Source organism: uncultured Ruminococcus sp., from assembly GCF_947301925.1.
Lineage (GTDB): Bacteria > Bacillota > Clostridia > Oscillospirales > Ruminococcaceae > Ruminococcus.
Genome location: NZ_CAMYUE010000010.1, coordinates 57,672 through 108,739, shown reverse-complemented (window position 1 = coordinate 108,739; position 51,068 = coordinate 57,672). Strand labels below are relative to the sequence as shown.

Sequence of the window (51,068 nt, the reverse complement as noted above, 5' to 3'; positions counted from 1 at the left end):
TTTATTATACATCAGATTCCTTCTTTGAGGAATACGTCCTTTATTTGACGCTTACCTTATTTATAATCAGGTAATAGTCATCATTTAATATATAATTAAATAATAAAAATATATTCTGAGCTTCGAGATAATACATCATAATGTTGTATAATAAGTAAAGAAAGGGTTTAAACTTTATCTTTTTTAAAGGAGATATATATGGAAAACGGTGCAAGTAGCTACCTCCGTTTCCTTGATGGTGATAAAAGTGGTTTTGTTGATGTTGTAAAAGAATACAAGGACGGACTGACCTTGTTTATCAATACAATAATAAGAGATATCCATATATCTGAAGAAGCAGCTAATGAAGTTTTTCTGAAGCTTTATGTAAAAAAGCCAAGGTATAAAAATCAGTATTCTTTTAAGACATGGCTTTATACAATAGGCAAGAACACCGCGATAAACTATATAAAAAAGTACAGAAAGACGTCTTATGCTTCTATTGATGATCTTTGCTATATTTCGGATGAAAGTGATATCGAGTCGGATTATATAAAAGGTGAACAAAACCTTCTTATTCATCATACACTCAGAGCTTTAAAGGCAGAGTATTCCCAGGTGCTTTATCTTGTGTACTTTGAGGAATTATCTAATTCAGAAATTGCAAATATTATGGGGAAAACCTCAAAGCAGATATCTGACCTCATATATTGTGCGAAAAAAGCCTTAAGAGCCGAGCTGGAAAGGAGGAATGAAAATGGACAAATATGAAAAGTGTGCAGCAGCTCTGATGGAGCTTGGAGATAATATTATCGCCGAAAAGAAGCGCAGAAGCCTTATTATAAGAAAGATATCATTTGTAGTATCAGGCTTGTGTGCCGCGGTACTGATCGCCATAGGAGTATTACATAATTCCGCCATAAGTACACCTCCTGATCCGGAAAAATATTCAGAAAGCAATATTGTTGCTACTTCACAGACCAGATCTGATGTCATTTCTTCAAATTCGGCAGTGACGACTGTGGCATATGAGAAAAAAGTATCCACAGTTATTACAGAAACTGAAAAGATATCTGTTACATCGGTGAGTACAATAAAGAGGCCTGTTGTTACTGAAATTGTTTCGCAGACTACTGAGATAATTGTCACCAATAGTCCTGTAACTTACGGAACAGAAACAATTCCGGTCACAACTACCGGCGGAAATGAGCCTTCTCCGGTAAATCCGGTTGAAGTACCTATCCCACTTGAGCATTATCGTACATTGGTAAGTAATAGTACAGGAATACAGTATACTAAAGTCTCAGGTATCCTTTCGACCGATTCTGTAAGTGAGCCTATAGAAACGCAGCTGCTTGTTGATCAAGACAAGGACGGGGAGGTCAGTTGTAATGCAGAACTGTTTGCGATAAAGGGTATTTCATCTGAGGTTATGATCGCAGTAAAATATAGTGGATCGAGTGTCCCGGCTTTGTACCGCAATCAGGATTATATGCCGAAAGATCTCGGAGAATTTGTTGCTGATCTTGGTTTGGAGAAAAACGGAGATTTTGTATCAGCAGAATATTCTGATTACAGCAGCGGATATGAACTGCGTGATTATTACGGATTCAAAAAAGAAATGATAATCAATTATCTCCTTGATAATGCTGACGCTGTATGTTACAAATACAGTGATCTGACACTTGATCAGATTAATCCAAAAATCAATATTATATATGATATGAATGAGATAGTTCCTTTAAAAGCAGGGGTTGGAATATCTTCAAAAGGGTATTTAACTACGAATATTACGGGAGGTGGTCTGGCTTTCTTTATCGGCGAGGAAACAGCTGCTGATATCATAGAGAGCATTACAAACAATTATCCGTTTAACGTTTTAAACCAATGACAACTTCGCAATTATTATGTTGTTCAGGGAGGTTATATTATGAAGAAAAGATCGTTATCGCTTCTTACGGCTATTAGTATATTAATATCATGTTCTCCGCTTTACGCAAATGCAGTTACATCAGGTAGTTTTGCCCCTGATATATTCAATGACTGTATATGTCTCGAAGATGACTGGTCGGCTATGTTCATAGGCAAATATGAAGCAGTGTATATGAAACCGAATGAGAATCATGGAGCCAGCTTCTATTTCGTTGAAAGCTATCCCGATATGATAACTTTTTCAGTATCAAAAGATTTTGATGAAGCTTTTTTTGAGCAGATCATAAACGAAATTGATTATGGACTTGTTCTTCAGTATCAGAAAAACGCTGCTGATTGCAATTGTATTGTCACACTTAAAAATGATGAAGGACAGTATGCTCCGATAGGCAGTAAAACAGCTAAAGAGCTGTACAAAAAGCTGTCCGAGTATGTTACTGCTTTCGATTATAAATATGATCGATATATGTATAATTACGGTGTATATGAGTATCTGACAGGATATGAAGAAATGGATTATAGTTTTTCGATAGAAGAAAGGCTGAATGAGTATCTTGAATCGAATGATATAAACGCTTCACTGGTGAAGTATTCAGCAGGAGACACAGTTCTTTCGGGGAAGCAAGCAGATTGTGATAAGCTATATGTTGTTCCTGAAAATGACATCACAATTATGCAGCACTATGAATTAGCGAAAAGCATTGCTGAAGAAACAGGTATAAGACCTCACGGAGTAAGTCCCACAGGACTTGGCGGAAATACAAAAGAAAAAAATATTGATTTTGAATATTATTTAGACGGCGATTCAAACTGTGACGGAATAGTTGAGCTGGCAGACGCTATTTTTATAATGCAGTTCCTTGCAAATCCTGATAAGTATCAGATATCTGTACAAGGGCGTTTTAATGGCGATACAGATAACAATGGTATAACATCAGGTGATGCGCTTGCAATACAGGAGTATCTTTTAGGTTTAAGGTGATATAAGATTTGCTTTAGTTAACTTTTTCAAGAGTAATATTATAGAAAAGCTCCACAGTATTTTGTGGAGCTTTTACCCTAATTATTTTTGAATCTTAACGGAAGCAGCTATGCTCTTTTTTGTGTGGCTTGGGTATTACCGTGTTTTCCGCGGAGGATATAATTTAATGTATTAACGCATATCAAACTTTAACAGCGATAATTTTTTTATTGTATCAAATCATAAGACCTCTTTGTTAAGGCACTTGGATCAAATTCAACTCGCTCAATTGGAATATCTAATTCAAGAGATGTCATTTCTTTGGTTTCAATATATTCTCCGTTGCAGCTTTCTGTAAATGCAATTAATATACCTGTATAAATATCAACAGAAATTGTAAAATCGTTCCCATTATCACGGACTCCTGATATCTCGGCTACAGGTCTTCCTATCTGCTCAGAAATAGCATTTATGTGCCAGTTATCAAAGTTCGAAAGCCATGAAAACGCCAGCTGGTCTGGCATAAGCTCATTGAAAGCTATGCCAAAGAAAACATTATATGTACAGTTAGATACGCTATAATCAGGAGGAGAAGTATTAATGAGGCGATAATTATCTTCGGGTATTATGACATATGGTTGTTTGCAGTAATCGTTTTCCTCATATGTATTATCAGGATAAACTACATCTATATGTTTGTCATCATATACATATATCTCCCATTTAGTTTCTGAAATGTCAGATGTTAGACTTGTGTAGCTTTCCTGTGCAGCAACATCGACCTGAAAATCTAATTGAGAACTTCCCGAACCATAAGCAGGCTGTTTTTTTATTACAGTTCCTTTAGCAGAATCATAATATAGGAAGCTGTTAAGCATCAAATGGTATATATAGCTTTTTGCTTCCAGCGAGTTGATATCATACCCGTCACTTAAGAGCAAATCTGCATAGTACTCTGTATCCACTCTATATTTATGTCTGTCCTCCCATTGGATTTTGAATAGATGCTCGTTTCGAAGAGAATCTGCATCATCTTTTGAATCTGTAAAATATGGAGTCGTATGAAGCTGAAGATCACTATATTCAATAGCAGCAGCCTTATTTTCATCCACTTCGGTTGTTTCTTCTGTCGGCACTACTTCTTCCAAATTAGTTTCTACGCTGTTCTGTTCAGTGATAATTATATCCTGATCTGAGTCATCAAAAACATCATCAGGCTTTGTCATAATATTCTTCATCAGAAAGGCTCCGCCTGTGGCTAAGCCACATACAACAATTGCAGAAGTTATAACAAGAATATTTTTCCATATAGGTCTACGGTAAACCTCAACGCCTTGTACATGGACTTCCCCATCAGAAGTTTCATTATTCATATCTTGCGCATTTATTTTTTCAGCTTCTTCTATTAGTTCGGGACGAATTCCATTAATAGCATCATCAAGCATTTTGGCATTCATAGATCAAAACCCTCTTTCTTTAAATACTTTTTTAAACGTCTTCTCATACGGAAAAGAATCGAACCTACTGTTTTTGAATTGATCTTGAATTCATTTGAGATTATTTCTATACTATCATAATACCAGTATCTTCTTATAAACATCATACGATTGATCTTTTTTTCTCTCATTAGGAAATCACTTATGGCATTGCTGAGTTCAGCCATAATACGGGTGTCTTCTGGAGTTTGCTTGTTTGATACTATATCAGACAGTTCCTCATAAGACAGAACATTGTCATGCTGTCGTTTGCTTGCCGAATTATAGCGTAACTTAGACAGAGCCAGTCTTTTTACTATTTGACATAAATAAGCAGAAAAATATGTAGGGCGATCAGGCGGAATAGAATTCCATGCTTTCATAAAAGCATCATTGACACATTCTTCCGAATCCTCTTTTTGTTTTAGTATATTTTCCGCTATCCGATAACATAGTTTTCCGTATTTTTTCTCGGTCTCGGCTATTGCCTGTTCATCTCTTTTCCAGTAGAGTTCAATAATAGAGGTATCGTCCATTTGATTCCTCCTTTCGAGGTTCCTCACTATATAAGACGCATAATAATCGAAAATATTGCACCCAAGCTAATAAATATTTATAAGTGATAATCATAATTAGCCTAAAAAGAATCAGCCTGCATTTTTACAGGCTGATTCTTATGCGACATCATCCGACTTGTCCCCGAATGAATGTATTTAAACAATAGTATATGACATATTCGTCATTGATTACAAATTAATTCTCTTCTCATTAAAGTAAGATCAAAAACATTGAGCTTGTTATCTTTGCAGAAGTCAGCAGCCTTCCAGTTGACTAACTCAGCATCAGATGCCCCTAAAAGCCACTTCTGGAACATGACTATATCAGAAATCCTAAGATCTCCATCACAGTTAACGTCGCCCGAAGCATCAATGTCATTGTAGATCATGTATGTATCAATCATCTGAGCCTTATACTGTTCAATATTAACAACATTGTTTCCTCGATACAAAGCCTGCCAATCTGTGATGTATCCTTTATCGTCACTCTTTACATATATAATGTCATTTTCTTCAACGATAAACCTAATTTTTTCCGAACCTTTATCATCGAGCCAGTATTCGGCTTTAGTTACGCCGCTACCACCGATGAAATCAGGGAATTTCTGCGATGCAATAAATTCATTATACATTTCATCAAAGGTTTCAGCATTATTGATTATCTCGTTTACTTCATCAAGTGTAAGTCTTGGAGTTTCAGAATCAAACTCACCAGAAATAACGGCTCTTTCTCGCTTGAATTCACCAAAAAGAATATTTTCCTTTTCTGTCAGTTTATTCAGTTGTTCCTGTTTCTCATCTGTCGGTTGGATTATAGTAGTTGTTGTAGTTGTAATCTGCACAGGCTCAGTTGCTTGTGTTCCAGTATACACTTCCTCAGATGGTGGAATAGTGTCAGTTGCGTTAATATTATTATAGACATTAAATGAACCAATCATTTTTGACTGATATGCCTCAAATGGGATCTCTTTATTGACCGGGCAGAGTAAGTTCCAGTCAGTGATTTTACCTGCATCATTGCACTGTACATAGATTACGTCGCCTTCTTCGTGTATAAGCAGAAGCTTCTGATAGCCATTATCATCAAACCAGTACTCGATTTTTGTTACACCACTGCCGCCAAAAAAATCAGGATATGTCTGTGCATCTGCTAATTCCTTATATATTTCGTCATAGGAATTGCAGCGATCAATAATCTCGTTAGCCTCATCAAGTGTGAGTCTTTCGGTGTCAGGAGCAAGTTTACCACTTAAAATCGCTCTTTTTCTTTGGAATTCTCCAAATAATTTGTTTTCTTTTTTCGCCAGCTCATCAAGTGCAGCTTGTTCTTCAGAAATAACAGTTGTTATAGCTGTAGTAGTTGTTGTGCTTTCAAGCGGCTGTGTTACAGCCGTTGTGGTCTGAATGTTAACATCTCCTGTTGTTGTAACTATGTAATCGTCCTTATCACCACCCGCATAAGCTTGAGATAGGTATGTAGTAGGACTCATGCTCGTTAAAAGTGAGATTGAAAGTGTACTTGCTATAATACCTGATAATGCTTTCTTTTTCATCATAGTAACCATCCTTTCATAAAAAAGTTTTATTTGCACAACGGGGATATTGTCACGAATAAACTATATCTGCCCCTGTAAAATGGAAATAGAATATGCTTTCTTCTTCCATAATAAGGTATATTTTCTGCGCTCCTTTATTATCAAACCAATATTCAAGTCGTGTTATACCGCTTCCGCCAATGTAATCTACTAATGGTTGAGCTTCGTGAAGTTTTCTGCAAATTTCTGCAAATGAACCAGAACTTTCAATGATCTCAACGGCTTCATCAAGTGTAAGTCTTGGTGCATCAGGGGAAAGTTCACCGAGGAGCACTGCACGTTCTCTTTGAAATTCTCCAAACAGTCTGTTTTCCTTTTGTGTCAGCTTCTCAAGAGCTATCTGTGTATCATCTGGTGTCACTGTAGTAGTTGTTGTTTCTGACGGAACTGTAGCTGTTGTTTGAGTTGTTGCAGTTACGACAGGGGTCGTTGCCGATGCTTCTAAATCATTGTAAATCAAATAAGAAGCTGATGCCATAGTCTTATAGCGTTCAATACTTATTTGTTTTCCGATAGGATACAGTAATCTGCTGTCATCATTGACAGGTTGCGTTTCTGTTACAGTTGACGTAACTGGTACACCTGTTGTCTGTATCTGAGCAGTTGTTTTAATTCCCGTTACTGGCTGTGTCTGGATCATAGTTGCAGTGGTTGAGGGAGGTTTTATGGCATTTGTTTCTGAAACATGAGTTGTAACAATTTTAACAGTATTAGTTGTCGATACTCTGTCTGTTTCAGTCCTGCTTGAAGTAACTAATGCAGTTGTTTGGATAGAAGTATTGTTTGTAAATGTTGAAGTTGTTATTACAGTACTTTCTGGTATAATAATATCATTCGGGAACTCCGGTTTATGTGGTATTGATTTCCATGCAAAAAATCCAACAATTACAACAGCAAATACACTTGCACAACTGAATGATACTCTTCTTATAAGCATATTTCTATGCTTTTTCTTTTCTAAGATTTTGTCTCCGTGCTGCATAATATATTCAGCCCATTTTTCAAATCTGTCCATTATTCCCCCTCCTTCCCATTTCTACCTTCAAAGCTTCTTTAGCGCAATATAACAGTTGTGTTATCTGCCGCTGCGATTTGTTCATGACTTTAGCAACTTCGGTATGTGAAAGATTCTCAAAATAAATGAGAAACAATACCTGTGCGTAGTCTTTATTTAAAGCTTTGATACACTGGTGGATAAGAAGGTTTTCCTCATCTTGTATGTACTCAGATTCAAGATCAATATTATCTGAAAAATACGAGAAATCCTCTAAAGGAGTGTATTTATGCCGTTTAAGCTTTTTCAGATAATTAAGAGCAACATTTCTGCCAATGGTATATAACCATGTCTTAAATGAATACTCACTCTTAAACTGCGGTTTTTTGATATACAACTTCATTAGAGTATCATTTGCTGCTTCTTCGGCAATGTGGATATCTCTTATTATTGAATTCAGAAATAATATCAATCCGTCACCATACTCTTTTACAAGTTCAACAAAACTATCATTATCACCATTCAGAAAACGGAGGTAGCTACTTACACCGTTATCCATATATTTCTCCTTTTTCCAGGAAGTAGTCTGATTACTTCTTTCACTTATTATACAACCCTAAATCATTAAATGTCTAAGCAGATTTATATATTTTTTTATTTTAATATTCTGAACTAAATGTTATAACTTTATTTTAATTCAGAATGATTATACTGTCAAGAGTATATAGATATAAAAAGGCATCCTGTACAACTATTACAGGATGCTTTTGTTTAATACATAGAATTATTTTTGTTTTTCCCTGTCTACTTTACAGGAGACACCTCAGTTTGGCGTCCCCTGTTTTCATATTGTCCGCCCTTCTTCCTGTACGGAAGCTTTTTTCTCATTCTTCTCATAGAACTTCTTATACGCTTTTGCAAGAGTTTTCATATGATAAGTTGTAACGAAAGCTCAAACAATTTAGTTTTTTCAATAGGAGAAAACTTTGATATTTCAGTTGAAGTCGGCGATGTAAACTGCGACGGAAAAATTGATGCAGTTGATGCTTCATATATTCTATCGGACTACGCTCTTGCTTCAACAGATAAGAAAACTATTTTGAACAAGCAATTGGCTGATTATAATAATGACGGAAAAGTAGACGCCATTGACGCATCCGCTGTTCTTTCTGAGTATGCGAGACTTTCTACATCTTAATTTGACATATTTCGATAAAGTATGTTTTATGATATAAAGAGGCAATGCTGTGCATAATTTATACCCGATAAGTAAAACGTAACCGCCAACCATTTACAGCATACAAAAAATTAGGACTGCATTTTTGCAGTCCTCTTTTTTTCAATATGTAGCTGAGTTTGGTTGGCGGTTACGCAGTAATGAGTATCATATCTCATTCGTTCCTCCTGTAGTTCTTTCTCTTATGTTTCCTATGTGAACTGCGTTGTTCATATTGCATTTCTCCTTTATTATAATTTTGAAGGGAGCGTTGGTTTGCTGCTCCCTTGATACGAAAATGGGTACGGTGAATTGCCGTACACTTAATGATTGTTAAGGGTATAGTACTTCACGATACCCTTGCTGCAAAGGGTGTACGAAGTCCACTGCTGACCATTTCAGTCCGATGACCTCGCTGCGGCGCAGTCCGTAGTATGCGGCTATTATGATTACGATGTGCAGCGGATGATTCTTTGTGCAGTCGATAACCTGTGGCTGCAATCACTTTTTGTTTTCCGCATCTTGCATTCCCATATATGCCATGTTATAATTAAGAAAAAAAGGAGGGCTGTGTGTGAAAAGATTATTTGCAGGCATCATTGCTGCTATAGCAATACTACCATTACAGACAATACCGATTCCTGTATCTTAAGAGGCAGGAACGCTTATCACAAAACGGTTTGACTTTGGTAACCTTGGCACGGTCAACGGATATACCGGTGTCTCAGCTGCGGACGGCTATGATTCAGCAAAAGGATACGGTTTCGCAAACACCGATGCAGTTGAAGATGTTCCTGCAAGCGGCATAGGTGCTTTGTCTGATGCGGTTCGCTTCAAATCTGATGTACCGAATCATATCTTCAATGTTGATCTGCCTAAAGGAGTTTATAAAATTACAGTTACAACCGGCGATGTGCAGTCCACAACGATCACAGCAGAACGGTGGTCGCAGCTTTTCTTTCTTACAGGCAGCAATGCGACTGATTCCTTTACAATTCCGGTGACGGACGGTCAGCTCAATATCTATGCCGGTTCCGGCGTAGGTACGGAGTTTTCGCTCTGCACGCTGGAAATTGAGCAGACTTCAACAGATACGGAAACAAAACCGACAATCTGGGTAGGCGGCGATTCGACTGTCGCAAGCTATTATAATGTATCTGATGATGCCATGCGAGGCTGGGGTCAGTATCTCTGCAATTATGTTGACGCGGAAAAGTATGATGTCAGAAACATCTCTGCAAGCGGTATCACATCATATGATCTGCGGCGGTCTTTTTTCGGTACGGCTGAATATTACGGCAAAACCGGAGATATTCTGCTGTTGTCTGTCGGAATCAATGATTACACGAAAGAGTATAAACAGCATCCGGACGCGATTGATCCGACCGAATATATCACGTATATGACAGATATGGTACAGCGGGCCAAAGCAAAGGGCATGACCGTCTATCTCGTGAAACAGCAGGGAGAACTGGACGATTGCGGCATTTATCCGCTTCCGGATAAAAAGTGGTTCCATGATGCGATTGATCAGATTGCAGCCTCAGAGAATGTCGGTATTCTTGATTTGTTTCATCCATGGCTTGAATTCTGTCTTGAAAAAACAAAAATCACTGCAAAGGAATACTACTATAACAATCTTCACCCGAATGCAAAGGGCGCGGAGATACTGGCACAGATCGTCTCTGAACAGCTTTTCCCGTCAGCAGAGCCGGTCAGTCTCGTCGATGATCCTAATCCGGACTTTGAAACGTCTTCGACAATCCATTACCGGACGGAAGTATCCGACAAACCTGTTTCCAATCCGCATAAGGGATTTGTCATGACGCTGTATAATCCGGATATGTTGTATGAAGAAAAGCATCCTTACGGTATCGGCGGTTCGATGGAAAACCATGCATGGGATGTTGTGACGATATGCAGCGGCGTTATGTTCTGGAAGGACATCAATCCCCAAGAGGGCGTATATGACTGGGATGCAATTGACAAAGCTTTGAAAGCCTGCGAACAAGCTGGAATGACATACGGAATACGCATCATTCCGTATACGACCTCTACCGGTTCAGATGATAATTATGGCATAGAACACGATTTTGTTCCACAGTGGGTGTATGACAAGGGCGCTAATGTAAAAAAAGCTGCCGCAGTTTTGCGGCAGCTTTTTGTGTGCAACGGGAAGTTCCCTGATATTCCTGCCTATGCGGTCCGTTCCCTTTGTACTGCATAGGATCGTTATATGAATCTGTACGAACTTCAAATACATCCCATTCTTCATCAGTTCCTTCGCATTGAACTTTTTCAATGAAATTACAGTCATTGAATTGGCAAACACAGCAAATATGATAAACTGTTTTTTTCTATAAAGTGACATTTGTCACTGTTATTGTGACACTTGACATCTATACAATTCAATTGAAATATATTACAATGATACAAAAGTTATTATAATTTCAGAAGCAAATAGGTGAATTATGATTATTACATAACAAGGAGTGGTATTATTATGGAAAAATTGTCAAAGTATTTCATTGAAAAAAGTAAAAACGGCGAGGAACAGATCCTTTTAAAGAACGCAAAAGGCATAAAGATCGCTTCGGGTGTTTTTTCAGCAGCAAACCCGATTTCCCGTAGACGTCTGAAAAACATTGCCGCAGTCGCTGCAGATGCAGAAATCGAAGTACAAGTAAAAAAAGGCTATGAGAAAAAAACAGGCACTAAATTCGAGATTTTTCAGGAAAAGGACGAAAAGATCAATTTCAGACTGAGAGAAAGCAACGGAAATATTATTCTTTCGGGCAACTCCTATGAAAGCCTGGCTGATTGTATCAATGCAGTCAAAGAAGCTAAGGATTCTATCAGGGAAATGTCCTATTCCAACGAACTTACAGCCCTGCATCAAAAACCTGTCTTCGTAAAGAAAAAAGCTTCTCCCAGATTTGCGACTCTTGCTGAGGAGCGCACACAGGCTGAATTACGAAGCAGGGGTATGGGATTTTCCGTAATGCTCAACGAAAAGGAGCGTCCTTTTTTCATTACAGGACGTATTTCCGATGAAAAGATAAACTCGCCTTCCAAGGCAATAAAGGCTTTGAATTACATACACCATACCATGGGCTTTGAAAACGCTGAGCAGGAGTTTGACGAAGACGACACTGAAGTAAGAGAAATGCCCGACGGCATGACTTTCTACAGGATGAAACAGTATCATAAGGGAATACCTGTTGATGGACATACTCTTATCATATCTGCCGATACTGATGGCAACCCACAGACTCTCAGCGGTCAGTACGCTCAAATAACGTGCGATGATGACGTTAAGATAACCGAAGATCAGGCTAAAGCCATTGCCGGGAAAAAATACGGTAATATAATATCATCAAATGGTCTGACTTACTATGTTGACGATAATGAAAAGGCTTATCTGTGCTGGTGTATAATTACCGAAGGTAATAAGTTGTTTATCAGCACTACAGATGGAAACATCGTAAAGGCAGAAAAAACGCATATAACTATTGACATTAATACCAACAGACGTATTACGACATCTCTCGGAGAAGATGGTGCGATCAGCATATTAAATACAGACGGCGATGCACCGCTGAAACTTTCTGACGGTGAAAGAAATATCGAAGTATGCACCGATGTGTATATTGGCAAGAAAAATTGGAGAGACATTTATGAACCCCAACCTTTCAAAGCTGATTCAAACACCGAAGAAGCTCTCAGCAATCTTGCGCGTCAGCATCCTGTTACTGCTTATTACAATATGAAACGAGTATATGATTATTACCTCAACGTTCTTGGCCGTAAAGGCGCGGACGACCGCGGCAAAAAGATATGTCTCGTAATGAATTATCATGAATATTGGAATGAAGTTAATGCGTGTTTTCGTTCCGATATCAGTGAGCATACGCAGCTCTGCTTTGGTCCCAATGGAGACATAGAAAGATGTGTTGACGTTGTCGGGCACGAATTTACACACGCAGTTGTAGACGCTACCTGTAAACTGAAATATGAAAATCAATCAGGAGCTATCAACGAAGCTTATGCGGATATTCTGGGTGAATTCGCCCAGGACGGCACTCTGGATTCGCACGGTGAAAACAAATCAAGCGGAGGAAAGCGATACTTTAATAACGGAACAACAATGAGCGATTATCACTACTTAGGTGAAAATGAGACGTTAGAAGATCACGATCAAGGTTACGTTCATGAAAACTCAGCTATAATCAGCCATGCTGCCTTCCTTATATGGGATAAATGGCCGGGCAAAAGTGACAAAAACAACGACGGCTACAATGATAACAAACGCTGTGAATTATCTGCTCTGTTTTACAGGTCACTGCAGTTTATGTCCGAACTAAGTGACTTCAGAAGCTGCGGCTATGCTCTTATTAATGCTGCTTTCAGTGTATGTTCTGCCGAAAATATAAATGAGAAGCTCGGAGCCATCGCAGACGCTTTTCTTGATACAGGTATAATATTCCAGTCAAAAGCAGGTTTAGACGTTATTCTAAAGAAAGCTATTTATGCAACAGGAAAGGTTACTGATTCATGGGGAAATCCGCTCCCGGGCGTTGCCGTATCTGCACGTTACGGTGAGAATTATGGTAACTTGTATTGCAGTACGGTAACTAATTCCAAAGGAGAATATAAGCTGATACTGAAAAAGAGAACTAAATTCAAGATCAATTTTATAAGACTTGACGGATATTACGGTACATTTGAAACAGGTTCTATATCAAACAGAAATCACGGTGAGTGGAATACTACTCTTGATTATTATAGTCCTGTTTTGACAAAATCTACATTTATTATACATGGTCGTGTTAAACATCCGGAGACTGGCAATCCTATTGTGGGAGCTACCATTAAAATAGTGAAGGGAACTAATATTGAAAGTGAGGTAATGACTAAGAAGCCGGCTGTGGTGTTGAAAACAGATGCAAACGGTTACTTCTTTACAGCTGCTCTCCCTAAGGGAGATTATGATGTCTGGGCTTACAGTGAGATAAAGGATTCTCCGAACTGTCTTTCAAAGATTGTTCATATCAATAATGACTATGATCATTGGCTGAATATGATGTTAGAGAGAAAAGCTCGTTTCTATGTGACAGGTCTACACATTCGAGCCCGTAGTTCATTATTCACTGCAATACAAACAAAAAGAGGTTACACTCGGATAAATACTGACATGAACTGCGGAAATTCAGGAGACTGGATATTTATGAGCTACTGCGTAGATAATTACAATAATCCTATCACTAATCTTCTGATATACGAAAGCAATAAACAGGAAACATGGAAAACCAAGGAACTGACTCATAATGGCATAACAGCAACATATAAGCGTTTGAATGTTAATCTTAACCGGAATTCAAACGGAAAATATATTTATCTCTGTGCCACACGAGATAAACAGTTCAGTCCGCTTACAAGGCTCGACGTACTTGTAAAGGAATTGGGTCATATACGTGCTCCTTATTGGTCAGGAGTACGTGTTGTAAAAAATGGTGTCACTTCCGTTGATGATTATGCAAATACAAATGAAAGCTCAAAGCAAAACGGTTACCATGTTCACATCATGCAAGCCCGCAAAGAAACTATGTAGCCTTCATTCATGTCTTTATCTTCCTGAGAAAGCGTTTCTTGTTTTTCGGTATTATCAATGACCTTTACAGCCCTACAGTTGATATTGATTACCTTAGACATAGAATCTCCTCCCTTGTGCAGTGCTTTTTATACTATATCATCTTCTATCAGATCAATAGTTTTCTAAGCAATTCGAAGCTCTCTGCTGTGAAGGAGTTCATAGACTCGGTTCTTGCCGAGCGTAGACCACCTCGCCGCCTTTGTGGGTGAAAGTATCTCGCAGTTTTCTCGCAAATTTCCGAATACGGGGCGGAAATGCTCGAAAATCATGGATAAAATGGTGGATTTTTAAGACGGTTAGTGACCAAATGGGACGTTTTCTATTTGTTCGAAATCATGATGCCCCTTGAGGGACGTGGGGGTGAATCCCACACGCTGCGTCAAACCAAATGCGGCGTATTCCGCGTAGTTCCGCCTTTTGCGAGAGGCGGAACTTTTTTTAGTCGGTGATTATATGCAGCTTAATTTAGATTTAGACGGAATTGAATTTCATTTTCGTGTTAAAACTATAGAAAAAGCACTCTTGAAAAATGGAATGTTGAATGGTGCAAAGTTGATTTGACCATTCATTCCGAAAATTGGCTTAACTATCAAACATCATCAGAAATTCTATTAGCTTGTGAAGTTGAAGAAATTCGTGATAAAATTTCTGATTTACTTGAGGATAGCATCAAATGAAATCATTTATCCTCATTCAGAAGCAGGGGCAATGGTGATCTTGCAGCCGGTGTTTTCATCGAAATCGCTGACTGTGATCGTGATGCCCGGATCGACCGTCCGGTCGCCGTTTTCATCGTACCACGCAAAGCCGCTTGTCTCATTGTTAATGACTTTGCCGTCATTGAAAAACATATTGTTGTAGTTGATGACACGCAGCACGCGCTGCTTCTCGTTGGTGCGATCATAGTATTTGCTGTTGATACGCCATTTCAGCGACACATTGCTGCCTTTCTCGTAGAGCTCGGCATTGCAGTGGAGCACGCGCACGCCGCCTTGCCGGAACAGGCAAAGCCGGTTATCCCCGGCGAACATCGTTGAATTGTTGACAGTGGGGGTATTGAATTCGACGATGAAATATTCGCTGTGGAAGCCGTTCAGATCGCCGCGCGGGATGAGCACACAGTTCGGCGTATCCTGCATCGTTTTCAGCTCATAGGTCTGGGTGCCGCCGTTGTAGATCTGCACCTCATTGCCCTTGAACCACCCGTACATCAGCTTGGAGAATGCCGAAAAATCGCCGTCGGCATCGTCCATCATCTCCCAGCCGGTCAGACCAGTCAGACCTTCCTGATCGTGCGGGTTGTTGGTGATAACCTTATAGTAGTCCGGCAGCCCCATCGCGTGACCGAGCTCATGGATCCATGTTTTGTTGAATTTGGTGGTGTAACTCGCATCGCTTGCGCCGATGCACATTTCGGTCGGCTTGACGCCGTCATGCTTTGCATAGCCGTAATAGGGGCCGGAGCATGGAACCCAGTCCTTTTTGCCGTCAGCGTTGGCATCTCGGCTATTAGCCTCCTTCGGCAGCACCAGAACGACGGTATCAAGAATGCCGTCCTTGTTGAGATCATAATCATTGTAGTCAATGGTATCGTCCAATGCTTCAAGGACCTCATCCAGAAGATCGTCGCGTGTGCGGTGGTCGACTTTCCGCGGATCAGTCTGCATATAGGCATCTATCTCATATTTGGCAGTGTAGGAGTAGACCTTGCCGGTCATATTCAGTCTGCCGTAGGAAGCGCGGGAATAGTATCCGCTGATGCTTTCCAGCGGATACTTCGGAGACTGTGGGTCTGAGGGCCCGAAACACATATTTTGCAGTTCATCTGCGGAGTACTCTTGCTGTGCGTCCGGGAAGCTGAGCGCGATCATCAGCACACGCGATTCCCCGACACAGGGCAGGGGCGGACTGACTGCGCTGATAGGCGGCGGGATAAGCTCGTTTTCATCTATTTTGTCTTTCGCAAACAAGGCTCGCTTCATCAGGCAAAGATCGAACACATCTAATATCTCATCCTTGCTGAAATCAGCTGCTTTCCAATCAGCGAGATCAGTATCAGGAACGGCAAGCAGCCATTTCTGGAGCAGCACCACATCTTCTGTATCAAAACTGCCGTCAGCATTAACATCGCCGCTGATGTATGTGCCTTCGATGTGAGTATCAGATATCGTTTCAGCAAAAACTGTCTGTTCATTTTGAGCGTTATAGCTGTTATTTGCAAGCAGCATCGCCAAAGTCATGACTCCGGAAAGGATACAGGCTATGCCCTTGAGTGATCTGTTTTTCATTATAGTAACCTCCTGAGCTGTCTACATAAGTTCTTTGTGTGTATTTTCTGATGCTGCGGCAGATGCCGCGGTCAGGAATCAGTTTTTCTTCGGTTGTAGGTTTATTATTTGTAGTCAGGCTTCTTGTCTATTCAATATAGTTATTATAGCACAACCATAGTCTGTTTTCAAGAGACCATACTGACAAAGCTTACCGCTCAGGATTTGAGTCCCGAGCGGTAAGCTTATCAAGGTAACAGATGCAAATGATTCTTCTGCGAGCTACATCTATATGGTGCAAACGGAATTGTAGTATCCTGCAATTATGACGAGCTCAACCAGCTCATTTCGGAAAACGGCACTTCATATCAGTATGATGACGCGGGAAATCTTAGCTCCGACATATATGATTATCTGACATAAAAGTCAGGATATAAAACTTTATGATGCGGTATTGGCAAAACTGATAATTTGTGCTATACTGATGACAGAGAATAAAATGCAGAGTCGGGCAAAAAGTCCATGTAGGCCGGAACTGTGGAAGGGACTGAAAGCTGATGGGAGATGACTTCTGCGTATCATGTATGTGAATGACTGACAGCGTGAGATGATGATACAACTTGTTCCTGCAAAATATATATTATGAGCTGTCGGAAGACCCGAAACAAAAGAGTTTCTGGTCGGGATCGTATTTCCGGAGGTGATTGGGATGAAAAAGCGTTTTATCTTTTTTTCTGTAATTGCTGCGGCTGCACTTATGTGCGGCAATATCCCTATAGTTGTGGACGCCGAAGGCTTCCGCGATGTAAATGTTGCAACTGCAGATGAGCTCCATGCGGCTCTTGCAGATGCAAAGCCGGGAGACAGGATAGTTCTCGCTCCCGGTACCTATCAGAATGACGTATGGAAGGGCAACTGGGCAGCATTCTTTTCTGAGGCAAGCGGTACAGCTGCACTGCCTATTACTATTTGCAGCGCAGATCCCGAAGATCCTGCGGTGATTTGCGGAGTGACGCAGGAGAATAAGATCGCTCTCCATATTATGGGTGAATACTGGAATATTGAGAATATCATCGCCTGCGAGGCCGGAAAGGGCATCGTTCTCGACAAAGCAAGCCATTCGACTATCACGGGCTGCGAGGTATATAATATCGGCTCTGAGGGCATACATCTCCGTGATAATACCAGCCGCTGCCTTATTGAAAACTGCTGTGTCCACGACTGCGGAACTGTAAGTCCACAGTACGGTGAGGGCATATATATCGGCAGCGCAAAGGGCACTGAGGAGTACGGCTTTGACTGCCATTACAATACAGTCAGAAATTGCAGGATATCCAATGTAGGGGCGGACTGCGTTGACATAAAGGAGTATACACTCGGCACTCTTGTAGAGGACTGCACCTTTGACGGCTCAGGCATACAGGGAAAAAACGGCGCGGACAGCTTCGTGGAGGTAAAGGGAAACGACGCGATAATCCGCAATAATATAGGATACCGGAATGGCAATGATAAGGTGCTGTATGCGGTAGATCTGTATATGGCAGTGGAAGGCTGGGGGCAGAACAACCGTATCTATGACAATATGTTTTACATGGATACCGATGAGATAACTCTTGTTAAGGGATGGAACTGCGCTTCCTATGCGTTCAGGAATGGCAGCGAGCCGGAGTGTACTGCCGTAACGGGCAACAAGGTGACAGATGTGCTGGATATTTCCATGAAAGGTGATGTGAACGCAGACGGTCTGCTGGATAAGACCGATGCAGAGACCCTGCGGGACTTTCTTCTGGCAAAGCCTGTACATGGCTGTATATCATGGAAAAACGCTGATGTCTGTGAAGACGGAGAGCTCGATGTATATGATATGTGTATGCTGCGCAGAGAGCTTTTGTCGGACGAGTGCCCTGAGGCGAAGTACTATGTGAACTACAACATGGAGGACACCGGAAAATGGCGCTTTACAGACGGTCTGGGCGGACATACTCTCCATGTGAAGCTGAAAGCGGCTCCCGATTGTGTAGTGGACGTTGGCTGGGGGTACTGGGATCCTGATTTCGTAAACGGGGAAACAGGCAAAACCGGCAAGTGGATACAGTTTTCCCTTGGTAAAATTGAGCTGAACGGAGCAGGGGAGACAGAACTTGAGCTTGAATTCCCTGAGTCTGTCACAAGGGCAGATCTGGAGATCTGGAACTATCTCAATGGTTCTGAAAAACAGGATAAGAACGGAGTTTCACTGGTGGAGGCATGGTTCCGCAGCGCTCCTCTGTTTGTCGGTGCGTCCGCTCAGTCTGAGGAAAAGTGACATAAAGTCAGATTATCTTCATGCTCTGATAAGAATAAATACATGAAGTGTTAAGATCGCCTTCTTCTGCTTCAGCTGCGGCGCCGAAGTTTTTAACGGCATTTACCATGGCAATGGCTCTGTTCATATAAGAAAGCTGGATATTCAGCGAGATGAGCATATCCGATATATCTGAATCGGCAGAGCTGATATCTATATTGGGTGAAGCTCCGCCTGCTGTGCCGTCAGAGATCATGAACGAAGCTATGCCTGTTTCGGGTTCCATGGCAATATATGAGGTTCCTGTCCAGTCGCCGATGGTGATCAGCTCGGGGATAAGGATAACGAGCTCATCGTTGTCCGCATGGCTCTTTACAGCTTCCTTGATATAGTCGTCTATGCTGCATTCCGCAAGCACAGAATCTGCATTTTTAGCTGTGATGTAAACAGGAGCAATGTCGTTTTCGGCTGCGGCAGCCATTACGGAAAGAGTTGATACACATGGCTGATCGGTGCCTGTGATCTCAGCCCATATACTGTCCTCAAAGTTTGACTCTGACATTCCTGTTTCAAGGTTGTACTACCTGACCTTGTTCTTATCGCCGTCAAGGCTTACTGATGTAGTGCAGTTGTATGCAACATCTATGAAGAAATGACCTGTATCAAGGAATTCGCTGTTGATACCGGCCTTCCTGATACCGAACTGATATCCCGTTACAGCAACTGCAAGATGTCTTGACGAGCTGATATTCTCCATGGCTGCATAGACCTGATTCTGTGCATCGCAGAGTGTGAAGTAATATCTGCCGGCGTAGCCTGCTATGGCTCCCAGCACATCAACGGGATACACTCCCCCGGCGCTTTCCTTTTCAGCGGCGGCCTTCAGCTTTCCTTCGGCGTATTCACCCTCGACAGATGATATTACGTTCAGGTCAAGGTTAAGGGCGTATACGGAACCGCTCACAAGCGTGCTGTCAAGTTTTACGGTATTCGGGGTATTATCATTTACATATGTGGTCATTGTCTGGCATTCTCCCAGATGGCAGCTGACCTTTGATCTGAACTTCTCATCTCCGACAGTCACCACAGGAACCACATTAACGCTTGCCGCGGGAACCTCTGTTATCTTTTCATAGCTTTCTATGACCTTTGCGTCTGCATCTGTGGCAGGCTCATAGGAGATGTTGATGTACCTTCCGTACAGATCGGCCACAGGTATATCCAGCAGTGTTTCCTCTTCAATGCTTATTGAGATTGTCTGCTTGTCGGCGTCCTTTACTGTATTATACCGTTCGCTTATTTCCTGTACCTCATATGTCAACGTAATAATTGCTGTTTAATAGGATTAATTCTGCAGTTTTGACATTTCTTACTGTTTTGAATTGAATATGTGATGTTTTTTGTTTCAGGGCAATGAATCATCATATGCCGGCTTTATGTTTGTCTGTAATGCGCATAATAGGAACATCATCTGTATCCGTGGTCTGGACCGAAGCTGTATACAGCTTTGAGTCAAGCGGAGGATATACCGGATCCAGAGAGAAACTATTCGATGGATAAGGTCTGACATATCACATTTATTTATTTTTTGATATCAATGGTGGATATTTTTATGTGAAGAAAAGTCTCAAATGACATGATGCTGCACTTCAGATGTATTATTTTTGTTGAAGCCATTGGCGGATCGCCGAAAAAGTCAACAAATGAGCATTGTTTTTATTGACATCAGACAAAAAAGATGATATACTTTTTACATGGATTGTTATATCCGAAACATGATACAGGAGGTATGCTATTATGAAAAGGACAGCAGTTATTAAACGAACGGCGGCAGGTATCATCGGTTCTGTTTTTTTATTTGGCTTTGCAGGAGGAGCTATACCATCGGCAGCTCCTGTTATTGCAGCGGAAAACGATGTTACATATCCCGATAATTACAACCCGGAAACCGGTATGTATGAATATGAGTTCCTTGACGCCTATATCTGCAATGTCGATATATGGGAATACGATATCTCAATTGAGCTTATCCCATCAAGAGGCAGCAATCACTTCAGCTATGATGACAGGAAGGAGATACATCTGTCTTCATATCCGGCATATACGGACTCGGGCGTTGTGGAGCGGGCAGTATGGTTTGCAGATGAAAACGTAAATCTTGCCCATGAGCTGGAGCCTGAATCAAGAGTGAATATCAAATTTGCTGCATATACCGAGTATGATGATATTACCGATGCCAGCGGGTACTGGGGCAGTCACCGCAACAGAGATTATTTTGTGAGCCGTATCCTCTCGGTATCGGATCCCAATGAGCATATCTACGGCGATATAAACGATGACGGTGTTATCGATTCCTTCGACATCGTCACCTACCAGAAGTATATCGCAGGCAATCTCTCCAATAAGCTCACCTCGGATCAGTTCCTGAATGCCGACGTCGACATGGATACAGAGATAACCGTGGACGATATGCAGCAGGTAAGAGATTTTGTTCTGGGCAGCGTGAAGGATTTCAACGGCGCTTCAAATATAGGAAGTATCCGCCTTGACAATACAGTTACGGTGCAGGCAGCAGAAGGAAAGGATATCGATGATGACTTCGCCAAGGCCGAGATGGATTTCGGAGTTGATCTGCTGAAGAATTGCTATGAGGACGAGGGCGATAATAAAGGCAATCTGCTTCTTTCACCGCTTTCGGTTTCCTCCGCACTTTCAATGACTGCAAACGGTGCTGACGGCGAGACTCTGGAAGAGATGGAAAAGGTGCTGGGAAGCGGTCTTTCCATTGATGATATCAACAATTACATGGCTAAGTATATCAGCGGACTTCCCGATGAGAAGAAAGAAAAGGTCTACCTTGCAGACTCTATATGGTTCAGGGACGATCCTACGTTAAAGGTGCTCGATGAGTTCCTGGAGACCAACAAGAAGTACTATAATTCCGAGATCTATAAGAGTCCCTTTGATACAAGCACGGTCAAGGACGTGAACAGCTGGGTAAATAAGAATACCAAGGGAATGATACCCACACTGCTCAGAGAAGACAGTATCAAATCAAATGCAATGATGATGCTGATAAATACACTTTACTTCGAGGCAGAATGGGCAAGTCCGTATACCTATTCAACTGACGGCGAATTCACTGATCTGGAGGGCGGTAAGCATCCCATCAAGCGTCTGGACAGCAAGGAGTATATGTACTTCGACCTTGGCAATGCAGATGCCTTTAAAAAGAATTATGAAAACGGTAATTACAGCTTTGTAGGTATCCTTCCTCATGAGGACGTTGACTTTGACACCTTTATCCGGGAGCTGGACGGAAAGACTCTTGTTGACGGTTTGAAGGAATATGAGGATCCCGACACGGTAGATCTTTATGTAATGATCCCCAAGTTCAAGTACAACTACGACAAGTCCCTGAAGGAGATACTCAAAACGCTGGGAATGGAGAAGGCATTTGATGTCGGGGCTGCCGATTTCTCAAGAATGAACGATCTCACTGTTGAAGGAGCACTTCCTCTCTACATAGACGATGTGTTGCACAAGACCAAGATCGAGGTAACGGAAAAGGGCACAAAGGCAGCTGCGGTAACATCTGTAAGCATGGGTGCAGGTGCCGGAATGCCTATTGAGAAGAAAAAGGTCCATATCGAGCTTGACAGACCCTTTGTCTACATGATAGTCGATAAGAACAACGTTCCTCTGTTCATCGGTGCAGCTACCCAGCTTGAGGAAAAGTGATACATTTCATAAAGGGAACCTGTTTTATAGCCCTCATAAGAATAAATACAAAATCTCTCCCAGGTTATACCTGGGAGAGATTTTATTCTGTTATAGTGCTTCAAATATGTGTTGTATTCCGAGATACAGTTTAGAGCAGCTTCTTGTCAACTCATCAATGAAGTAATATCGCTATCGGAGATATTCTGGCAGATAACACAGCAGCTGCACAGCTGCTGGTCAGCTCAGATATGCAGTAAAAATCAGTATTCAAAGAAAACCGGGGTTATACCCGGTTTTCTTTTGTTATGGAGGAAGCTCCGTTTCAGTTCGCATTTTTTCAAAATGCCTTTCACTGTTTTGGGAGCGGATTTCTCATATTTTTCATGGTTATCCGCAGATTTATCGGGATCAGTGACATAGTTCATTATAAAAGGGATAATGAATTATGGCTGACGCTGAATGTCATTAATAACATCATTCGGCGCGCATGACTTGTGCAGTAATCCCGATGCCCTGAAATTATTCACAACATATTCATTGACTTTCACAGGAACAAGTGCTATAATATATTTGTGGATCATATCAGAATTGTTGTCACTTATAGTGACATAATAATACAGGAGGTACTTATGAAACACTTATCTTTGGAGAAGCTTGCCGAAACTGTTATAAGCAGGAGAAAGTCAATAGGTATGTCACAGACTGCTCTGTCTGAAAAGACCGGTATCAACCGTACAATGTTCACAAGGCTTGAAAGCAGGGATTACAGTCCTTCTGTCGATCAGCTTCTTGCACTGTCAGAGGTCCTGGACTTCGACTATAAAGACCTTTTTGTTGACGACGAAGTTGCTGCAGCTCCTGTGGAGCGCAGGAAGATCGCTGTTGCAGGTACAGGATATGTCGGTCTGTCTCTTGCAGTTCTGCTTGCACAGCACAACGATGTTACAGCTGTGGATATCATACCTGAGAAGGTGGAGCTGCTTAACAATTGGACAAGTCCAATTCAGGATGATTATATCGAAAAGTATCTTGCGGAACATGAGGAACGCAAATTGTCTCTCAAAGCAACAACAGACGGAGAATCCGCATATAAGGAAGCTGACTTCATAATAGTTGCAGCTCCTACAAACTATGATCCTAAGACCAATTTCTTTGACTGTTCGGCTGTAGAGTCGGTGCTTGAGCTTATCAAGAAGGTAACAGCAAAGAAGAAAAACAAGCCAACAGTTGTCATCAAGTCCACTATTCCTGTCGGTTACACAGTACAGGTGCGCGAAAAGCTGGGCATGGACAACATCATTTTCAGCCCTGAGTTTCTCCGTGAATCAAAGGCGCTCTATGATAACCTCTATCCCAGCCGTATCATAGTCGGTTCTGATGATAACAACAGAGAATCGGCTGAGGAATTTGCAGATCTTCTTCAGCACGGCGCCATAAAGACCGATATCCCTGTACTGTTTATGGCAACTACGGAGGCGGAGGCGGTAAAGCTCTTCGCTAATACTTACCTTGCCCTCCGTGTAAGCTACTTTAACGAGCTTGATACCTACGCAGAAGTAAAAGAGCTGAATACAGCCAATATCATAAAAGGCGTTTGTCTTGACCCGAGAGTAGGCGACTATTATAACAATCCCTCCTTCGGTTACGGCGGTTACTGTCTGCCAAAGGATACAAAGCAGCTCCTGGCAAACTATCAGGACGTTCCGCAGAATATGATGTCTGCGATCGTTGAATCAAACAGAACACGAAAGGACTTCGTGGCTGATCGTATACTTGGTATAGCAGGCGCTTACAGTTATTCTGAGGGGGCATATAACCGTGATAAGGAAAAGGAGGTCGTCATCGGAGTATACCGCCTCACTATGAAATCAAACAGTGACAACTTCCGCCAGTCCTCCATACAGGGCGTTATGAAGCGTATCAAGGCAAAAGGTGCAACAGTCATCATCTATGAGCCTACCCTTGAAAACGGAAGCACATTCTTTGGCTCTCTTGTTGTCAACGATCTGAAGAAGTTCAAGAAGAAGTGCGGCTGCATCGTGGCAAATCGTTATGACAGTGTGCTTGATGACGTGGCAGATAAGGTATACACACGAGATATTTTCAAGAGAGACTGAGAACAGAAAGATTAACATAACGAAAGCTCCCTGAGTTGTTCCTCAGGGAGCTTTTTTCAATGTTTTTTCTGTACAGAACTGCTTGTTAATGACCCTCTATATTGCCGGAGAATGGTGCGTGCTTACGCAGAAAAAAGAGGTATTCTCCTGCTTTATCAGTCCCTTTGACATAGCAGTCATTCCCTTTGCAGGACTTGCTGAGTTTATTCTGAACTTCAGAAAGGGACAGATCAGAGGTGAAAGTGATGCGCGTCAGGCAGTCCACATGATTTCCTGTACCTGTGGTATTGCCGGTTTCGGATTCAACGGATATGATCTCTGTATTGGGGATTGTATCAATGATCTCACGGCGCAGGCGGTTTGTCTGGATACCTGTCGAGGCGTGATTGACGATCATACCGAAGACTTCAAAGAATATCAGCAACAGCGGTACGGCAAGTATGCTTATAAGAACTTTTTTATGTGTTTTCATAATTAACTCCTTGACTCAAACTGTGTGATCTGTGTTTTTTAAGCAATAAAGCCTGCAGATGCTCCATAGGTACAGGATATCATATTTTTCATGGTTTGTCCCCGATAATTACGCATAAACTTCTATATAAGCACCTCGGTTATACCGGGGAGAGCTTTTATTCTGTTATGGTGCTTCAAATGCGTGATGCTGCCCTGAAGATCAGTGACAATCGCAGCAGTCCAGGCATAAACAGGCTGCGTAATAAGTCTTGGGGCCAAATATTCCGTCAACCTTTAAAAGCGGTATTCCTTCTTTTTTGTATACGCTGTTTACATAGTTCTGCAAGTCCTTAACACGCTGTTTTGTCTTTTTACCGTAAATACCGTCAACTGTCAGAGGCTCGCCCAGGTACCAGTTGTATTCTGAGATATAGTTTAAAGCAGCTTGTATCCACTTTACTTTATCGCCTCTGCTTCCGTAGCCTATGCATTCGTTAGAGTCTGGCATAGTGTAACGCCAAACATCAGTATCACCGGATGCTGCCGTTGCTGTTAAGTTTGTTTCAGTGTTAGGTGAGAGAGTTTTTGTAATGGCTGTACCTGTTCCGAGGAGAGTGAATGCCATTGCGATTGCTGAGATTGTTTTGATAGTGTGTTTCATTTGTGTTACATCCTTTGCATAGTATTTAAGGCAAATGATTCAGCCTTATGTGCATATAATATCATAAATAGTTGTATTCGTCAAGTGTAACTTAATATGGAATATAATCGCTGCTGTTTTACCTGATATTGGTTATCAGGGGGACGTCAGAAACGCAGGACGGCTTTTATTATGAAAGCATCTTGAAATTTATGTTAGTATATGCTATAATCATATTATCAGTTTGCGTTCACTAACAGAAATAAGGAGGAATCAGAATGACAACGACAGTTGAATTCAGGGACGTGGTGAAAATTTACGGTAAGGGCGAGGGAAAACAGGTCGCAGTAGATCATGTAAGCTTTACTATAGAAAAAGGAGAATTTGTTGTTATCCTCGGACAATCGGGTGCCGGAAAGTCCACTGTGCTGAATATGCTGGGAGGAATGGACGTACCGACTGAGGGAAAGGTCATTGTTGACGGCAAAGAAATATCCTCATATAACGACAGGCAGCTTTCGGAGTACCGTGCGGATACAATCGGTTTCATATTCCAGTTCTATAATCTTCTTCCCGGACTTACGGCATATGAAAACGTTGCTCTTGTCAAGGACATAAAGAGATCTGCGCTCAGCGCGGATGAAATGCTTGAACGTGTGGGACTTGCCGATCAGAAGAACAAGTTTCCGACGCAGATGTCAGGCGGTCAGCAGCAGAGAGTATCTATTGCGAGAGCTCTCGCCAAAGATCCGAAGATAATCCTCGGAGATGAGCCCACAGGAGCACTTGATTCGGAAACGGGAAAGCTTGTTATCGACCTTCTGCAAAAGCTTTCCACAGAGCACGGAAATACGGTGATCCTTGTTACTCATAATGCGGATATCGCAAAGTGTGCGAACCGCATAATCCATATGAGAAACGGCAGGATAAAGTCTGTAAAGACCAATGAAAATCCGCTGTCCGTGAACGATATCGAATGGTGAGGTGCAGGTAATGTTAAGACGTAAAATGCTCCGTGACATCAGGGCAAACCTTGCACAGTTCTTTTCGATCATGCTGCTGTCGCTTATTGCCATGTGGTGCTATACGGGATTTCAGGCAAATGTCATCGGCGGTAACAAGGCGAGAGCGGATTTTGAAAGCGGTTCAAACTTTGCCGACGGCTGGATATACGGTGCGGATTTCAGCGAGGAACAGGCAGGAAAAATTGCTGATATCAGCGGTATCAAAGAAGTTCAGCGGCGCACTGAGGTGCTCGGAAAAGCCGATGAAAAATACAACACTGCGGAAATGTACTGTTATTTTCAGGCCAACGCAGATGTAACTGTGCCGCGTACAGTTGACGGTGCTGATTTCAATGCAAATGATGAGGACGGTTTGTGGCTGTTCAGCAGATTTGCCGAAACATGGGGGATAAAAGTCGGTGACAAATTTACAGTCCATGCAATGGGACTTGATATTGAAAAAGAGGTGAAGGGACTTATCGTAACTCCCGAATACGAATTTGCCTGCGCCTCGACTGATACCGATACGGACTTTCATAACATTGGATTTGCCTATTTATCGCAGAAAGTCCTGCCGGAGGAAATGCGTGTCAACAACGAGATCATCTTTACCTGTGACGGCAAAGCGCTCGGCTATGAGGACGATATCGCAAATGCTCTGGATGATAATTATGCTTATCTTGCTGACAGGAACAGTATTCGGGGCTGGTATCAGCTTTCGGACGAGCTTGCACAGCATGACAGCTTTTCGTACATATTCTCCTTTGTATTTGTTGCGATCGCGCTTCTTGTTATCATAACCACAATGAAACGTATGATAGCACAGCAGAGAACGCAGATAGGAACGCTTAACGCTCTCGGCATGAAAAAGCGGAAGATACTGTTCCATTATCTCAGCTACAGCTTTGTGCTGTCGGTAACAGGCTGTGTGCTTGGTATTATTCTCGGTGTGCTGACCTTCGGCAGACTCATGGTTAATATGTTCAGTCAGTTCTACACGCTTCCCGACTGGCAGCCGGGATTCAGTTATAAAAGCGTCATTGTTGCGGCGGTTCTTGTTCTTATCTGCACAGGAACTGCATATTTAAGCTGCAAGCAGATACTGAAGATACACCCGTCGGAGGCGCTCCGACCTGCGGCTGCAAAAACTGCAAAGCCCTGTATTTTTGAGAAATTGCCGTTCTGGAAGAAGCTCGGTTTCAATGTAAGGTATAATCTCCGTGATATATCGCGCTCGAAAATGCGTGCGTTTATGGGCGTTTTCGGTACCTGCATGGGCATGATGATAATGGAGCTGGGACTTGGCGCTTATGATACGGTCGATTATGTCCGTGACTGGTATTTCCGCGATATCCAGAATTATGAGTATCAGGTCATTCTGAATGACAGCTGCACTCCCCAACAGGCGGAGGATCTGAAAAAGGAAACTGACGGCGAGCTTGTGGCTATGGAGGCTGTATCCATTGCTGCAAAGGATCATCCGACCTCTGACGGTATCATAAGCTGTAAGCTTGCAGTTACCGAGGGAGAACAGCTCTACTGTGTATCCGATACGGAACTGAACACTACACCTATCCCGAAAGGCACAGTTGCTCTTACTATGAAACAGGCGAAAAAGCTCGGGCTTTCAGAGGGAGACAAGGTGTACTGGAAAACTGCAACAGGCAGTAAATGGAACGAAAGCAGGATAGGACGGATCTCACGCCACCCGAATATAACGGGTATCACCATGCTGCGTGAGGATTACGAAAAGGCGGATATGACGTTCCGTCCTGTAATGCTGGTATCGAAGAACAACTGCGAAAAAGCTGCCGGTAATGAATGCGTTTCCGCTGTTCACAGCATGAAGGACCTTATCGCGGCGTTTGACAAGATGATGGAGATAATGAACCTTCTCGTATATTTCATGGTGGTATTCTCGGTTCTGCTGATAGTAATAGTTCTCTATAATTCGGGAAATCTTTCATTCAATGAACGCGAAAAGGAGTTCGCGACCCTTAAAGTTCTCGGCTTTAAAAGCGGCGCCATACGCAGGCTGCTTTCCACGCAGAATCTGTGGCTGTCCATCATCGGAGTGATATGCGGACTGCCCCTCGGACGTGTGCCTTTGCAGGCTATGATGGACTCAAACGGCGACGCTGTGGACTGGCCGTGCTATATTGCGCCCACAACGTATATTATCTCGGCAGTATTTGTAATGACGGTATCCGTGCTTGTCAGCTTCATGTTCTCACGCAGGATAAAAAGGATAGATATGGTAGAAGTCCTGAAGGGCATGGAATAAACCTCCTGCAAGCAGTCCGGAGCGAATGTCTCACGGCAGCTGTATTACGGGACTTCCGTTGGGTGCGGCATATGTTATCACTGTCATTATGCACTAAAGAGTGATAGCCGATATGGCTAAGATGCCGAAAATAAACTCCCCAGTCAACAAATCACGCCTGAAATGACACATATATAACAGAATGTCATTTAAAGGGGGAACCGCTCATGAAACGACTGTTGATCACACTGGGAGCCTTTAGCATGATCCTTGCGTCCTGTGGTGTTGAAGCTGCCGATAATACGGAAAACAGCCTTGCCGCAGCAGATCAGGTTATCGGGATTGCCGCAAATGAAATAATCACTGCTGCCAGGGCCGAAGAACCGGATACCGATCCCGACTGTGTTGAAGAAGGCTGTATTGCAGTATTTCACGGCGGCGTCGGGGAGCAGACTTATGAGACTTATGTCTATAAGGACGATAAAGGGTTCAGCTATGTAAACGTAGTTTCGACCACGGTCTCATGGGGAAGCCCTGTATGGGAACAAAGGAAAAAGAGCAGAGGCAGCGGAAAGACCAGAGATGAAATAATAAAAATAGCTGAAAACCATGGCGCTGACAGCTTCGTAACATTTCCTGATGACAGCAATCCTCATAGTATCAATGAGTTTATGGATATGGATTTTGAATAATTGCATAAGTAACGGTGGCAGGGCAAGTATGCCTATCGGCGTTTTTTCGTATATCGTATTAATGATAAAAGCCGGTAGCCCCCCTTAAAATGACTTGATTTATGTTATTGTGCACTAAAAAACTGCTGCTGATATGTGCAAACTGCCGAAATCAAATCATTGATGCAACATATCATTCATTTTGCGTCACATATATAGTAAGCAGAACGTTTTGTAAGGCAGGGAAAGTCAATATCTCTGCTATAAAACAATATCGGAGGAATAATATATGAGAAAGTATACAAAAGCAATAGCCGCACTCCTGGCTTGTACAGCTGCTGCCGGTTTGACTTATGCTTGTTATGAGGAGCATACACCATATGAAGGAGGAATGATGAGCATTGACGATTATACACGCATCACACAGGAGACAACATCATCTGCGGACAGCAGTCAGACAACAACTACTACAACGGAAGCAGCGTCACTTGCCGTGGAAACTACAATAACTGACGCAATTGAAAAATAAACACAGCCCCCCTCGGAGCTTTTTTGCTTTAATGTCAAGAAGTGACAAATGTCACTATTTTATTTACAAATGTCATCTTGTCAAATGAACCTCTTTGGTGTATAATAATATGTATCAACTAATAAATGCCGTTTTCAACTCAGCAGCAGTTATAATCAACAAGTAACCATATCAATATTCTGTCATATATAGCACAATAATGCATTGACTTGCGGTATAATTCGTGATAGAATATACTTATGATTTTTCTTTTTTACAGAGCTTTGATTTTATGCTTTGGGGGCGGTTTATATGAGAGGTTCATTCGGTACATATTTCACTGGCAGGTATTCTGTATACAGCACAGGCTATAACTGCGCCCTTACGCACAGTAAATAACAAAAAACAGGCACTTTTCGGTCAGCACAGGAGCTGACCGCAGGTGCCTTTTTATATTATTATGGTCATTACCGCTGTGCGGCAGGACATAAATAATATATTTAGGAGGTAGTTATGAAAGAACACACACAAACACAAAAGCGGATATCACTTGCCGTGATATTCACAATGCTTACGGCGCTGCTTCTTATGGCCGTAATGCTGCCGAACCTCAGACCTGTTAAGGCGGAGGCAGCTACAAATTATAATATTTGGGTAATGGGTACACAGGTGACAAGCACCAACGAGAATGACGTAACAGGCGGAAAGACAGCCGCAAAGTTCACCTATGATCACAACACAAACACTCTTCATATCACACAGCGCGGCAATAAATCTCCTGTTCTTCGCCCTGTGGGCAGCGGCGGTTCAGGCGAAAGCATTATAAGAACATATAGGCAGGATCTTAACCTTAGCATTGACTGTAGTTATGTAAAATTCATTTCAGATGACGACTCGGGAGATTATGCTAATGATCCTATGCATATTGACGGCAAGCTGACAATCACAGGCGGCAGGCTGGATATCGAATCCATATCGTTTGCGTGTATTGAAGCCGATGAATTTTATTTCGATGACGTAGAAGTACATTTTAAGGGAAATATTGCTCTTGCTCCTTACAATGATTATATCAGAAATGTCCATATCAACTATTCAACAATTACTGCTGACCTTTCGGATTACTTCATTTATTCTTTCAGTGAGGAAAAAGAATGGTGGGCTAGTCAGCTTACTTATGAGGTAAAACTAAATGGCTGCCATATAACTGATCCTGTTAACGGCTATCTTGATTATACATATGATTATAGTGATTATAGCAGGTATTATTATGTAGAGAACAGTAAGGGTATTCGCATGAATGATTTCACTATTTCCCCCGATGCTCCCCCTGTAGAAGTTTACGATGGCTTAAAGGTATGCGGTCAGGAAGTAAACAGCGCAAACAAGGACGATATCCTGGGCGGCGGTGAATTCAGCTATGACCCCGATAATAAGGTGCTCTATGTAAAGAAAAGCTACCGTAAAGTTCTGGAGGGTAATCCTTCTGTGATCGAAAATACAGGCATAGACGGCCTTACGATCAACACAACGGGTACAAACTGTGAAATCAGCAATACAGGAGACGGCGTTACAAATCCCTGTGTCAATATCTCAAAGGATACCACATTCAAAGGCAATACTCTCAGAGTTTATGGTGATTTCTACGCTGTCAAGGTAAACGGCAGCGCCAAGCTGACGCTGAATTCATCTATGTCTATATATGGTAATGATTACGGTATCTTCGGAGGCAGCAGTGCTTCTCTTGCATTGAATTCAAAAAATATCTATATCAATTCAAGCAACAAAAACGCAGCAGTAAGGGGCTTCAAGACCATTACTATCCCCGATTCCGTTACTATCAAGGATATGGTATATTATATCAGCAGCGGTATCAGAAAGGGAAAGACAGCAAGCTCACCCTATGCGACTTCGATCACCACAGTTATTAATGAGAAGTATGACCTGTGGATAAACGGTACACAGGTAAGAACAAGCAATCAGTATAATCTCCTCGACGATGGCGACGGTTCATTCGGCAGCGGCTCGATGTATTTCTATCAGTCCAGCCCGCTGAATATCCTTGTTCTCGACGGCAAGGGCAAGACACTCAATGTAAACTCTATCAAAAGCCAGATGCCGAACTTCTATATTGTTACGATGTCTGATACCACTCTCCACTCCAACAATCTGTCAAGCAGTCATGTCGAATTATATACCAATACACAGGTAGAGGGCTCCGGAAAGCTCACTGTAAACAATATGCGCGCAAATGACTGCGATCTTACTATCAGTAATGTGGATCTTCAGGTAGGCGAAGACGGAACAGACGGAAGCTCTTATCTTGTTATTAACGGCACAGGAAACATTTACATCAAGAACTCAAATGTCTATGTAAACAAGGTGCTCAGAACAAGCAGCGGTTATATAATCCTTGACGGCTGCTATCTGGCTGCTCCCAAGGACGCAGCTATAAAGACCTATAAGTCAGGTTCAACAAACTACAAAAATGCAGTATGCGTAGGAGACAGCCTTGCATACGGCGCGAAGATCTGTGAGGATGGCACAAAGCCCAAGTTCACCAACAACTCAATGACTCTCGGCGGCAGCATCAGTCTTAACTTCTACGCCGACCTGTCAACACTTCCCTCTACAAGATATGCCGATTCATACGTTGAGTTCGAGGTATGCGGCAAGAAGCAGACAGCTAAATTCGACCCCAACAAGATGAATACCACAAAGACCACATACGGCTTCACCTGTATGCTGGACTCAGTTTCCATGGCAGACCCCGTAAAGGCTACTCTCTACTACTACGACAATAACGGCACATTACAGTCCATAACAACTACATCTACCGCAGAGAGCTATCTTGAAAAGTTCAACTCCAGCGACCCTGCTAAGCTCTGGGAGCTCATCAAGAGCGTAAACGATTACGGCTTCTATATGCAGAAGTACCTGAGCAAGCATTCAGGCTCGCCCTGGACCCTCGGCGTTGACCATGTGGCAATGAAGAAGGCTTATGCTTCAGAGGATACTCTCAGAAATCTGCAGAACACATATATATCACAGATGTCCGGTTACCAGAAGAATTCTTCTCTCAATGCGGATATCCAGAAGGTGAACTATTCACTGGCACTTGACGCAGATACAACGCTCATCTTCAAGATCAAGCCCGCAAAGAATTACAAGGGCAAGGTAACAGTTACCGTTAACGGCAAGGCCGCTACAGCTACAAAGCTCAGCGACGGACGCTATCAGGTAACAGTAAAGAACATCTCGGCACATCAGCTTGGCGACAAGTACACCATAGCTATCAAAACAACAAAGGGAACCTCCACATTCGAGGCTTCCGCTCTGTCATACGCTTACGAGTGCATTTCAGCTCCTATAGATGATTCAGAGCTGTTCGCTATGAGCGCACTGTACAGATACTATCTTGCAGCTATCAACTACAAGGGCAAACAGTAAAAGCTTTCAGCCGTTATACGGTTGATATAAATAATCTATAAGGAGGTCTGGAACAATGCAGAAATACGAGAGCCCCGAGCTTGAGATCATCAGCTTCGACGTTGAGGATGTGATCACAACATCCGAAGAGATCACAACTCCCGAGAGATAACGGGAAGCAGCGCCCTCGGAGTAACCGGGGGCGCTGCGCTTTTTTTCCGGCAAAAACCAATAATAAGGAGTGATATTGAAAATGAAAGCTCAATACTTAAAAAAAGCCGCAGCAGCTGTGCTTGCCCTCTCGCTGGTATGCGGAGGCCTGCCTTCTGTTCCCGGCGGCAAAGGCCTGCTGAATCTGCCCTCTCTGTCAGCAAAGGCCGCCTCGTCGGTATCCTTCGACGAAGCAACAGGAACGCTTACTCTAAGCGGAAATGTAGAAAGATCAGAAGTAATGGCATATGCTTGTAATCCAAATGTTACAAAGGTAATCGCCGAGGAAGGAGCTGTTCTCCCCGCGGACTGCTCTGAAATGTTTTTTAGGGGTAATATGATGTTCGGTGATGATGACGATTCGCACTATGAATGGGAAAACCTGACAGAGGTAGATCTTTCAAAGGCTGATTCATCAAACGTAACTGATATGAGCTATATGTTCGCAGACTCTACGTCATGGAGCAATATAAATAAAATTGATCTCAGCAATTTTGACACCTCAAATGTTACAAACATGAGAAATATGTTTTATAACTGCAAGCAGCTTGAAGAAATTGATCTGAGCAGCTTTGATACCTCAAATGTTACAGACATGAAATATATGTTTAGTAACTGCGTTAGTCTTAAAAAGATATATGTAACGGATAAATGGAGCATAGAAAGCCTTGTTGAAAAAGACAACGATATGTTTTATAATTGCCAATCTCTTGTTGGCGGATTCGGTACATCATATTACAAAAACATTGACAGCGCCTATTATGCAGCAATAGACAAGGTTGATGATTACGCTTATTTGACCGATAAAACCGGCAGCGCTTTTTTTGATACATCAACAGGTACCCTTTATCTCAGGGGGAATGTATTAAGGTCAGATGTAGATAAATTCAGAGAGAATCCAGGATATATCAGTAAAGTAGTAGCCGAGGAAGGCTGTGTTCTTCCTGCTGACTGTTCATATTTGTTTTACAGTGATGATGATAAACGTGAAACCTTTGGCCCTGATAATGACATGATTTGGTTAGCTGAATGGTGGTACCTGACAGAGATCGATCTTTCAAAGGCTGATACATCGAACGTAACCGATATGAGTTATATGTTTGGAGGGGACGGCATTTCCACAAAGAATACAATAAAGAAAATTGATCTGAGCAACTTTGACACATCAAATGTTACAAACATGGAAGGTATGTTTGCGGGGTGCCAGTGCCTTGAAGAACTTGATCTGAGCAGCTTTGACACATCAAACGTTACAAACATGAACTATATGTTTGGTGGCTGCACGGATCTTAAAAGAATTTATGTATCGGATAATTGGAACGCAGATGAGACTGACACACATATGTTTATAAACTGTGATTCGCTTGTTGGCGGCTGCGGTACAACATACAGCAAGGATCATATCAGCGGCGACTATGCAAGAATAGACACTAAAAACACTCCCGGTTATTTTACCGATAAGGACAGCAGGGTTTTATTTGACGCATCAACAGGCACCCTTACTCTCAGGGGCAATGTTGTGAAGGAAGAAGTACAGGCATACAAGGAGAATGAAAAAGTCACAAGAATAGTTGCCGATGAGAGCGCTGTTTTCCCTGCTGACTGTTCACGCTTGTTCAGTGCTTATATTTCGGATACAGAAACAGGTTGGAAGAATCTGAGAGAGATAGATCTTTCAAAGGCAGATACCTCAAATGTGACAGATATGAGATATATGTTCAGTTATGCAAGCTCTGTCCAAAAGATCAATTTAAGCGGTATAGATACATCCAAGGTTTCAACAATGGAAGCCATGTTCAATAATTGTAAATCTCTTACAACACTTGATATCAGCGGCTTTGATACATCTAATGTTACAAATATGGACTTTATGTTCTACCATTGCGAGAAGCTTGAATTCCTCGATCTCAGTGGCTTTAATACATCTAAAGTTACATCGATGGGCGGTATGTTCAACTATGCATACTCTCTCAAATCTCTCAATGTTAGCAGCTTTGACACCTCTAATGTAACATATATGGGCGGTATGTTCTATAATCTGAACAGGATTACCTCGATTGATGTCAGCAATTTTGATACATCAAAAGTTACTTATATGGGTAATATGTTCGGTTATTGCCTGCAGCTCAGGAAACTTGATCTCAGCAGCTTTGATACCTCAAAGGTAACAAACGCATATCAGATGTTCACATACTGCAACAATCTTAAAACAGTATATATTTCTGATAAATGGAATACTGATAAGATGACTTCATCTGAAAATATGTTCAATTGCTGCTTCGCTCTCACTGGCAAACGCGGAACTGCATTTGACAGCAACTACACGGACAAGACCTACGCGCGCGACGATACGGTAGATAACCCCGGATACTTTACCGCAAAGAACAGCGCTGTATTTGATGCTGCAACAGGCACCCTTACTCTCAGCGGCAACGTTGTTAAATCAGAGGTACAGGATTTTGCAGGCAACGAAAACGTAAAGAAGGTAGTTGCGGCACAGGGCACTGTTCTTCCCTCTGACTGCTCACATATGTTTGAAAACTTCAAGGCAGGGACTATTGATCTTTCAAAGGCCAATACTGCAAAAGTTTACCTTATGAACGATATGTTCTATAACTGTACATCCCTTTCATCACTTAATATCAGCGGCTTTGACACACACGGTGTTATATCTATGCGTCAGATGTTCCGTGACTGTACATCCCTTAAATCAATCAATACCAGCAGCTTTGATACATCAAATGTTCGTGATATGGGCTATATGTTCTACAACTGCAGTAGTCTGATATCTCTTGACCTGAAGAACTTCAATACTTCCAATGTGAATACACTTTTTGCTACGTTCTGGGGCTGTACAAATCTTACATCACTCAATGTCAGAAGTTTTGATACATCAAAAGTCACCAATATGGCCGGTACATTTGGTAAGTGTGAGTCGCTTAAAATCATCGACATGAGCAGCTTTGATACATCAAAGCTGACTGGCACATGGGAGATGTTTGAAGGTTGTAAGAATCTCAAGCTGATATATGTATCATACAGATGGACTATCGACAATGTAACGAGATCCAACGATATGTTCAAGGACTGTATCTCTGTCGAAGGTGCATACGGAACACACTACAACAGTGCGCACACTGACAAGACTTACGCCCGCGTGGATAATCCGAATGAAGGTATGCCCGGATACTTTATCTATGCAGATACGGTCATACTTGACGAGGATACATTTGTGCTCCACCTCAGAGGAAATGTGGACAAAAATGAATTAAACTCATGGAAATACGTTGAATCGGTAGTAGGCGTAGTTGCGGACGAAGGTGCCGTACTCCCCGCTGACTGCTCGCACTTATTCGACAGCAAGTATATCGATTACTACATGAGCGATTACTATGACAGCTGCTGGATAAACCTGAAATCAGTGGATCTTTCCAAGGCCGATACTTCAAATGTTACAAATATGGGCTATATGTTCAACGAGTGCTCATTCCTCACAAATATCAATCTGAGTGGCATTGACACATCAAATGTCAGAAATATGTCTCATATGTTCTATGGCTGCTCATCAGTTATAGTAAACGTGAACAGCTTTAACACATCGAATGTAACTAACATGGATTATATGTTTGCCCTTAATGGTGAATACTCCTCAATGAATCTCAGCAGCTTTGATACTTCAAAAGTCAAAGACATGAGTCATATGTTCGATAACTGTTGGAACATTAAACAGATCTATGTTTCCGATAAATGGAATACCGACAACGTTACAAACTCGCAGCAAATGTTTTATAACTGCTGGTATCTCCAAGGCGGAAACGGAACCGGATTTAATAACAGCTATATCGATAAGACCTATGCAAGGATAGACGATTTCGAGCATGAAGGCTACCTTACAAATCTGTGCGACATATTTGATAAGAATACAGGAACACTATATCTGCGCGGCTTTATCAATAAGACAGATGTACAGTATTACAGAAGTAATATGAACGTCAAGAAAGTCATTGCAGAAGAAGGTGCTGTTCTTCCTGCAAACTGCTCAGAAATGTTCTATGACTTCCAGGCTGTTTCAATTGATCTCAGCAATGCAGATTCATCTCATGTTGAAAACATGAACAGTATGTTTGAAAATTGTCATGCACTGACAACTGTAGATATGAGTGAATTTGATCTTTCTGCTCTTAAATCAATGACTTATGCATTTTCTGGTGATATGAAGCTTACAACAATATACGTAAGCTCAAATTGGACAATCCCCGAAAATTGCAACAGCTCAGATATGTTCAATCTTACAGAATCTATAAAGGGCGGAAACGGTACCGTATATGATGAAAATCATACAAGCGGTGATTATGCCCGTATCGACAAGGCGGGCCAGCCCGGATACCTGACAGGCAGAAGCTGTTATCTCGACAGGACATCAGGCACTCTATATCTTTCAGGAAATATTGCAGCGTCTGATATCGCTCATTACAAAAACAACAGCAGCGTCAAGAATGTAGTTGCACTGGAAGGCTCTGTTCTTCCTGCGGACTGCTCAGGGCTGTTCATTTCATGTGACTTTGAGAAAATCGACCTCTCAAAGGCAGACTCCTCAAATGTTACAGATACGGAATCCATGTTCAACGCCTGCGGAAAACTTAAAACCGTAGATCTGACTGGTTTCTGTACTTCAAAGGTCACCAAGATGGGCGGTATGTTCTTTGACTGCGGCTCTCTGACATCACTGGATCTCAGCAGCTTCGACACAGGAAAGCTGACTAACACAGACGCTATGTTCTGGAATTGTTCAGCTCTTTCAACTGTTTATGTATCCGATAAGTGGGATATGAGCAAGGTAACAAGCTCTTCAGTTATGTTCACAGGCTGCACATCACTTGTGGGCGGAAATGGCACAGCATTCAGCAGCGGTTTCACCGACAAGACCTATGCCCGCGTTGACAAGGAAGGTCAGCCGGGATATCTCACATTCAGCTGCTGTTCATTTGACAGTGCAACAGGTACCCTGATTCTCAGCGGAAATATCACAAAGAAACAGGTCCGTAAGTATTACAACAATACGGCTGTAAAGAAGGTCATCGCAACTGATACTGCTGTATTCCCCGCAGCCAGCTCGGTAATGTTCCAGGATTTCAAGGCGGAAACCATAGATCTCAGCAAGGCTTCAACTTCAGACGTTACCAATATGGGCTATATGTTTGCAGGCTGCAATAAGCTTAAAAATCTGGATATCAGCAGCTTTGATACCTCAAAGGTCACTAATATGCAGTTTATGTTCAGCGGCACTCAGCTTACAGACATTGATGTCAGCAGCTTCAACACATCTAATGTAAATTATATGGATGGTATGTTCTATAACTGCAAGAAGATCACAGATCTTGACCTCACAGGCTTCAACACCTCAAAGGTCACAAACATGAAGGAGATGTTCTGCAACTGCACAACTATCAGAGCTATAAAAGTATCAGATAAATGGACTACAAATGCAGTTACCAATTCAATAAATATGTTCGCAAACTGTAAGAGACTTGAAGGTGCGAACGGTACAGTATACAACAGCAGCTATACCGACAAGACCTATGCACGCATCGACAAGGCAGGTCAGAACGGCTACTTCTCCGAAAAATGCAGCACATTCGATGAGACTACAGGTACACTCTATTTATTCGGCAATGTCAGCAAGGCAGTTGTAAGTGTTTACTCGGGCAATACCGCAGTTAAAAAGGTCATCGCCCAGAATGGTGCTGTACTTCCCGAAGATTGCTCATTGATGTTCAGCGGCTTCAAGGCTTCGGAGATAGATCTCAGCAAGGCAGAAACTCAGCACACGGCAATTATGTACGGTATGTTCTATAACTGTACAAACCTTAAATCCCTCAATATCTCCTGTTTTGACACCTTTGAGGTCTTGGATATGAACGCTATGTTTGCAAGCTGTTCAGCTCTCACAGAGCTTGACCTGAGAAGCTTTGATACAGAGAATGTTGGTGATATGGAAGGGATGTTTGAAAACTGTTCATCTCTCCGCACTATCTATGTATCAGACAAATGGACAGTAGAAAATGTGTCGTATTCAACAGATATGTTTGCAGGCTGTGTATCACTGGTGGGCGGCAACGGTACAGTTTACAACAGCAGCAAACGCAACAAGAGATATGCACATATCGACAAAGCAGATGATCCGGGCTACCTCTCGGAAAGGATCGCAAAGATAGTAAGCAACTCAATGACACTTGGCAGCAGCATAAGTCTGAATTTCTACGCTGATCTTTCAGTAGTTCCCACAGAAAATCTGAAGAGTACAACGATGGATTTCGTTGTTAACGGCAAGAAACAGACAGCCAAATTTGATATCAAAAAGAGAAGTACTACATCAGGAAATTATTACTTCACCTGCAAACTCAACGCAGTATCAATGGCAGATCCTGTTACTGCAACACTCAAATACTACGATGAGAACAGAACACTTCAGATGGTGACAACAACAGCAACTGCTGAATCATATCTTGAAAAGTTCAACTCAAACGATCCCGCTGCACTTTGGAACCTCATAAAGGCAATAAACGATTACGGCTACTATATGCAGAGATATCTCAGTATTCATTCGGGTAATCCATGGAACCTTGGCGTTGATCATGTGGCAATGAAGAGGGCGTATGTCGATGAAAAAACAATGATAAATTTTCAGAAAAATGCCGCTACGCAGCTTGCGCCATACCAGAAGACCCAGAGACTGAACAAAGACATCTCAAAGATCAATTATTCGCTTGCACTTGATTCGGATACTTCACTTATCGTTAAGATCACACCTTCAAAGAAATATACAGGTCTTATGAAAGTATCTGTTGATGGCAAGGAAACTACCGCCACAAAGCTCAGCGACGGACGCTATCAGATAGTTATCCCGGGTATCTCGGCACATCAGCTTGGTGATGCTCATGTTATAGCTATAGAGACCTCTAACGGTAATTCCAGAGTAATTCTTTCTGCGCTCTCATATGCATACGAGTGTGTAAAGGAGCCTCTCGATGATACAGAGCTCTGCGCAATGATCGCATTATATTCTTACTTCAAAGCTGCGGAGGCTTACAAAGGATAAACTATATACTTCATATATGAAGTTAAGGCTGCGTAACCGGTCGGTTACGCAGCCTTTTCCTTATCTTTATAACGTCAGTGAAACATAGAAGGTGTTATACCCGTTTTCACTTTCGGCCCATATTTTTCCGTTATGCTCCCTGATTATACTGTCGGCGATAGAAAGACCGAGCCCGTAGCTTTGTCCGTCGTTCCTTGCCTGATCCACACGGTAGAAGCGCTTGAAGATATTCTCGCAATCCTCCTTTGAAAGGGGAGTTCCGAGCCCCGACACCGACAGGATACATTCCGAGCTGTGACGTTTCAGAGCTACGGTGACTTTATCGGCAGGGTCGGAATACTTCAGTGCATTATCAAGCAGAATATTTACTACCTGTCTCAGCTTGTCCTTGTTGCCTCTGACCTTGATATCATTGTCGATATCCGCCGAGAGCTCCATATCGTTCTCATAAAACAGCGGCTCGAAGGGGAGCATACTGTCGTTTACCAGCTTGCTGAGGTCAACCTCATCAAGCTTTATCTGAGCTCTGTTGTTATCGAGCCTTGCCAGCTCAAGCAGGCTCTCCACCAGTCCTCTCATACGCTTTGACGTTGAGAGGATATTTTTTGTAAAGCCGTCCCTGTCCTTTTCGGAATAGCTTTTATCGCTGAGCATTTCCGCATTTGTCATTATTACGGTCAGGGGAGTTTTCAGCTCGTGGGAGGCGTCCGCTATGAACTGCTTCTGCTCGTTCCATGTTTTTTCCACAGGCTTTGTGACCCATTTTGCAAGGATAAGGCTTATCAGGAAGAATATGACATATCCGATAAGACCGATTATTACTGAGTTGCGGATAAGCCCGTTTATCATGGCCTTTTCGCTGGAAATATCCGCAAAAACGATGGTTTTCATGCGGCCGTTATCGTTCTTCATGTATCTCAGGTCATATTCGGAGAGCACGCCCGTTTCCTTTGACCTTTCATTGACAGCGTCAACGAGCCTGCGAAGCATATCCTTGTCCGTCAGGTCAAAATAGTCTCCGCCGAATGCTGTCAGCTCGCCGTCCTCTGAGATATTGACCGTGAAAAAAGGCAGACGTATATTTTCAGGCATATTGTCAGGCTTGTTCATGGGGGCTGCGGCAGGCGGACGGAATGCCATTCCCCGCATCATCTGAACGCTCTCACGCTGGATATTCTGCTTTGTAAGGTGCAGCACAAGGCCGAATATTACAATGAACAGAACGGTGACGATACTCATTATCACCGCAATGAATTTTATCCTCAGCCGTTTCAGCATGACTCATCACACTCCAGATGATAGCCTAAGCGCCGCATTGCTTCGATACGGACGTTTGAGCCGATACTTAGCAGCTTCTTGCGCAGGAAGCTCACATAGGCTTCCACATGGTTCTCCACTGCATTTGAATCATAGCCCCAGACCTTTGTCAGCAGGGCTTCCTTTGAGATATGATTTGTTCCCGAGGTCATGAGGATACGCATGACTTCAAACTCTCTTGCGGAAAGTCTTATATTGTTCTCGCCGCAGATAAGAGAGGCCGATTCCATATCAAGCCTTGTGTTGCCGAATTCGAGCTCGTTGACCTGCGAACCCTGTCGGCGGAGAAGGGCGTTGACGCAGGCAAGAAGCTCCCTTGCGTCAAAGGGCTTGGTGAGGTAGTAGTCCGCACCTGCGTCGAGCCCCTGTACCTTGTCCTCAACGTCAGATCTGGCCGTCAGCATAAGGATAGGCGTGGTATTCCTCTTTTCGCGTATATACTTTGCCACCTGATAGCCGTTCTTCTTTGGCAGCATGATATCGAGTATAATGAGGTCGTAGATATTCAGCATAGCGTACTGCTCGCCGCTTTCGCCGTCGTAGACAGCCTCTGCTTCAAAGCCCTTTGACTGAAGCATTAGTTTAAGCGAATCGGCAAGCACCTTTTCGTCCTCTATGATAAGTATTTTCATATGTGATGCCCCTTTCGTCACATAGTATATATTTACGGAACGCCGAGAGCGCTGCTTCCTATATTGATTATAATACATCTTTTTGCTGAATACAAGCTGAAAAAAAGAATAACCGCCATGTTTTCACACATTTTTCATTTTGGTTTTACAGCCTTCACACTTGTTTTCAGCTTCAATTCAGCGTTCACAGTTATAATTAAAGCATAGGATACAGCGCACGCAGGCTGACTTTCCCTTCTTTGGTCTGTGTGCGTGCCTATGACAAGGAAAAGAGGTGAAACTATGAATTTCAGACATGAGATAAAGCATGAGATCAACTACTCTGACATGATAACCATACGCCACAGGCTCAGCGCTGTTGCGTATCACGATCCCCATGCCACTGACGGAAAATACTTCATCCGCAGCCTTTACTTCGATAACCATGCCGATAAGGCCCTCATGGAAAAGGTAAACGGTATGAGCAGGAGAGAGAAATTCCGTATCAGATACTATAACGGTGATACTTCGGTCATTCATCTTGAAAAGAAAAGCAAGACAGGCTGCCTCGGCAATAAGCAGAGCGCACCTCTGACAGCTCAGCAGGCTCAGAGCATAGTTGACGGTGATACCGGGTGGATGATGGATTCGCAGTATCCTCTTGTGCGTGAGCTCTACTCAAAGATGAGGTCTGAGGGCATAGCTCCGAAAACCATAGTGGACTACACAAGAGAGCCCTTCATCTATCCCGCAGGAAACGTCCGCGTTACCATTGACTACAATGTGCGTAGCGGCATGAGATGTACGGATTTCCTGAACCCGGACTGTGTTACAGTTCCCGTTTCGGATTCTATCATACTTGAGGTCAAGTGGGACGGCTTTCTGCCCGATATCATCAGAGATGCAGTCTCCCTTTCAGACAGGCGCGAGGGAGCGTTCTCAAAATATGCAGCCTGTAGAATTTACGGATAAAAAGGAGTTTTTACTATGAGTTTCAATGATATTTTCAAATCCAATTTTATTGAGAACGTGACCAGCGTCAGCATTCTTGATATGGCGATAGCCCTTCTTCTTGCTTTCGGTCTGGGAATGTTAATCTTCCTGGTCTACAAAAAGACCTATTCGGGAGTTATGTACTCCTCAAGCTTCGGCACGACTCTCGTTGCGCTTACCATGATAACCACCGTGGTAATACTGGCAGTTACCAGCAATGTTGTTCTTTCCCTCGGTATGGTAGGTGCGCTTTCTATCGTCCGTTTCCGTACAGCCATAAAGGAACCGCTGGATATTGCATTTCTGTTCTGGTCCATAGCAGTAGGTATCGTACTTGCCGCAGGAATGATCCCCCTTGCAGTTATCGGCAGCGTTATCATCGGCGTTATCCTGCTTGTATTCGTCAACCGCAAGGCTCATAAGAATCCGTACATCGTTGTGGTGCGCTGTGACGGCCATGACAGCGAAGCCAAGGCAAAGGCCTTCCTGGACGGCAAGACCGAGAGATGCGTTGTCAAGAGCAAGACCGCTCAGAAGGGCTCTGTAGAGCTGAATATGGAGATACGCCTCAAGGACGACAACACCGATTTTGTCAATACCCTTGCAGATATGGAAGGCGTCAGCAGCGCAGTTCTCGTAAGCTACAACGGCGACTACATGGGATAAGGGTGTGATATAATGTCAGCACATAAAAACATAGACAGGATCTGCGTAGTGATAGCTGCTATCACGCTTGTCATAGCCTTTATCTTCTGCAACGGGCAGGTGCTGGGAGTTAAGACCGCAGCCCATGCCATCGGCTATGAGAACAGGCTGTTCGACCACTCAAAGGTCCATACCATAGATATAGTCATGAATGACTGGGACGGCTTCATAGAGGGCTGCGAGAGCGAGGAATACTCGGCCTGCAATCTTGTCATTGACGGCGAAGCTGTAAATAATGTCGGTATCAGGGCTAAGGGCAATACATCGCTGAGCTCCGTCAAGAATATGGACAGTGACCGCTACAGCTTCAAGATAGAGTTCGACCAGTACGAAAACGGCAAGACCTATCACGGGCTTGACAAGCTGTGCCTGAACAATATCATTCAGGACAACACCTACATGAAGGACTACCTTGCGTATACGCTGATGTATGATTTCGGCGTGGACGCTCCTCTTTGCAGTTACGCCTATATCACGGTCAACGGCGAGGACTGGGGACTGTATCTTGCTGTGGAGGCTATCGAGGAGTCCTTCCTTGAAAGGAATTACGGCAGCAATTACGGCGACCTCTACAAGCCCGACGCTATGAGCTTCGGAGGCGGCCGCGGAAACGGCAAAGACTTTAGTATGGGGAATTTTATGAATAAAGAGAGCGAAGAAAAAGACAGCTCTGACAGCAGTGACACAGTTCCGGATTTCGGCGGCGGAATGCCCGACTTCGGTGATATGCCCGATTTCGGAGGAGAAATGCCGCAGTTCGATCCCGGGAATATGCCGGAGGATTTCGGAGACTTCGACCCTTCAAAGGCCTTCGGCGGCGGTGAAGGCAAGGGCGGCTTTGGCGGCTTCGGAATGGGCAGCGATGATGTTAAGCTGAAGTATACCGACGACGAGATCGACAGCTATTCAAACATCTTCAATAATGCAAAAACTCCTGTTGACAAAGCGGACAAGAAGCGCCTGATAAATTTACTGAAGGCTCTTTCAGAGCAGTCCGACCTTGAAAGCACAGTCGATGTTGAGGAGGTCATCAGATATTTTGTAGTTCATGATTTTCTTGTCAACGGCGACAGCTATACAGGCCAGATGATACACAACTACTACCTCTATGAGGAGAACGGACAGCTCTCCATGATACCCTGGGACTACAATCTCGCTTACGGTTCATTTATGGGCGGCAACGCTTCATCTTCCGTTAATTCTCCAATTGATACGCCTGTATCGGGCGGCATGAGCGACCGTCCCATGATATCCTGGATATTCGATAATGAAGAGTATACAGAGCAGTATCATCAGCTTTTCAGAGAGTTCCTTGACAGTGTGGACTTTGAGAAGCTTGCAGCCGATACGGCAGAGCTTATCGACAGTTACGTTGAAAAGGATCCCACAAAGTTCTGCACCTACAACGAGTTCAAAACAGGTGTTGAAGCTATCAGCAGGTTCTGCACTCTCCGTGCAGAGAGCGTCAGCGGACAGCTGGAGGGTACTATCCCGTCAACAACGGAAGGCCAGAAGGCTGACAGCTCTGCTCTTATTGACGCAGACGGACTGAACACCTCCGATATGGGCTCTATGGGCGGCGGAATGGGCGGTTTCGGCGGCGGTCAGAAAGGCGGCTCCGACAGAACTGGAAAACCAGATAAGTCTGATAGATCGGACGAAACTGATAATGATAAGAGTATGCAGAAGCTTAAAAACACTTCGCTGTCACTTAAAAAGTCCAGCAATATAAAGCTCCTGAAAATCGAGGAAAGACCTGATTCCGGCAGTGGTTCCTCAAAGGGAGCAGGCGGCGAAAGACCTGATTTCGGCGGTCAGCCTCCACAGGACTTCGGCGGAGAGATGCCCGAGGGCTTTGATCCCGGGAATATGCCTGATTTCGGCGGCGGAATGCCCGAAGGGTTCGATCCCGGCAATATGCCAGAGGATTTCGACCCTGAGAATATGCCCGGGGGCTTATCTCCTTTCGGCGGAGGCGGAAAGACAGATGAAGATACCGCTGATGAGGACGATGATACCGAAGCTGCGGAAAAACCTGCCGGATCCGAAGAAGCTGTATCATCGGACGGCGATGCAGCTCCGCAAAACAAACCAAAGGGCGGCGAAAGACCTGATATGGCAGGCTTTTCTCCTATGAACGACGCCCCACAGCAGGACAATAAAGCTGCGTATATATTACTTGGCGTGTCTGCACTCGTTCTGCTTATGGGTTTAGGATTTGCTGCTAAATTCAGAAGATAATGCTTTTAAAAAACAGGCAGATACCTCGTTTGAAGTGTCTGCCTGTTCTGCTTTTTTCTGATATCGGATGTAATATTTTACGGTGCGAAGGAATAAAGGGTGTTATGATAGCTGTACTGTAAGATAATGCGTTTTTCATTTGATAAAAAGCTCCACAGGATCCTGTGGAGCTTTTACGGTTTATTTATCAGCAGTCTTCTTTCCTGCGCAGAACGCCTGAAGCAAATACTGCTGCTGCGCCGAGGAGCAGCATAATACCTGCGGCTGCGGCTGCTGCGGCAGTGCCGATATCATTATTTCCTGTCTGCGGGAGATCCACCGCGTTGCCGTTTTCATCGCTGCCTTTACCGGTGAAGCGGTCGATCGTGTACTCTGAACCGTCGTCAAATCTGATAACAACTGTTCCGTTATCGAAGCTTTCTGTTCCGGATACCTTTGCTTTTTTGCCGGTCTTTTTGCTGTGATCGGCTGCTGCCATATCTGCAAGCTTTTTATCGCTGTAGAAGGAGCTTTTCTCAATCGGCTTTTCGCCTATGTAATTCAGCGACTCGATCTTGTCAAAGGATATCATCAGCGAGAGCTCCGTATCAGAGACAGGCATTACGGTAGCTGTTTCGGTATTATCGCCTGAGATGAGCTCCACTGCCTGTGTGCCGATCCAGTTATACTTCATGGTATCTTCGGAACCGTCCTCGGTATTGGTAACTGTGATATTGCCGCTGCCGTCAGAGCTGTAGTATTTCAGACTGTCTCCGCTTCGGCAGCTCCAGAGGCCGGAAGTAAAGAGGTCCTTTATCTCGGGAAGGACAGTGATGTCAATTTCATTTTTATATTGATCGTATGCCTTTCCGCCAAGGGGATCGGCTGTTATACTCTGTCCGTCGGAGAAGTATATGCTGTATCTGCCGTTCATTTCAAACGACGCGAACATGATACTCGGACACCTGCCCATGATACGCTCGCAGTAGTCTGAGGCCATTCTTTCAAGCTGAGATGTAGTATACACCATGACATCTTCAGTATGATCAGAGTCATATGCAAGGTCATACCTGCTTCCGTCGTCCAATGTCACCGAGAATTCCGCGAAGCTGTCGTATGAGAGGATTACGGACATTTCATCGTCCGAGCCCTTGCTGCAGATGACAACGCCGTCGCCGTATTCTGCTGTGCCTTCCCATTCTATACCGTCCTCTGCGGAGTATACAACGGCTGTACCGTCTTCCTTGAAGATGACATAATAATGCTTAGGACTGAGAGCGGGATCATAGGATACGCGGTATACACCGTTTCTGATATATTCAAATCGTACGGACTTACCGTCAGGATCCACTGCGGTATTCTCAAATCTGTCAAAACCGGTATATTCTGCGATCATGCTGCCGTTCTTATCCAGAAGTCGCACGATGCCCATTCCGTTTTCATCGTATGCTGTCTCGGCTGATGCAGCCTTGATGCTGCTGTGGGCATTGTGGTATTCGATTACGATCGCTTCCATTTCGGGAGTCGTGATGTAACTGAAGCCGTCAAAGCCGTCGGCAGCTGCATAGAAAAGCTTCTCGGTAACGCCGTTATCCCATGCGATCTCCGCATTCTGCTTATCTGTAAATGAGATCTTACCTGTACGGGTCTCGGATGATGTTCCGTCAAAGATCTCCATAGTAACGGTATCGCCGTTCTGTTCAAGGGAGAAGCTCTTTTCGGGAGCGCCGCTCTGGTAGCGGATATTACCTGCATTGTTATTGGTGAGATTGTAGTAAACGTCGTTTTCTCCGCCGTTCTTTGCCCACCATAATCCAGATTTCAGATGTGAGATATCACGGCCGTCCGACATGATCTCCGTAGAGTTGAACGCCTTGTCGACAGCTGCTACAACATACTCGTCGAGGTCGGTAACGTCGTATGTGACGGAGATACTGCCGTCCTCATTCTGATATCTGTATGCAGGAAGGATATCCGAGAAGTTATATGAATCAATGATGTTCTGTTCGTATGTATCTGCGGTACCCATGATAGCGTTGATAACGAGGGAATCGGATCTTATCGGGTTATTATAACCTGATAACGGCACATAAACAGCGTTGGACAGTAGCCTGAAGTCATTTATCTCTGTGAGCTGCGGGCTTTCTGCCGTATATTCTCCTGCGATACCGCCGCTGCCTCTGCCCATGAGGTAGATACCGTCAAGATTCTTATCGCCGGAAGTGATCTCCAGCAGTTTTCTGCCGTTTTCTTCCTTCGGGCTGAGCTCCAGTGCGGGAGAAGTCTTATCGAGTATGACGGGGAACTCATAGGTCTGAGGCTCGTTTTCGGCGCCTTCATAGTAGATATAGGCTTCCAGCACGCCCTTGTATGTACCTTCGGGACGATCTTCGATCTTTGCTTCCGATATATTCATCATGGGCATATATGCGATTTCAGATATTTCATCTTCGGGTGTTTCGCTGATGAGGTTGTTGTCGCTGTCGTAGATCTTTATGCCTGTAATATGTGCGGATCTGAGCAGGGAATAGATTATTCCGATCTGCTCTGACAATCCGTCTCCGTTGGGAGAAAGGTATATTCTTTCATCGGAACAGTCTGCGAGAGTCTCTGTGTATTCATCATCAAAGAACGAATTGATGCTGAAGGGTTCCATCATTACGATATCAGCGTCTTCCGGGGAGAGCCTTCCGAACAGGCGGGACAGAGCTTCGGCAGTTCCTGCAAAAGAACTTGACGCGTCAAGTGTGCCTTCACCCGATATGGTATAAATGGTGTACGGTTCGAGGTACTTTGTACCGTTGTGGAAGATGGGCACCTTTGCCCAGTCTCCGTAGAAGCCCATGACCGGGATCGAGATGTCGCAGCAGTTTTCTGCGCCGCTTAGGATCAGATATCCCTCAACGAAGAAGCCGTTGGGGAATACAGAGCTGTGTGCTTCAAGGTCGTCAGCCGAAAGCTGCGCATTGATCGTCACTGTGCGGCTCTCCTGTGCATTGGCATTCAGCAGAGCTGAAAGGTCTGCCGTGACGCCGATATTGCTTGCGCCGCTGATAGACATCTGTTCCTTTCCGTCCTCCTCGGTGAGAGCTCCGTCCTCTGCTGTCAGTACCAGCTTTGCCTCTGTGAATTCAACGTCCTCGTCGGTGAAGTTGTTGATATCGACATCGAAGCTGAGCTGATCTGTTATCTTATCCTTCAGCTCGACCTTTGCAAGGCCGCCCTCGCCTGTGAGTATGACCCTGTCATTCAGGGCGTTCTTCATATTCACAAGTCCTGCGCCCTGACGTCTGGGACTCTCGTATACATCGTCATTTGAGAAAAGCACGGCTGAATTCATCATAAGATTCTTGATGAATGCCGACTTTTCAGCACCCGTGAGTTCTGTGCCGTTCTTTCTGAGATACTGATCGAATACTGCGATACAGCCTGCAACATAGGGCGAAGCCATTGAAGTGCCGTCCAGCTGCTTCAGCTTGTTATCATATGCGGCAGATGTTACAGAACCGCCAATACCTGCGATATCAGGCTTGAGCGTAAGGTCTCCCGCAGGTCCGAAGGAGCTGAATTCGCTGATGCCTCCGTCAAGGGGAGTAACGACGCTCAATGTGCTGTCTGTGCGTATCCTGCCTGATACTGCTTCTTTCATTTTGTTTCCGTCATTCAATGAAATAAACGCAGCGGGCAGGTCAATGCCATCCATTCCCATTGTTATGAGGCTGTCTTCCTCAATGTCATCGCATACGATCATGGCTATAGCTCCTGCCTGTTCGGCGAACGTCGCCTTTTCCGTGAAGTGCAGTACACCTCTGTCGACCAGGGCGATCTTTCCTTCAAGCTCCTTGCCCTCATAATCCTCGGGCATACCGAGTCCGCAGTACACATATTCGTATACGCCGTCGCTCAGGATATCGTACAGCGGAAAGTTATTGCCGTCACGGAAGGGGATCTCGTCGTCAAGTCCTTCAATAAGGAAACAGGGCTCATGGCAGAAGGAGTTGTTCGCGGAAGCGACGCACAGAGCGTCCCTGAATGCAGAGGGCTCGCCGATGGTATGGGTATCGGGCGATGATGTGTCTATGTCAAAAAAAGCTCCTCCGCCTGTAAGGTTATTGCAGTCGTTGCCTGCTGCTGCGACTACTATGATACCTGCATTGTTGAGTGCAGTTATGGTATCCTTGTACGGGATACTGTC

General features: G+C 43.4%; 33 protein-coding genes (1 of these 33 only partly in view). 19 read left to right on the top strand and 14 right to left on the bottom strand.

Features of this window, described 5'->3' with window-relative positions; genetic code table 11:
• Positions 1-198: 198 nt before the first annotated feature.
• The 3 genes from Q0Y65_RS11505 to Q0Y65_RS11495 are packed head-to-tail and all read left to right on the top strand — an operon-like array spanning position 199 to position 2,893.
• Positions 199-750 (top strand): RNA polymerase sigma factor, encoded by a 552-nt coding sequence (locus Q0Y65_RS11505; RefSeq protein ID WP_297959898.1) that lies wholly within the window; start codon positions 199-201, stop codon positions 748-750.
• Positions 737-1,870 (top strand): hypothetical protein, encoded by a 1,134-nt coding sequence (locus tag Q0Y65_RS11500; RefSeq protein WP_297959896.1) that lies wholly within the window; start codon positions 737-739, stop codon positions 1,868-1,870. Before Q0Y65_RS11505 ends, Q0Y65_RS11500 begins: the two co-directional genes overlap by 14 nt.
• A 39-nt stretch (positions 1,871-1,909) precedes the next feature.
• Entirely contained in the window at positions 1,910-2,893 is a 984-nt protein-coding gene (locus tag Q0Y65_RS11495) for a dockerin type I repeat-containing protein (RefSeq protein WP_297959894.1), read from the top strand.
• A gap of 206 nt (positions 2,894-3,099) precedes the next feature.
• Here the strand turns inward: Q0Y65_RS11495 and Q0Y65_RS11490 are convergent, their stop codons facing one another.
• The 5 genes from Q0Y65_RS11490 to Q0Y65_RS11470 all read right to left on the bottom strand — a co-directional run bounded on the left by Q0Y65_RS11490 (position 3,100) and on the right by Q0Y65_RS11470 (position 8,052).
• Positions 3,100-4,329 carry a hypothetical protein gene (locus Q0Y65_RS11490; protein WP_297959892.1) on the bottom strand — a complete coding sequence of 410 codons (1,230 nt, stop codon included), beginning with the start codon at positions 4,327-4,329 and terminating at the stop codon, positions 3,100-3,102.
• Positions 4,326-4,883 (bottom strand): RNA polymerase sigma factor, encoded by a 558-nt coding sequence (locus Q0Y65_RS11485; protein WP_297959890.1) that lies wholly within the window; start codon positions 4,881-4,883, stop codon positions 4,326-4,328. Before Q0Y65_RS11485 ends, Q0Y65_RS11490 begins: the two co-directional genes overlap by 4 nt.
• A gap of 203 nt (positions 4,884-5,086) precedes the next feature.
• Positions 5,087-6,460, bottom strand: a complete 1,374-nt coding sequence (locus Q0Y65_RS11480; RefSeq protein WP_297959888.1) for a dockerin type I repeat-containing protein — start codon at positions 6,458-6,460, stop codon at positions 5,087-5,089.
• A 49-nt stretch (positions 6,461-6,509) separates the two neighbouring features.
• Positions 6,510-7,514 carry a hypothetical protein gene (locus Q0Y65_RS11475; RefSeq protein WP_297959887.1) on the bottom strand — a complete coding sequence of 335 codons (1,005 nt, stop codon included), beginning with the start codon at positions 7,512-7,514 and terminating at the stop codon, positions 6,510-6,512.
• On the bottom strand, positions 7,501-8,052 hold the full coding sequence (locus tag Q0Y65_RS11470; RefSeq protein ID WP_297959885.1) for an RNA polymerase sigma factor: 552 nt from the start codon (positions 8,050-8,052) through the stop codon (positions 7,501-7,503). Before Q0Y65_RS11470 ends, Q0Y65_RS11475 begins: the two co-directional genes overlap by 14 nt.
• A 372-nt stretch (positions 8,053-8,424) precedes the next feature.
• Between Q0Y65_RS11470 and Q0Y65_RS11465 the strand changes: the two genes are divergently transcribed.
• The gene (locus Q0Y65_RS11465; RefSeq protein WP_297959883.1) at positions 8,425-8,691 is read left to right on the top strand and encodes a dockerin type I domain-containing protein; all 267 of its coding nucleotides are present in this window, start codon (positions 8,425-8,427) and stop codon (positions 8,689-8,691) included.
• 351 nt (positions 8,692-9,042) lie between these two features.
• Here the strand turns inward: Q0Y65_RS11465 and Q0Y65_RS11460 are convergent, their stop codons facing one another.
• Positions 9,043-9,210 (bottom strand): hypothetical protein, encoded by a 168-nt coding sequence (locus Q0Y65_RS11460; protein WP_297959881.1) that lies wholly within the window; start codon positions 9,208-9,210, stop codon positions 9,043-9,045.
• Positions 9,211-9,376: 166 nt separating this feature from the next.
• Here Q0Y65_RS11460 and Q0Y65_RS11455 point away from each other — a divergent pair, with 166 nt between their 5' ends.
• Positions 9,377-10,936 (top strand): GDSL-type esterase/lipase family protein, encoded by a 1,560-nt coding sequence (locus Q0Y65_RS11455; RefSeq protein ID WP_363293552.1) that lies wholly within the window; start codon positions 9,377-9,379, stop codon positions 10,934-10,936.
• A gap of 276 nt (positions 10,937-11,212) precedes the next feature.
• On the top strand, positions 11,213-14,320 hold the full coding sequence (locus Q0Y65_RS11450) for a M4 family metallopeptidase (RefSeq protein WP_297959878.1): 3,108 nt from the start codon (positions 11,213-11,215) through the stop codon (positions 14,318-14,320).
• 731 nt (positions 14,321-15,051) lie between these two features.
• Here Q0Y65_RS11450 and Q0Y65_RS11445 read toward each other — a convergent pair.
• A complete protein-coding gene (locus Q0Y65_RS11445) occupies positions 15,052-16,650 on the bottom strand; it encodes a dockerin type I domain-containing protein (RefSeq protein ID WP_297959876.1) in 1,599 nt (532 codons plus the stop codon).
• A gap of 285 nt (positions 16,651-16,935) precedes the next feature.
• Between Q0Y65_RS11445 and Q0Y65_RS15785 the strand changes: the two genes are divergently transcribed.
• The gene (locus tag Q0Y65_RS15785; protein WP_363293551.1) at positions 16,936-17,052 is read left to right on the top strand and encodes a hypothetical protein; all 117 of its coding nucleotides are present in this window, start codon (positions 16,936-16,938) and stop codon (positions 17,050-17,052) included.
• A 286-nt stretch (positions 17,053-17,338) separates the two neighbouring features.
• Complete coding sequence (locus tag Q0Y65_RS11440; RefSeq protein WP_297959874.1) at positions 17,339-18,934, top strand: right-handed parallel beta-helix repeat-containing protein; 1,596 nt, start codon at positions 17,339-17,341, stop codon at positions 18,932-18,934.
• A 7-nt stretch (positions 18,935-18,941) separates the two neighbouring features.
• On the opposite strand, the gene Q0Y65_RS11435 is transcribed toward Q0Y65_RS11440, so the two are convergent.
• Positions 18,942-19,475 (bottom strand): hypothetical protein, encoded by a 534-nt coding sequence (locus Q0Y65_RS11435; RefSeq protein ID WP_297959872.1) that lies wholly within the window; start codon positions 19,473-19,475, stop codon positions 18,942-18,944.
• Between the two features lie 18 nt (positions 19,476-19,493).
• On the bottom strand, positions 19,494-20,234 hold the full coding sequence (locus tag Q0Y65_RS11430; protein WP_297959869.1) for a hypothetical protein: 741 nt from the start codon (positions 20,232-20,234) through the stop codon (positions 19,494-19,496).
• A gap of 476 nt (positions 20,235-20,710) precedes the next feature.
• Here Q0Y65_RS11430 and Q0Y65_RS11425 point away from each other — a divergent pair, with 476 nt between their 5' ends.
• Together Q0Y65_RS11425 and Q0Y65_RS11420 are read left to right on the top strand one after the other, a co-directional pair.
• The gene (locus Q0Y65_RS11425; RefSeq protein ID WP_297959867.1) at positions 20,711-22,654 is read left to right on the top strand and encodes a serpin family protein; all 1,944 of its coding nucleotides are present in this window, start codon (positions 20,711-20,713) and stop codon (positions 22,652-22,654) included.
• 611 nt (positions 22,655-23,265) lie between these two features.
• Entirely contained in the window at positions 23,266-24,753 is a 1,488-nt protein-coding gene (locus Q0Y65_RS11420; RefSeq protein ID WP_297959865.1) for a nucleotide sugar dehydrogenase, read from the top strand.
• 85 nt (positions 24,754-24,838) lie between these two features.
• On the opposite strand, the gene Q0Y65_RS11415 is transcribed toward Q0Y65_RS11420, so the two are convergent.
• Both Q0Y65_RS11415 and Q0Y65_RS11410 read right to left on the bottom strand, forming a co-directional pair.
• The gene (locus tag Q0Y65_RS11415) at positions 24,839-25,225 is read right to left on the bottom strand and encodes a hypothetical protein (protein WP_297959863.1); all 387 of its coding nucleotides are present in this window, start codon (positions 25,223-25,225) and stop codon (positions 24,839-24,841) included.
• Positions 25,226-25,426: 201 nt separating this feature from the next.
• Entirely contained in the window at positions 25,427-25,867 is a 441-nt protein-coding gene (locus Q0Y65_RS11410; protein ID WP_297959861.1) for a peptidoglycan-binding protein, read from the bottom strand.
• 257 nt (positions 25,868-26,124) lie between these two features.
• Between Q0Y65_RS11410 and Q0Y65_RS11405 the strand changes: the two genes are divergently transcribed.
• The 6 genes from Q0Y65_RS11405 to Q0Y65_RS11380 all read left to right on the top strand — a co-directional run bounded on the left by Q0Y65_RS11405 (position 26,125) and on the right by Q0Y65_RS11380 (position 41,027).
• Positions 26,125-26,829, top strand: a complete 705-nt coding sequence (locus Q0Y65_RS11405) for an ABC transporter ATP-binding protein (protein ID WP_297959859.1) — start codon at positions 26,125-26,127, stop codon at positions 26,827-26,829.
• Between the two features lie 10 nt (positions 26,830-26,839).
• Entirely contained in the window at positions 26,840-29,134 is a 2,295-nt protein-coding gene (locus Q0Y65_RS11400) for an ABC transporter permease (RefSeq protein WP_297959857.1), read from the top strand.
• 206 nt (positions 29,135-29,340) lie between these two features.
• Positions 29,341-29,805 carry a hypothetical protein gene (locus Q0Y65_RS11395; RefSeq protein WP_297959855.1) on the top strand — a complete coding sequence of 155 codons (465 nt, stop codon included), beginning with the start codon at positions 29,341-29,343 and terminating at the stop codon, positions 29,803-29,805.
• A gap of 268 nt (positions 29,806-30,073) precedes the next feature.
• Positions 30,074-30,313, top strand: coding sequence for a hypothetical protein (locus Q0Y65_RS11390; RefSeq protein ID WP_297959853.1), 240 nt, complete (start codon positions 30,074-30,076; stop codon positions 30,311-30,313).
• Between the two features lie 492 nt (positions 30,314-30,805).
• Positions 30,806-33,739, top strand: coding sequence for a hypothetical protein (locus Q0Y65_RS11385; protein ID WP_297959851.1), 2,934 nt, complete (start codon positions 30,806-30,808; stop codon positions 33,737-33,739).
• Between the two features lie 232 nt (positions 33,740-33,971).
• Complete coding sequence (locus Q0Y65_RS11380) at positions 33,972-41,027, top strand: BspA family leucine-rich repeat surface protein (protein ID WP_297959849.1); 7,056 nt, start codon at positions 33,972-33,974, stop codon at positions 41,025-41,027.
• A 66-nt stretch (positions 41,028-41,093) separates the two neighbouring features.
• Here Q0Y65_RS11380 and Q0Y65_RS11375 read toward each other — a convergent pair whose 3' ends face one another.
• Complete coding sequence (locus Q0Y65_RS11375) at positions 41,094-42,305, bottom strand: cell wall metabolism sensor histidine kinase WalK (protein WP_297959847.1); 1,212 nt, start codon at positions 42,303-42,305, stop codon at positions 41,094-41,096.
• On the bottom strand, positions 42,299-42,976 hold the full coding sequence (locus tag Q0Y65_RS11370; RefSeq protein ID WP_297959845.1) for a response regulator transcription factor: 678 nt from the start codon (positions 42,974-42,976) through the stop codon (positions 42,299-42,301). Before Q0Y65_RS11370 ends, Q0Y65_RS11375 begins: the two co-directional genes overlap by 7 nt.
• A 282-nt stretch (positions 42,977-43,258) precedes the next feature.
• On the opposite strand from Q0Y65_RS11370, the gene Q0Y65_RS11365 reads away from it, so the two are divergent.
• The 3 genes from Q0Y65_RS11365 to Q0Y65_RS11355 are packed head-to-tail and all read left to right on the top strand — an operon-like array spanning position 43,259 to position 46,894.
• Positions 43,259-43,927 (top strand): polyphosphate polymerase domain-containing protein, encoded by a 669-nt coding sequence (locus Q0Y65_RS11365; protein WP_297959843.1) that lies wholly within the window; start codon positions 43,259-43,261, stop codon positions 43,925-43,927.
• Between the two features lie 15 nt (positions 43,928-43,942).
• Positions 43,943-44,614 carry a DUF4956 domain-containing protein gene (locus Q0Y65_RS11360; protein ID WP_297959841.1) on the top strand — a complete coding sequence of 224 codons (672 nt, stop codon included), beginning with the start codon at positions 43,943-43,945 and terminating at the stop codon, positions 44,612-44,614.
• A 12-nt stretch (positions 44,615-44,626) separates the two neighbouring features.
• Positions 44,627-46,894: a CotH kinase family protein gene (locus Q0Y65_RS11355; protein ID WP_297959839.1), complete on the top strand. Its 2,268-nt coding sequence runs from the start codon at positions 44,627-44,629 to the stop codon at positions 46,892-46,894.
• A gap of 187 nt (positions 46,895-47,081) precedes the next feature.
• On the opposite strand, the gene Q0Y65_RS11350 is transcribed toward Q0Y65_RS11355, so the two are convergent.
• On the bottom strand, positions 47,082-51,068 hold the 3' portion of the coding sequence (locus Q0Y65_RS11350; protein ID WP_297959837.1) for a S8 family serine peptidase. The gene runs 981 nt beyond the window's last position; only the last 3,987 of its 4,968 coding nucleotides appear in the window; the start codon falls outside the window, past its right edge — the gene reads right to left on this strand; the stop codon is at positions 47,082-47,084.

What these genes read in the sequence shown, in the direction of transcription:
- Q0Y65_RS11380 (WP_297959849.1), top strand. Translation starts at nt 33,972, where the DNA reads ATGAAAGCTCAATACTTAAAAAAAGCCGCAGCAGCTGTGCTTGCCCTC.
- Q0Y65_RS11505 (WP_297959898.1), top strand. Translation starts at nt 199, where the DNA reads ATGGAAAACGGTGCAAGTAGCTACCTCCGTTTCCTTGATGGTGATAAA.
- Q0Y65_RS11495 (WP_297959894.1), top strand. Translation starts at nt 1,910, where the DNA reads ATGAAGAAAAGATCGTTATCGCTTCTTACGGCTATTAGTATATTAATA.
- Q0Y65_RS11360 (WP_297959841.1), top strand. Translation starts at nt 43,943, where the DNA reads ATGAGTTTCAATGATATTTTCAAATCCAATTTTATTGAGAACGTGACC.
- Q0Y65_RS11420 (WP_297959865.1), top strand. Translation starts at nt 23,266, where the DNA reads ATGAAACACTTATCTTTGGAGAAGCTTGCCGAAACTGTTATAAGCAGG.
- Q0Y65_RS11365 (WP_297959843.1), top strand. Translation starts at nt 43,259, where the DNA reads ATGAATTTCAGACATGAGATAAAGCATGAGATCAACTACTCTGACATG.
- Q0Y65_RS11370 (WP_297959845.1), bottom strand. Translation starts at nt 42,976, where the DNA reads ATGAAAATACTTATCATAGAGGACGAAAAGGTGCTTGCCGATTCGCTT.
- Q0Y65_RS11485 (WP_297959890.1), bottom strand. Translation starts at nt 4,883, where the DNA reads ATGGACGATACCTCTATTATTGAACTCTACTGGAAAAGAGATGAACAG.
- Q0Y65_RS11435 (WP_297959872.1), bottom strand. Translation starts at nt 19,475, where the DNA reads ATGTCAGAGTCAAACTTTGAGGACAGTATATGGGCTGAGATCACAGGC.
- Q0Y65_RS11355 (WP_297959839.1), top strand. Translation starts at nt 44,627, where the DNA reads ATGTCAGCACATAAAAACATAGACAGGATCTGCGTAGTGATAGCTGCT.
- Q0Y65_RS11470 (WP_297959885.1), bottom strand. Translation starts at nt 8,052, where the DNA reads ATGGATAACGGTGTAAGTAGCTACCTCCGTTTTCTGAATGGTGATAAT.
- Q0Y65_RS11445 (WP_297959876.1), bottom strand. Translation starts at nt 16,650, where the DNA reads ATGAAAAACAGATCACTCAAGGGCATAGCCTGTATCCTTTCCGGAGTC.
- Q0Y65_RS11390 (WP_297959853.1), top strand. Translation starts at nt 30,074, where the DNA reads ATGAGAAAGTATACAAAAGCAATAGCCGCACTCCTGGCTTGTACAGCT.
- Q0Y65_RS11475 (WP_297959887.1), bottom strand. Translation starts at nt 7,514, where the DNA reads ATGGACAGATTTGAAAAATGGGCTGAATATATTATGCAGCACGGAGAC.
- Q0Y65_RS11425 (WP_297959867.1), top strand. Translation starts at nt 20,711, where the DNA reads ATGAAAAGGACAGCAGTTATTAAACGAACGGCGGCAGGTATCATCGGT.
- Q0Y65_RS11440 (WP_297959874.1), top strand. Translation starts at nt 17,339, where the DNA reads ATGAAAAAGCGTTTTATCTTTTTTTCTGTAATTGCTGCGGCTGCACTT.
- Q0Y65_RS11395 (WP_297959855.1), top strand. Translation starts at nt 29,341, where the DNA reads ATGAAACGACTGTTGATCACACTGGGAGCCTTTAGCATGATCCTTGCG.
- Q0Y65_RS11490 (WP_297959892.1), bottom strand. Translation starts at nt 4,329, where the DNA reads ATGAATGCCAAAATGCTTGATGATGCTATTAATGGAATTCGTCCCGAA.
- Q0Y65_RS11410 (WP_297959861.1), bottom strand. Translation starts at nt 25,867, where the DNA reads ATGAAACACACTATCAAAACAATCTCAGCAATCGCAATGGCATTCACT.
- Q0Y65_RS11415 (WP_297959863.1), bottom strand. Translation starts at nt 25,225, where the DNA reads ATGAAAACACATAAAAAAGTTCTTATAAGCATACTTGCCGTACCGCTG.
- Q0Y65_RS11450 (WP_297959878.1), top strand. Translation starts at nt 11,213, where the DNA reads ATGGAAAAATTGTCAAAGTATTTCATTGAAAAAAGTAAAAACGGCGAG.
- Q0Y65_RS11385 (WP_297959851.1), top strand. Translation starts at nt 30,806, where the DNA reads ATGAAAGAACACACACAAACACAAAAGCGGATATCACTTGCCGTGATA.
- Q0Y65_RS11375 (WP_297959847.1), bottom strand. Translation starts at nt 42,305, where the DNA reads ATGCTGAAACGGCTGAGGATAAAATTCATTGCGGTGATAATGAGTATC.
- Q0Y65_RS11465 (WP_297959883.1), top strand. Translation starts at nt 8,425, where the DNA reads ATGATAAGTTGTAACGAAAGCTCAAACAATTTAGTTTTTTCAATAGGA.
- Q0Y65_RS11500 (WP_297959896.1), top strand. Translation starts at nt 737, where the DNA reads ATGGACAAATATGAAAAGTGTGCAGCAGCTCTGATGGAGCTTGGAGAT.
- Q0Y65_RS11480 (WP_297959888.1), bottom strand. Translation starts at nt 6,460, where the DNA reads ATGATGAAAAAGAAAGCATTATCAGGTATTATAGCAAGTACACTTTCA.
- Q0Y65_RS11405 (WP_297959859.1), top strand. Translation starts at nt 26,125, where the DNA reads ATGACAACGACAGTTGAATTCAGGGACGTGGTGAAAATTTACGGTAAG.
- Q0Y65_RS11400 (WP_297959857.1), top strand. Translation starts at nt 26,840, where the DNA reads ATGTTAAGACGTAAAATGCTCCGTGACATCAGGGCAAACCTTGCACAG.